Here is a 55,217-nt window from a genome sequence, read left to right as displayed (position 1 = left end):
ACTCTGCGCAGCTCGGGTATCCCCTGCTCACCGGGGCGTACGGCCAGCTCGCTTCCGAGACGCCCCCCGCTGCGGAAATGCCCCTTCCGTTCCCGAAGCCGTCGACCGAGGAGGGCACGCACCTGTCCTACTCGCTCCAATGGTTTGCGTTTGGCGTGCTGATGTTTGTGGGTTTCGGCTACGCTGCCCGCCAGCAGGCCCGCAACGCCGCAATTGATGCAGAGGACGACGACGAGTCATCAGGGGGTGCACTCCACTCGGCGGCCGCGTCAGCCCGCCGTCGTCAGCCTGCCCCGCGGAAGCGGAAGAAGGCGACGGCGGAAGAAGAGGAAGACGCCCTGCTGGACGCGCAGGGGTACTGAGCTATCCGGGCCTAAGCCAGGGTTATCAGGTCCAGGTAGTCTTCGTTCCAGTGGTCCTCGATGCCGTCAGGCAGCAGGACAACGCGCTCGGGATTGAGCGCTTCAACCGCTCCCTCGTCATGGCTGACCAGGACGACGGCGCCGCTGTAGTTCCTCAGGGCGCCCAGGATTTCGGCGCGGCTGGCGGGGTCGAGGTTGTTGGTCGGCTCGTCCAGGAGCAGGACGTTGGCGCTGGAAGCGACGATGGTGGCCAGGGCGAGGCGGGTCTTCTCACCGCCGGACAGGACGCCGGCGGGCTTGTCGACGTCGTCGCCCGAGAACAGGAAGGAGCCCAGGATGCCGCGCACCTCTGCGTCCTTCATGTCGGGAGCGGCGGAACGCATGTTCTCCAGGACGGTACGGTTCACGTCCAGCGTCTCGTGTTCCTGGGCGTAGTAGCCCACCTTCAGGCCGTGCCCGGCAATCACGTCACCGGTGTCAGGCTGGTCCACGCCCGCCAGCATCCGCAAAAGGGTGGTCTTGCCGGCGCCGTTGAGGCCAAGGATGACCACCTTGGATCCGCGGTCGATGGCGAGGTCCACATCCGTAAAGATTTCCAGCGAACCATAGGACTTGCTAAGGCCCTCAGCCGTGAGCGGAGTTCGGCCGCAGGGCGAGGGATCCGGGAAGCGCAGTGCTGCCACGCGGTCCTGCTCGCGGACGGCCTCCAGGCCACTGAGCAGGCGCTCCGCGCGCTTGGCCATGTTTTGCGCCGCGACGGCCTTGGTAGCCTTGGCGCGCATCTTGTTGGCCTGGTCAAACAGGACCTGGGCTTTCTTCTCAGCGTTGGCCCGCTCACGCTTGCGGGCGCGTTCGTCCGTTTCGCGCTGCGTGAGGTAACGCTTCCAGTCCATGTTGTAGAAGTCGATCTGCGCGCGGTTGGCATCCAGCAGGAAAACCTTGTTGACGGTGGCTTCGAGCAGCTCGGTGTCGTGGCTGATCACGATCAGCCCGCCCTGGTGGTTTTTCAGGAAGTCCCGGAGCCAGGCGATGGAATCGGCATCGAGGTGGTTGGTGGGCTCGTCAAGGAGCATGGTCTCGGCGTCCGAGTAGAGGATCCGGGCCAGCTCCACACGGCGCCGCTGGCCACCGGAGAGGGTTTTCAGAGGCTGGTTCAGCAGGCGGTCAGGCAGAGCCAGGTTGGAGCAGATGGCCGCGGCTTCGGCTTCGGCGGCGTACCCGCCGGCTGCCAGGAACTCGGACTCGAGCCGGTCATACCGGTTCATCGCCTTGCGCTGGACCGCGGCGTCCTCGCTGGCCATCTCTTCGTGCGCCAGGCGGAGCTTGCCGACGGCGATGTCCAGGCCGCGCACGGACAGGATGCGGTCGCGTGCGAGCTGCTCCATGTCCGGGGTGCGGGGATCCTGGGGCAGGTAGCCGATCTCGCCGGTGCGCGTGACTTTGCCGGCGGCAGGCAGCCCCTCCCCCGCCAAGACCCGTGTCAGCGTCGTCTTCCCGGCACCATTGCGGCCCACCAGGCCGATCTTGTCTCCCTTGTCAATGCGGAAGCTCACCTGGTCCATCAGGAGCCGGGCGCCGGCGCGCAGTTCAAGATCCTGGACAGTAATCACAGCAGGTAAAGCCTTTCACAGCAGGGATAAGCCGCAGCCCAGAGCGTCTGTGGTGGGCATGGGCGGCAATGGCCGGAGAACGGCCTACTCAAGTCTACCGCCCGCGCCTTCCCCGCAGTACCGGGTACTGCCGGAAGTGCTCTGTCCCGGGTTAGCCAGACGATCAGCGCCAGCCCTGCGATGCGGGAACGCATAACTGGAATACGCTGGCCCAATGGCTGTCTACTTCGAATGCATCACGCGGAGCACGCTGGGCCGGCGGGAATTGTTTGATCTTGCGCGGAGCATCGACGTACACAAGGAATCGATGGCCAGGTCCCGCGAGAAGGCCGTTGCCGGCGTGACAACCGGCCACATCGGCATGGGCGAGGAAGTGACGTGGCGGGGGTGGCACTTCGGCCTTCCGCTCCGGATGACGACCCGGATCACGGAGTTCAATCCCCCCGATTACTTTGCTGATGAGCAGATCAAGGGTCCCTTCCGGCGCTTTCGGCACGAGCACGAGTTCACTGATGACGCCGCCAGGTCAGCGGGAACAGCTAGAGCTAGTCATTAACGCATCCACTTCCAAGACAAAGCGGCCGGCACCTCCTGGCAATCGTGCGCCATAGGGGATGAAGACGGAGAAGCATTACTGCAGTAGTTGGGCTTCGGTTTTGGCATCATCCGCATTTCACCAGGAGCAATGTGCTCCGAGACATATTCGTACCCATCCCGGCGTTGGTCTGCCTCGAAGTACCTGTGACCCCTTTCCCTTGGGGCGCCAACATCACACGCGCGTGTACGAGGAGATTTTTCGAATGAACAAGACACTCCGCTTCATGGCAGTACCTACCCTTGCTTTGGGCGCACTTGCCCTCTCCGGCACCGCAGCCGTTGCCCATGACGGGGCTGATCATTACCAGTCGACCCTGTCCCAGCTCAACGGCCGCGCCGGCTCAGGCACCATCACTGTTGACGTCACGGGAAACCAGGCCCACGTGGTCCTGAACGTTTCGGGTATGCCCGCGACTTTCATGGACGCCCCATACCCGCACGTCCAGCACATCCACGGCGGAGCCCAGGGCGTCTGCCCTGCCCCCGCGGCTGATAAGGATGGTGACCAGGTCATCTCCACCACAGAAGGCGCAGCGTCCTACGGCGGCATCGTTACCACCCTCTCCACCAGCGGGGACACCAGCCCCGCAGCAGGCCTTGACCTGAAAGTCGCCGGCCAGGGCGCTGCCTACACCGTTGACCGCACGTTCGAACTGAACCCCGAGACCAAGGCAGCCCTAGAAGCCGGCACCGCCGTCGTCGTTGTTCACGGTCTTGACCCCGCCACCCTCAGCCCGGCCGGCGCGGCAGCCAAGTCCGACCTTGTCCCCGAACTTCCCCTGGCAGCGACCTCCCCCGCCCTGTGCGGGACGTTAACCGCCGGACAGATGAAGATGCCTGCAGGCGGAGCAGCAACCGGCATAGCCACCGAAACCGGTACCGACACCGGCGCCCTCGCTATCGGTTCCGGCCTGGCCCTCATGGCCATCGCCGGTGGAGCCTACGTTGTTCGCCGCCGGACCGCTGGCGCAGCAGCCTAACGAGCTGATCGGATCACTACAGTGACAAAGTTGAAGCCCGGCCGCCGTGGAGGTCTAGGGGCCTCCGCGGCGGGCGGGGTTCTGCTCGCCCTGACCCTCGCCGGTTGCGCGGGCGGACCCATTGACGCCCCCGGCGCCGGCCCGGCCCCTGCAACCTCCGCCTCATCCCCCGCGGCGCCCATTACTCCTGCCGTTCCGTCCACAACTGCGACAACCCCGGCACCTGCTGGCCCCGTGGCGGCCCCGCCCGCACGGCAACTTCCCCCGGTCCTGGCCGCTTCGGCCCCGGTCACCCTGACCATCCCATCCATCGGGGTCCGATCAGACCTTCTCCACCTGGGCCTGGAGGACAACGGCTCCCTGGAAGTACCAGAAGATACCGGGAGCGGAACACCTGCCAGCTGGTACGACGGCTCCCCCACTCCCGGGGAACGCGGCCCTTCAGTCATCCTGGGCCACGTCAACGCCCTGGGCGGGAACAAAGGCGTCTTCGCCGACCTGAGAAAACTCACCCCCGGCGCTGAAATTAACGTCTCCCGGGCCGACGGCAGCACCGCAGTGTTCACCGTGGACCGCGGAGCCCTCTACCCCAAGAACCAGTTCCCCACCCTCGAGGTCTATGGCAACACCGACGCCGCCGAGCTCCGGCTCATCACCTGCGACGGCTACGATGCCGCCACCGGCGAGTTTGATGACAACTACGTCATATACGCCACCCTCAAAGCCTGACCACGCACCGCGCACCGGCATCGCCCGTGACGGCAAGGACGGAAAGAGCATGAAACAGCACACACCTTTACTGGCCCTGCTTGCCCTGGCTGGCCTGCTGCTCTCCGGTTGCGCAACAGCAACAGCAACCGGATCCGCTACTGCGCCGTCTGCTGTCTCGGCAGCGTCGGATACTTCACCCGAGGCCGGACCCACCGGCAGTAACGGCGGCGGGCACCATGGGGACGGGTCCTCGTCACCTCGCGCGAGTAAGGCTGACGGGCCCAGTGATGCGGCCCTCATGGTCTGCGGGGACCAGCCAAAGGATCGCCTCACGTCCATCCTTGACCTGGACACCGAGCCACACACCATCAACGACTGGGCCGACAGCACCTTCACCTGCACCTACCACCTGGCCGAAGGGGACCTGGTCATCTCGGTCAGGGAAGCAAAAGACCGGGCCACTGCCCTGAAATACTTTGATGCGATGGAGGCCCTGGCGAAAGACGCGACCCCCATCGAAGGCCTCGCAAACCTGGGATTTCCCGCCTACGAAGCCGCGGCTGGGTCAGCAGCTTTTCAAAAGGACAGCTTCGTACTCCAGGTAGACGCCACCGACCTTCCCTCGACCCTGGGCCCGGACAGCATTACCCGGAATGCGCTGGCTTACCAGCTCTCCACCACCATCCTCGCCTGCTGGATCGAACACCCCTAACCCCGCCTCAGGAACGCTCACCAGTCGCCTACAACCATCGCATTGAAGGATCCTTTCCTGAATCCACATCTCTAGCTGCAGTCTGCCTGCCGGCGCGGCCGCCACTAGGACGTCCTTCTCCTGCGGCGGCCGATGGCACCAGGGCGTTGTTGCAGGGATCAGGCCAGCACCCACCATGGACCAATCACCTCAAGCTGTAACTCGCTTAGGCCGGTATTTCAGCGCGACAGCCCCTGACCGTAACTCATAGCGGTCCACGAACTCGAGCTGGATTGGATCGCGCAGACCGGCGAGCAACGTCGGCCCACCTCCGGCAAGGACCGGTTGCACAAGGAACTTGTACTCGTCGATCAATCCAAGATCTGCCAACCCCAGAGGGAGCATCACACCACCCACCCACAGGCCCTCTCCTGACTCCTGCTTGAGCCGCTGAACCGCATGCCTCACGTCATTTCGCACCAACTCCGCATTCCAATTAACCCCACTCAGCGTGCTCGACACGACGTACTTTTTCGCCCGGTCTATGGTCTCGGCGAACGGGATCTGCCACTCCTCCATCCAGTCAGGCCAGGTGCCGATGGCAGGCTTTCGCCACGCCGACTCCATCATTTCGTAGGTCACTCGGCCGAATAACAAGGCATCGGCTCGCTCCACCTCAGCAGTCCAGAAGCGCATCGACTCTTCGTCCGGGGGAAGTCCTGCCTCGTGATGACAGCAGCCGTCAAGCGTGACGTTGATCGAGTATCGAAGTGGTCTCATACCGCTGCTCTCCCTCTACGTGCGTCCAGTGTTTACCAGGCTGTACTTACTGCCCGCGCCGTTTTTTATTGAAGCCCCGATCGCACCTACTCCAACACCGTCGTGGTTTGTGCCGGATTCCGGTTACGACCATGGGGCCGTTGCCGCGAGTAGGTTCAGCACGAAACGCACCATATCGAGTCGGCCCGCTATGAGGGACCGGACCTCAACTGTGTCCTCGTCCGTTAACCGGTCACTCACGACAGCAGTGAGACCGGAGAAAACGGCGATTGATACAGCCAGACCCCGGCGGACCTGGTTCCGCGGGACAGTGGTCCCCGCTTCGGCCAAGCCGTCGCAGTAAGCGCCGACACAAAGCGGTTCGAGGTGTTCCAACGTAGCCCCTGGCATTGTTCCCTCGTTGACCCGACCGGCGAGCAACTGTGCCAGGTCATACCCTGCACAGACCTGCCCGAACATCCCCCAGTCGACTACAGCAAATCTCGTAGAACCTGTGAGGGGGTCCTTCCCCTCGATCAAGAGGTTCTGCGGACACGCATCGCCGTGCGCCGGCAACACCGGCAAATTCATCATTTCCTCCACCAGTGAACCGGATTGATCCACGAAGGAGCGCAGCTCCGAGATAAGGGCAGTATCCGAATGGGCCGCTACAGCAGGATGAGCCCATAGCTGGTCGCCTTTGATGGCCGGTATCAACACGGCTTCCCCCACTCCAGCCAGGAAGTACTTCAACCGGTCCGGGCGCCTGATGTTTTCAATTACCTCGGTGCAATGCCTGACTGCGTCACTCCCCGCCAGGAAGCCAAGCATCTGGGCTGCGTCCATGAATTGCTTATCTGACCATTCGGCTTGAGCACTCCAGGCAACATCCTCCATCCAGACAGCTGCCCGATCCGTCCCCAGTTCCACGACGCCAAAGGTGTCGGGCAGGCGGCTGTTCAGCGGCATCGCTACGGACAACTCTGAGGCGTAAACCTCAGCCTCCGTCCGCCACGGATAATTCGCCACCAAGCCCGGCCGGAACTCCACCGGTACCCGATCAATACCGGACCACAACAATGGCGATTGCAGGAGCTTGACCACAACACTGAACTTCAGGGTCGATGAGGGAGAACCTGTTGGACGGGCCAAACCATAGACTTGCCACAATCCGCCGGTGGTCATGTTCAGAACAGGAGGACCAATGCTGGATACGCCAACAGAAAGAACTTCCACGCCGGGTTCGTTCAATGCCAAAGCAGCGACGCGGCTTAAAAACCCAGCGTCAGGGGCAGCTGGCCCCAAAGTCTCGAGCTCCGGCCACTGTTTAGGTTGCATGACTACGCTCCCAAGAGCCTCTCCCCCGGATGTAATTAGACATCAGGCAGCCCTGCCGGACAATAAGCACAGCGTTCTTAAACGCCCAGCACAAAGGGGTCTGAGCGGTCAGCGAGACTTACCTAAGCCTGTTCCTGTCCACGGCAGGGCGTCCTGGCCCCCGGCGGGTGTTGCCGGTGGGACACTGCGGAGAGTTCGCTTTGGTACCTTGCGCTTGTTCTTCTTATTGCCTGCCTTTGGCTGGGCGTGATTCACATAGTGCACGGTCGGACGAGGGACCACCGGCCTGGAGCTGTCGGCCGCGAAAACAGCGAACCGCTAGGGCGAACCTTCGTTGAGCAACCTCAGGCCAGCAGTTCGCTGTCTCAGTGACGTATCTTTGAAGCCCTGTCTGTGAATCGCAACGGTAAGTGGCACTACTTTCGCAACGTTGTGTGTCACTCCTCGCGCCATGAGCCGATCCCTCAGGGTGTAAATTCAGCCGAGAGGCCCCGGGACGCTGTTAGTCGTAAATGACAGCTTGGCCGCGGCGTTTCAGGTCGGCGAGGCCGTCGCGCATGGCCTGCAGCTGAGCGGGTGAGTGTCCAATCCAATCCTCCAGTTCACCGACGACCTCCACGGGCTCTCGGGTGCGGTAAGACCGGGTCGGATTACCGGGGAACCTCTTATCCGTCACGTTGGGGTCGTCTTCAAGGGTGCCCGTCGGTTTGACGATGTAGATACGTCCACGGCCTTCCCCTGCGGCCAGTTCAGCCCCCCACGCTGCGGCATCCAAGGTTGCCGTCACGTAGACGTGGTTCGATGTCCTTCCTTCTTCATAGTTCGAGCCGCGGCCGGGTATCAACAGGTCCCCCACGGCCAGATCCGCTTTCGTTCCATGAAACAGGGCACCCGACTCGTGGACTTCGAATGGTTTGGGCTCGTGCGTCATACATACCCCTACAAGTTGGATTCGAAATCCTAGACCCGGCCGACTCCTTGCACCAACAACGCTCGTGCGGTGACATAAACGCCTGTAAGCCGGTCCCCCAACGTGTGATCAGGCGGCGCTGGTGGGCAGCTCTTCGACGGCCCGATGCCCGCCCTGACACGTTTCGATGCTCCGGTCGGTGAGCAATGCCCGAATCTTTCCGTAGTCAAACACTCCCCGACCCCAGTCCACTTCTAGGGCGTGAAGGGCCTGGCGATTCCGGCGCTCGGCATCGCACTCAGGAACGGTAACTTCATTGGGCTCGTGCCCCAGCAGGAACAAGTCCGGCCGGGCCCCAGGTGCGTTAGCGATCATCTGTTCACTCATAGTAACTCCCCAATGCCGTTCCAATCCGGAAGCGTCAGCGCAGCCACCCGGGGCAAGAGTGTCGCAGCAACCGGACAGCCTGGTCAAGGGCTCGAGCCAACTATGTCGCAACTCAGAGGATCCTTTGGTGAAATACAAGACGACCGGGCAACACGTGATAGTTCGGCCCGTAGTCGGCTGGGTGATCGCATAGCGGGGCTGATCCAGACTTTGTCGTCGCCCAGGTCTGAAAAAAGACGCAGGAGCGGCGCTAGGTCAAGGGTTAGCAAAACCAACCCGACCGGTCGGTCTGTCCTAGTGGTATGGTCGCTTTTATGGGCAATAGGGAACACATTCTGCGAACCGTACGGCGTCTGGCGATCGAGACCGGGTCGGTTCCGTCCATGAATGCCATCGCTGAGCAAGCCGGGGTATCCAAGGGTGGGTTGATGCACCATTTCAGTTCTCGCGCTGCCCTGGTCGAGGCCATTGCGGTGCAGGCGATACAGGATATGGACCAAGCGCTGACCGCGGCCGCCGAACGCGGTGACGTGGTCGAAACGTGGCTCCGCCTGTCATTCTCCCGTGAAGAGGCCGCCCTCTACCGGGCGATGTCGATCCTGCTCACCGATCAGTCCTCGACGACCGACGCGCTTCTGCAGCAGGCGTCTGAGGCAACGCGGCGGTGGGAGCAACTCTTCGCCGCTGAAACGGGTGACCCGGCGGCAGCGTCAGTCATCCGCCTCCTGGGTGACGGGATACTTCTCAACAGCATCACCGACGACGGCGCTTCGCCCGGAATTGATGAAATCCTGACTTGGCTGCACGGCAGGTCTGCGAAGTGATTGGTGGTGCCCTTCTCGCCGGCATCGCCGGCCTGGCTCTGGCTGATTCGCTTAACCCCGCGACGATCGTCGTCATCACTTTGATCCTGCTCGCTGTCCCCCACCGGCCTGTCGGTTCTGCCTTGGCGTTCGTCTTGGGCGCGATGAGCACCGTCTTCGCGCTCGGCATGATCATTTTCCTCGGCGCCAATGCGGCCGCCGACGCCGTCAGCGAGGGCCTCACCTGGCTGCGCCGAGGCGTGTTCCTCATCGCAGCCGTCACTCTTACAGTCGCCGGCTTCCGCCGGTTCAGGGACCGGGAAAGAAAAAGCATCGACCTGCCGTCCTGGTTCGGGCTGTGGACCGCTTTCCCGCTCGGCGTTCTCACCACCGGAGCCGACCTGCCGAACGCGTTTCCGTACTTCATCGCCATCGAACGGATGATAGCCGCGGACGTCGATGCCCCCGTCGGCCTGTTCGTACTCGCCGGGTACGCCCTCGTGTACTGCATCCCATGCCTTATCCTGCTCGCCCTCGGCATGACACACCGCGACAAAGTCAGGACACTACTACGGAGAATCCTGGACCGGTTCTCCACCGGAACCGTCAAACGCTCCATCCCGGCAGCGACCGCCCTGTTCGTCCTCGCCGCCGCAGTCCTCACCATCGCCCTCTGGCAATGACTCCAACGCGAAAGAAATAACCCTAGCCATCTTCTCGCCCGTCCCATGGGCTTCAAAGAATCCACTGCCTCGCTAACTGACCAGGCGCACGATGCGAAACTCCGCTAAATGAAGCTGCCTAGAGATGCGTGCGGGTTTTCGCCCTCAAAGATCCCCCGCCCTAATTTGAGACCGACTTGAGGTCTGGCGGAAGGCACAAACGCGCTTATCCAGGGACCTGTCAGGCATAGCGGGGATCAGCTTGAGTGACCGTGGGTCTACGAAGTCGTCCTATATGGATAGTTTGCATTGGGTAACGGGATGTCCCGTCCTTGGTCCGGAAAGCGGATGTTGCGGTGGGCGCCCAGGCGAAGGGAATGGAACTGTTCAACATGCGCCGCGGCGGACTTCCGAGAAGACACCCCGCCCGTTTCACCTAGACTGCCGTGAACTCTTTTCCTCCCAAGGGGCAATACCATTTGTGACTACCGATAGCGACCTGATTCGCCGATCCAGCAAGGACCCGCAGGCCTTCGCTGCGCTTTATGACAAGTATTCGCGGGCCGTGTACCGCTACGCGGCTACCCGGGCGGGTGACTCATGGCTGAAGACGTCATGTCGCAAACGTTTCTGGTTGCCTACGAAAGCCGGGACGCCTTTGATCACGGGTGGGATGATGCCCGGCCATGGCTGTTCGGGATCGCGACCAATCTGCTCCGCAGGCACCACCGCACTGAAGCCAGACGGCTAAGAGCCTTCGCGAAAGCTGCAGGTCGAGGCAGTTACGAGGATGCCGCTGACCGTGTGGCTGAGCGGCTGGATGCAGCCGTGAAGTCATCCAGTCTGGCCACTGCGATCAGGACGCTTTCGAGAGCAGACCGGGAATGTTTGTTGCTCTATGCCTGGGCTGATCTGACTTATGAGGGCATAGCACTTGCAACCGGCGTTCCCGTTGGCACCGTCAGGTCACGGCTTAACCGGGCGCGGCGCATCATTCGAGATGCAGCCGCACTGCTGAACATGGATGAAGAGGAGATTGAGCATGGACGAGCTATCACTGCTGCGCGAAATGCGTGACCGTACTCCCGTGGCCACCGATGCGGTTATCGGCAGGGGCCGGACCAAGTTGCTGCAACGTATTGATCCCCAGTGGGAAAAGCTTAAGAAGAACCCGCGTCGCAGAATGGCGATGAGGTGGGGGCTCGCCTCAGCGGCTACGGCCTTGGTTGCGGTGGTCCTGGTCAGCGGAGACGTTTTTGGTCCCGCCCCACTGCGAGGTGCAGCCACAGCGCAGGCCGCGGAGGTACTGAACGCAGCTGCTGAGAGAACGATCCAGACAGCAGACCTAGTACCGGGCCCGGGGCAGTACTTGAAGATTCAGAGCACCAATATCTGGGGTAGTGCCGCCGTTGCAGAAAATGGCGGCGCGTATGAGTGGCTGGATACGGAAAAAAGCACGATGTACATTCCCGCCAGCGTCGAGGAGGAGTGGGTTTGGGAAAGATCGGGGCGGATCCCCACAACGTTCTTCGACGAGGAATCCAAGGAATACGCCTCCAGCATGCAACCTGCCGAAGGGTACGTGCTCCGGGGCAATAACGGGGGCTTCTACGGCACGCCACCTGAGCAGTCCGGCTTTCCCTCCCAGGATGCACTGGCCGCGTTCCCCCGCGACCCCAACGTTCTTTTGGCTGAAATCCAGCGGCAAACAGAAGGCAAGGGCCAGTCCAAGGATGGTGAGGCGCTGGTGTTCATCGCTGACCTGCTTAGGACGGGTATGGTCCCTTCCGATCTCCGCGCCGCACTGTATAAGACTGCAGCACTCATTCCAGGCGTGACAATCACCGACGAGCAAGCCACCCTCGATGGAAGAAAGGGCATCGCCATCGGGCGCGTGGAGACAGCGTCCAATCGCCGTCGGGACATTATCATCGACCCCAAGACAGGTCTGCTGATCGGTGAACGTGAAGTACTGACGGAACCCTTGGGGTCTATTCCGGCAGGAACCGCTACGACCTGGACCGCGATCGAAACAACCATTTCGGATACCGCACCCTAACCGCTCCCATGGAAGAACCTCGTGGCGGATAAGTGCAGTGACAAGAATTTCCCAAGTGGCGCAGGTCAAGCTGGCCTGACATCAGGGCCCCACGCAGAGACAACGTGATCAGGGCTGGCAGGCGGCGGAAGGGGCACGATGTCGCTCAGGACACGGGTAGTGGGATGCGTGGCGCTGTTGGCGGCCGGGATCCTGTCGCTGATGTGGGCCTACACCTACGGCGGCGGAGCTGACGCGGGATTGTTGGACAAGGCAGGACCGGCTGTGACCTGGGGCCTGGCGGCTGCAAAGTTGGTGTTCAATCTGGCCGGTGCCGGCACCATCGGGGCGCTGATGCTGGTGGTCTTCGCACTCCCCCGTGGTGGGCCCGCAGATGAACGGGCACATAGACTTGCTGGCTGCTCGGCGGTGGCGTGGGCGGGGGCGGGAGCGGCACACACTTACGCCAGCTTCCTGCTCCTGGCCAACAGGGCGCCGACGGTTGGATTGGATGAGGCCTTTCTGACGTATCTGACCAAGATAGACGCCGGCCGTGCCGGGGCCCTGAGCACGCTGCTGGCCGGCGCCGTGGCATTGCTGTGCTTCAGGCGTCGGGGCCCGCGTACTCTTGCCATCACCGTGGTTGCAGCGTTCGCCGCGCTGTTGCCGCTGGTCATGAAATCCCATGCCGCCGGCGGTACGGACCACGCCGACAGCACCACCGCACTGTTCGTTCATGCGGCCACGGCGGCAGTGTGGCTCGGTGGCCTGCTGGCCCTGGTGGCACTGCGGCCGGTGCTGCGGAACAGCCAGCTGGCCGTCACGGTCCGGCGGTACTCGACGTTGGCGTTGATCAGCTTTATCGCCCTCGCAGTCTCAGGCTTCCTGGGCGCTTTGACGAGAATTGGCACGCTCGAGGCCCTGCTGAGCCCCTATGGAATCATCATCCTGGCCAAGGGCGGAGTCTTCATTGTGCTCGGGCTGTTCGGGGCGCTGCACAGGCGCTGGTCGGTGAGCCGGATTGAAAAGAACCCGGCCAGTGGTGGCAGGCACTTTGCCGCTCTCGCAGCCGCCGAACTGGCAGTCATGGGAGTAGCTTCCGGTATGGCCGCGGCCCTTGCCCGGACCAAACCGCCGCAAGCAGCAGCGCCCAGAGACGTTACGGCCGCCGATGTAGCCGCTGGGGATCCCGTCGTCGTTCTTCCCGAGCCCGGCTTTTGGGAGTACCTGTCAGGATGGGCCCCTGACCCCTTATGGAGCCTGGTGTGTGGCTTCGCGGTCTTTGCGTACCTAGCCGGGGTGTGGCGGCTCCGGGCAGATGGCCGGCCCTGGCCAGTCCACCACACTGCGGCCTGGCTGACGGGAATAGCAGTGCTGTTCATAGTCACTAACGGAGGCGTACACCTCTACCAGGGCTACCTGTTCAACGCCCACGTATTGACTCAGATGATGCTCACCGCGGTCGTGCCGTTACTCCTCGTCCCGGCCTCGCCCCTGACCTTGGCCGCACTGGCAGTCAGGCCCAGGACGGACGGCAGTACCGGTGTCAAAGAGCTCCTCGAAGGATCCACACAACCTGTCCTCGCGGCACTGCGCCGGGACCCGTTCCTGGTCATTTCCCTTCTCGCTGTATCCCTTTTCGCCATCTACTACAGCCCCCTCCTCGAGTGGGCAGCGGTGGGCCAGATCGGCTACAGCACCATGACCCTGCTCGCTCTGCTGACCGGCTGCCTTGCCGTGGCTGCGCTCGCAGGGCTTCCTGACCCTGCCCGCAGCAACTCCGGCAGGCGGCTGCTTGTCCTCACGGGGTTGGCCGGTATCTACGCCTTCGGCGGGTGGAAACTCACCGAGCAGGCGCGAGCACTGGAACTGCCCTGGTTCACCTCCTTCGGCCACCCCTGGGGACTGTCAACGGCCGCTGCTCCTGAAACCGGCGGCATCATCATGTGGTCTATAGCAGCCGCATCGCTCGCCATTACCGCCGCGATGATCATCAGCCGCCGTGGCCCAGGTCAGCCCCACAGCGACCACACCACCCCCAACCGGAGCGCGGCGGTCTCCGACGCGGTGGCTGTCGCGGGCCAGCCAGGCTAGGACGCCGTGGGCTTAACTGCCCCCGGAACCATCCCCCTTTTGGGAGAATTAGCTGATGGAATTCAACCGGCTTTTGCAGATCCGGCGCATCTACGCGCAGCCTGCTGCCCTGGAACTTCCCAGGGGCAAGGAGATCGTGGCCCGCTGGCCGGACGCCGACGTCGTGCTTGTGGACAACCACTGGAACATCCCCGAGGTGCATGGCGATGAGACGAACGTTCCGCGCTGGTCACGGATCAAAACGGAATCACTGATTCTCGGGGTCAAGAAAGCCCTGACCGTGAAGCCAAACGGCCGGTCCGCGGACTTCATTGCGCCGTCAACCGCAAACGGCTGCGCGATGGCCTGCGCCTACTGCTACGTGCCCAGGCACAAGGGGTACAGCAACCCCGTAACGGTATTTGCAAACATCGATCAGATAGCCAGGACACTTGATCGGCACGTCACACGCCAGGGCATGAAGCTGGAGCCCAACCAGTGCGACCCGGAATTGTGGGTCTATGACATCGGTGAAAACAGCGACTGTTCCGTGGACGCGCTGATCAGCGACAATGTGGAGGATCTCGTCACGCTCTTCCGGGACTTGCCTACTGCCAAGCTGTCCTTCGCCACCAAGTACGTGAACCCTGCAATGCTGGACTGGGACCACGGCGGCCATACGCGGGTCCGCTTCTCGCTTATGCCGGCGGATCTGGCGAAGTCCATTGACGTTCGCACCTCACCGGTGGCAGAACGGATGGCGGCAATCAATGACTTCGTTGACGCCGGGTACGAGGTGCACGTGAACTTTTCCCCCGTCATCATCACGGACACCTGGCTCAGCGACTGGGAGGCGCTGCTCCGCGAACTTGATGCCACCCTTACGCCTGCCGCCAAGGCCCAGCTCGCGGCAGAAGTAATTTTCCTCACCCACAACGAACGGCTTCACGAGGTCAATCTTGGCTGGCACCCGCAGGCTGAGAACGTGCTGTGGCGCCCGGACCTGCAGGAGTCGAAGGTCTCGTCGAACGGCTTCAGCAACGTCCGCTATCGTTCCGGAACAAAGGGGCGGTATGTACGGCAACTGACCGCGCTCATTGAGGAATTCGCGCCCTACTGCCGCGTCCGCTACGCCTTCTGACCTGCTGGGAAGCTGGCCCTGCCAGGGGCCCTCCAAGCGCGCTAAACTTGCGACCATGATCGGTGCCCGTACCCGGCTTCTGGCGTGGCTCGTTGCGTTGGCGGCTTTCCTCGCCGGCTGCGTGCCCGCGACGGGCCTCGATACCGGCACCGACCGTCCAACTGCGGCAACCTCTGCCCCGCCGGCCGCGAGCGCCGTTACGGTTGCTCCCCAGGAGACACCCGCCCCCGCGCCGGTCTACACGCCTTCCCCTGCGCCCCAACCGTTCGCCCTCAACCTTTACCGGGAGGGTGACTTCGTGCCGCAGTACACGTTCGACTGGTGCGTTGCGGCGAGCATCCAGATCGCGCACAACCTCATCGATGACACCGGTGGCGGTACTTGGACGGATTCTGTCCAGCAGGGCGAACTGTGGGAAATGGCCCGGGCCCGGTCTTCCAATTCCTTTAACGGAGCCAACCCCCTGGGATGGGCGCAGACGCTGACCGAGGCCGGGATGGGGCCGTATTCGGTGGTTAGCATTGCCGACTACCAAGACGCCCTCCGTACCGCAGCGCGGGCCATCGCCGAGACCGGAAGGCCGGTAGGGCTCGTGATGTGGAGCGGCCGCCACGCGTGGGTCATGAGCGGGTTCGAGTCGATTGGTGATCCAAGGCAGTTCCCCGAATTTTCCGTCACCGGCGTCCACGTCCAGGATCCGCTGTACCCCCACGGCAGCGGGCAGTGGGGGCCGTCGCCCGCGCCCAACAGCCTGCTCACTCCAGAGCAGCTGGCGACGCAGTTCGTGGTCCGTGAGCCACGGCGGTGGAGCAGCGAACTCCCCACCGGCTACCTGCTGGTTCTTCCGCTGGCCGGGAGCTGAAACCCCTACTACCCGCCCGTAGCGTAGCGCGGCGTCTTTGGCAGGATCATACTGGATACGCCGCTCAAGTCGATGGACAATCATGCGTCCCAGCGGCCCATTCACCGGCAGTTCCCGGGGAGTTCTGTCGGCATCCTGGCGAAGGTGGGGAGGCTCCTTCCGACGCTTCGTATCCCTAATACAGACAATATCGGTCTCAGAGGGGCAGAAGATCAGCGATGAACCGCACCAAGACGGGGCTACTCTCCATGGCCACCGCGGCCGTGCTTGCCATGGGACTTGCTCCCGCTACTGCAGTTGCGCATGGAGGAACCGGGCACGGAGGCCCGGACCACAGCGACGACTGGCGGAACAATGACGACCAGCGCCGCCTGGTCAGGGTGCTGCGCCACGTTACCGACCACTACCGCTGGCTGGAGAACGCGGAGGCGGAGGGCTACAAGAAGATTACTGAATGCGTTGAGAAACCTGGCACCGGAGCAATGGGCTTTCACTACGCGAAGCAGGAATTAATTGATGACAAGACCCAGGCCCGTAAACCTGAGGTTCTTGTGTACATGCCGAACAAGTACGGGCGCTTCAAGCTGGTAGCTGTTGAGTTCCTGTCGACGGCGGCACACCGGCCTTCAATCGCCGGAGTCACTTTCGAGGACGGGCCCTTCCCCGGCTCCTACGCCCTCCACGCATGGGTATGGAGGGACAATCCTAGCGGGATGTTCGCAGCCTACAACCCGACCCTGCGCTGCCCGAAGTAACGTCCTACAACCAGTTGAACCATCCGGTAGCTCAGCGCTGATTGGCGCCCTGCGATGAACCGCCCGACGCTCCTGGACCTTTGCGGCCAGGAGCGTCTTCTCGTGCCCGCCCTCCCTCGCGGGTTGGCGCCGGAAATCATCTATTGACTTCCGATAGAAAACAACCGACAGTTGATAAATGCTTATCGCGCGGCAATTGGTCCTCCCGCTTAGGGTTCTGCTAGTAATGGTGTTTTTCGGGCTGCTGGTTGCCCAGGTCATGTCATTCCCCGGCGAATTTTTCTCCACAGAGGAGGGGCCCGGAGCCGACCCCTGGCGATGGCCCATGCTGCTGTTCTCGGAACTGGAAGCGCTGTGCCTGCAGGTGGTGATCGTGTGTGTCTGGCGGTTGCTGACCCTTGTCCAGCGCGGCAAAATCTTCACCACTGCTTCCCTGCGGTGGGTGGACGTGATCATGTGGGCGTTCGTCGTGGCCTGGCTGCTGCTGGCGGCAATGGCCGGTTCCCTCGTCGCATACATCTACTTCACCCCCGAACTGCGTGACCCTGGGACGCCTGCCGTGCTGATCGGCATCACGCTGATCGGTGCCGTGCTGGTTCTGCTGATCGTGGTGATGCGGGATCTGCTCCGGCAGGCGACGACACTTCAGGCTGACATGGAAGGGGTGATCTGATGGCGATAGTGGTACGCATCGACGTGGAACTGGCCAAGCGCAAGATGAGCGTAGGGGAGTTCGCGGAGCGGGTCGGAATCAGTCCCGCCAACGTCGCGGTACTGAAGAACGGCCGGGCCAAGGCCATCCGCTTCAGCACCCTTGACGCGATGTGCCGCGTCCTGGATTGCCGGGCGGGCGATCTGCTCGAGTGGGTCGACGACGGCCCTGGCGGCGACGGCACGGAGACGTCGTGAGGTGGCTGGTTGCCAAACCTGACAGTCCGGCCTTCGTGTTCCCGCGCCTTACGGCGCCTTCGGGGCGAGCTCGACGTCCTCACCGCGGAGATTGACACGGAAGCCATCACCCTGGACAGCGACGTCCCGGAGCACGAGACCATCGGGCAAGCCCTCGACATTGTGCTCAATCGTCACCAGCCCGCGCACGGCGGCAGCGGCAGCGTCCGAAAGGAAGCCCGGCCCCCCGAAGTCGATCGAGCGTGGCTCGACAACAACCTTGCCGGCCTCAACCCCGACCGTACCGGTGGCGTTCACCGCCAACTCGCGGCCCAGGGCTTCAACGGTGCGAATCACCACTACCTGGCCGCCGTCGCCGGCGCGGACCACCGTCCCACCACCCAGCTCGTTGGCGACCACATCGAACGGCACCGTAGCGTCTACGGTAAGCCGTTTAGCCACCAGTCCGCCCGGCCCCGTCACCACCTCCGACCCCACAGCCCGGACATCGGAAAGAGTAGAACCTGCTCCCACCACTGTTCCGGCATCCAGCACCACGTCCGCCAGCCACACATCCTCCCCGTTCAGGCCGGACGGAGGCCCTCCGCCAGGCGGGTGCTCCGGAGCAGCTGACGATGTCGGCACAGGCGCTGTGCCTTCCCCGCCGGCGGGGCCGCTTAGCGCCCACCACAGGACCACAACGGCGACGGCGGTGAGGAGGACCATCCCCGCGGCACCGATTAGCCAGTCCTTCACACGCGTCGATTCCATGAGGACAGTCTCTTCGAAACCTACGGTCCGTCAAATAATGCGCTGTTGCTGCTTTGCGGTACCACAACGTGCACGGCGTTGCGCTGGACACTGAAGTCGGCGGGCGTCCCCGTTGCGATTTCGCCGTCCAGGTTCACCGACAGCGGCGGGTCGGTGACCAGCCGGACACGCCGGCTGGTCAGGTGGTACACCCGGTCATGCTCAATAAAGCTTCCGTCCCTGAGCAACCGTGCGATCTTCACATGCTCCCGCAGCGGCGCTTTCAGGATTGCGTAGATGTCAAGAAGATGATCGTCGATCCCTGCCATTGGTGAGACTGTATTGCCACCGCCATAGTGCCGGCCGTTGCCGACAGCCACTTGAAGCAGGTCCTCAAGCTTCATCGACCCGTGGTCCCCATCCGGGAACTCAAGCCGGGCCTGGAACGGCACGTGCCGGGTATAGGCCCGCAAGGTGGCCACCCCGTACGCCAACGGGCCGATTTGCCGCTTCAGGCGGGGACTCAGAGCCTGGGTAACCCCCACCGACAGACCGGCTGAAGCGACATTGAGGAAGGGCTGGCCGTTCGCGCGGCCAAGATCGATGTCCACCACCTTGCCGTCCGCCACCGCAGCGCAGGCCCCTGCCAGGTCACTGGGGATCTCGAGTGTGCGGCCGAGGTCGTTGGCTGTGCCCAGCGGAAGAACGCCGAGTATGACATCGGTCCCGGCAACCCGGCCGGCAGCGCAGCTGACCGTCCCGTCACCACCGCCGACAACCACCAGGTCGTGCCCGTCGGCAAGCACCCGGTCAAGGGTCCCTGCCAGCTCCTCCCCCCGCTCCACGCGGTGCGCGGAAGTGACAGGTAAACCTGCATCGCGCAGCCTCTGTACTGCCAGTTCGTGTGCCGCCGCCCCCCGGCGTGATCCCGCATTTATCACCACAGCAACAGAGCGGACCTCTCGGACAGACTTCATGTGCAACATGCTAGATCGGGCAACCTGTGAAATGCCTGCGGACCGCGTTGCCGCCCTGCCATATACTCCGAGTATGCGAATCAAGCGCCTCCACGGAAGCAACAACGTCCAGCCGGCCTCGCCCAAGCAGCATGGGGGCGACCTGTGAGCGGGGGTCTTGTCGCCCTGCTCGACGACGTCGCAGCCCTCGCCCGCATCGCGGCAGCATCGGTGGATGACGTCGCTGCCGGGGCTGCAAAGGCGGGGGCCAAAGCCGCCGGCGTGGTGATCGACGACGCCGCTGTTACACCCCAGTACGTGTCCGGGGCGGACCCGTCCCGTGAGCTGCCCATGATCAAGAAGATTTTCTGGGGCTCGCTCCGGAACAAACTGCTGATTATCCTGCCGGCGTTGTTGCTGGTCAGCGCCTTCATTCCGTGGGCCATCCCGTTCATTCTGATGCTCGGCGGCACCTACCTTTGCTACGAGGGCGCCGAGAAGGTCTGGCACAAGCTCTTCGGCCACCACACGGCCGCCGAAGATGCGCCGGCAGTGGAGCGGGGCCCGGAGGCGGAAACCAAGGTCATTAAGGGCGCCATTACCACCGACTTCATTCTGTCCTGCGAGATCATGGTCATTGCGATGAACGAGGTGGCCGCTGAGAACCTGTGGGCCCGTGCGCTCATCCTGGTGGTCGTGGCGCTGGTGATCACGGTTGCTGTCTACGGTGCCGTGGCACTGATCGTCAAGATGGACGACATCGGACTGCACCTGGCCGCCAAGGACTCGGCAGGTACCCAGCGCGTCGGCGAGCTGCTCGTCAGGGGAATGCCCAAAGTGCTGGCCGCCATCACCTTTATCGGGACGATCGCCATGCTTTGGGTTGGTGGCCACATTATGCTGCAGGGCGCCCACGACCTCGGCTGGCATGCGCCGTACGATCTGGTCCACGTCCTCGAGAAACCTTTCGCCGGTATCGCCGTTGTGGGCTCCTTCCTGGCGTGGCTCGTGAACACCCTGTGCTCGGCCGTCATCGGACTCGTGTGGGGCCTCGTCATCATGGCCATTGTGGGCCCGCTGCTCAAAGTGCTGCCGTTCGGCAAGAAAAAGGGCGGTCACGAGGAAGGTGACGTCCGTGCCGCAGCCGCAGGCCATCCGCCGGCCAAACGTCACGGGGACTCCGCCTCTTAGCCGGGTGCCGCCTGCTTTTTGTTCTCAGCCTTCAGCGCCGGAACCAGGCTTTGGTAGGGCACCTACAAAATACCGGGCGTTCAGCGCCAGTAACGTCGGCAGTACAGCAGATTGCCTTTGTACAACACCGACAGGACCGCCATGACGAACACCCACACCACAGCCGAAAACCGCCTGAGCCCCGGGCGCAGCCGCTGGAATGCTACTGATCTCGGTTTAATCGCCGTCTTCGCCGCCCTCGTTGCCGGCGCGGCCCTGGTCCCCGGGCTGGCAGTGAACGGCTTCGGGGTCCCCATCACCTTCCAGACCCTCGCCGTGATGCTCACCGGCCTGGTGCTGGGCCCTGGAAGGGGACTCGCCGCCGTCGGGCTCTACGTCCTCCTCGGCCTCGCAGGCCTGCCGATTTTCAGCCAGGGCCGCAGCGGCCTGGGCATCCTCGCGGGCCCCTCAGCCGGCTACATCATCGCCTTCCCCATCGCCGCAGGCGTCGTCGGGTGGCTGGCCACCGTGGTGATCCGCCGCACAACCAAAGCGCGCGCTTTGTGGCTGTTCCTGGCCGCAACCGTCACCAGTGTGGTGTTCGTGCACTCACTGGGCGTCGCCGGCATCGTCCTGAACACCAAAGCCACCCTCGAACAGGCGTTCCTCAGCGACGTCGTCTTCTACCCGGGTGATGTGGTCAAGAACATCCTGGCTGCAGTCATCGCTGTCGCCCTGCACCGCGCCTTCCCGGACATCCTGGTGCGCCGTGTACGACGGAACGCCTACCGGCCCGTGAAGGCCTAGGACCTCCCGCCATGCCCGTCGTCACCTTCGACCACGTTACGGTCGCAGTAGAAACGGACCACAGCCCGGAGCCGAAGGTCCTCCTCGACGCTGTGAACCTTGAATTTCATGAACGCCGCGTCGGCGTTATCGGCGCCAACGGCTCCGGTAAGTCCACCCTGCTGCGCCTGGTCAACGGCCTCGTGCAGCCCACCGCGGGCAGTGTGACGGTCGACGGCGACGATACAGTCAGTGCCGTCCGGAAAGTCCGCCGGAACGTCGGCTTCGTTTTCACCGATCCGCTGTCCCAACTGGTGATGCCCACGGGCCGGGAGGACGTGGAACTGTCACTCCGCCGCTCCATCAGGAACGGCACCGAGCGGCGCGCCGCGGCCGAAGCCGCACTGGACCGGCTGGGGCTGCTGCCGCTGGCCGACCAGAGTATCTACGAACTGTCCGGCGGTGAGCGGCAGCTTATGGCGCTCGCCGCCGTGCTCGCAGTGGACCCCGCAGTTCTGGTGCTGGACGAGCCGTCCACCCTCCTGGACCTGCGCAACCGCGAACTCCTCCGCAGGACCGTTTCCGGGCTGGACCAGCAGATCATCATGTCCACCCACGACCTTGACCTTGCCCTGGAAATGGACCGGGTGCTGGTCATTGAAAAAGGCGAAGTTGCCTACGACGGCGGCCCGGCTGAGGCTGTTGCCGCGTACCGCGACCTGTGCCTGGGCAGCTTGCACGCTTCAGGGCCGGGCGCCCCATGAGGGGCCACGGCTTCCTCCTGGCCAACTACGTACCCGGAAACTCCCCCATCCATCGGTCACCCCTGGCGCTGAAGTTCCTCCTCGTCTTCGGTTGCGGCCTGGCCTCCTTTCTCATCCAGGACTGGGTCATTTCCGCCGCAGTGCTCGCAGGCCTCGTCTGCCTCTTCCTGCTAAGCGGCGCCGGCGTGAAACGGCTCTGGTCCGCCCTGCGCCCGCTTGCCGCCGTCCTGCTGGTCATCGGACTCTTCCAGTGGTGGCAGCTGGGGGCACCCACCGCCGCCCGGATCGTACTGAACATCCTCGTCTGCGTGGTGGCGGCATCTCTGCTCACCGCCACCACCCCGGTGCAGCGGCTCCTGGACGGAGTAGTCAAAGCGGCGGGCCCGTTCAGGAGGTTCGGCGCTGACCCGGAGCGGTTCGCCCTAACCATCGGCATCATGCTCCGGAGCATCCCCTACATAGCGGGCACGTTCGCCGACGTCCGGGACTCCGCGAGGGCCCGGGGCCTGGAGCGGAATCCGCGCGCACTGATCCTGCCGGTGTTCATCACCTCCGTGGCCTTCGCCCGGCAAACAGGCGAGGCACTCGCCGCCCGCGGCTTGGGTGAGGCCGAGGACTGACGTTCCGGGTCCTAAAGCTGCTCGTACTGGAGCAAAGCGGCGGTCCCCATTCCCCCGGCGATGCTGATCATGGCCAACGCCAGGCTTCCCGGCGTTCCGGTCCTCCGCGCCTGGGCCAGCAGCCGGGTCACCAGCACGGCCCCCGAGGCGCCGTACGCGTGGCCAAGAGCCAGCGCCCCGCCGTCGAGGTTCACCTGCTCCGGGTTGATGCCCAGCTCGTCAAGGCAGGCAAGGGTCTGCGACGCAAACGCCTCGTTGAATTCCACCAGGTCGAGTTCGCCGGCTGCCACGCCCGCGGAACGCAGCACGTTCCGGGCTGCGGCAGCAGCACCAATGCCCAACACCTCGGGGGCCACCCCCGCCGTACCGGTGCCCAGCACCAGCAAACCGTCCTGCGCCCCAAGGTCGCGGGCCCGCTGCACGGAAGTGATGACGACGGCGGAGGCTGCGTCCGCGTCGAAGCAGGAGTTTCCGGCGGTGACAGTTCCCCCGTCCACGAAGGCAGCGGGGAACCGTGCCATGACGGCGGCAGTCAGGCCCGGCCGCGGCCCGTCGTCCGCATCGACTGTCCCGGCACCGGTCACCAAGGGGACCAGTTCGCCGTCGAAACGCCCTTCCTCTGCGGCGGCAAGAGCCAGTCGGTGGCTGCGGAGGGCAAAAGCGTCCTGCCGGTGCCTGCCCACAGCGAAGTTCCGCGCCACGGTTTCAGCGGCCACTCCCATGTCCGGGTCGCCGAACCTGCCGGGCACAAACTGTGCGCGGGCGTAAAACTCCAGTCCGCCGTCGTCGTCCCGGTGCGCACGGAGGGGCGCGGTGCTGGTGCTTTCCACTCCCCCGGCCAGGTACAGGGGATTACCGCCGGCGGCAACCAGTCCGGAAGCGAGGACGATTGCGTCCAGGCCCGAACCGCACTGGCGGTCAACGGTGAGGCCGGGAACGCTGACCGGAAGCCCGGCTTCCAGCAGTGCAAGCCGGGCGACGTTTCCGCCCCCGCCCACGGCATTGCCGATCACCACATCGGTAACAGCCGCCGGCTCCATTCCCGGGCCCGCAGCGAGGTCCCGGAGCACGGGTGCCAGAACCTCGTGGGCGCGGAGCTTCCGCAATAAGCCGTTGGTCCGGCAGACGGGAGTGCGGCGTGCCGCGATGATGACGGGCTGGCGGTTCGGCGGAAGGAGCTCAGGCGCCAAGGTTCCGGATCCTCTGGTCTCCAGAGGTGATCCAGTCCAGCAGCACGTTGCGGCTGACTTTGCCGCGGTCCGTCGTGGGCAGTTCCGTGATGGCGAAGTACTGGAGCGGCCACTTGTCCCGCGCCAGGATGTTTTCCAGTCCTGATTTCAACTGGGTTGCGGTGACTGCCCCGGCGGACGGGACCACACCTGCCACTACCCTCTGGCCCCGGAGGTCGTCCGGCATGCCGGCAGCGACGGCAGCGGCGACACCGGGCACGGCAGCCAGGGCCAATTCCACCTCGTGCGGATAGACGTTCTTGCCGGCAGTAAGGATCATGTCCGCGCGGCGTCCCAGGATGTGAAGCTCTCCCGCCTCGAGGTAGCCCTGGTCCCCCACGGTGAACCAGCCGCCAAAGGACCTCAGGGCCTGGCCGTCGTCACCCCATAGGTAGCCCTTGCTGACCATCGCGCTGCGCACGCAAATATTGCCGGCGGCCCCGTCAGGAAGCCCTTCTCCCGAATCGTCCAGGATCCGCACGTCCACGCCGGGGAAAGCCCGGCCGATGCCTGTTCCGCCCGGCGCTGCAGGTTCACCGGGGGCCACGCCCGCCCCGGAAACAAAGCTCAGTTCCGAGGCGCCGTAGTACTCGTAGATAGTGGCGTTCGGGGCCCAGCGCCGGGCAGCTTCGAGGGTGCGGGCGTCCAGCTTCGACCCGGCGCAAATGATGGTGCGCACCCCGGAGGCGTCCACACACCCCGTCATGCCGCGCTCGCTCAGCATCCGCAGCATGGTGGGCACCAGCACCAGGCGGGTGACGCGGTCATGCGTGATGGCCGCGTGCACACTGCCGACATCGAATGTTTCCAGGGTCTGGAATTCCGAACCCGCGTAGAGGCATTCGGCCAGCGCGTAAAGGTTCAGGCTTGCTGCCAGCGGCCCCGGCGCAAGCGTCACGTCGTCCTGGCGGAGCCCGAAGAACTCGATGGAGGCGTCAAAGGATTGTTGCCAGGACCGCCGGGACCTGGAGAAGGCCTTGGGGACCGAGGTGGTACCGGAGGTCAGTCCAATGAGGAAGGTGGCCTCCGGCGGACCGTCGGCCAGGTCATCATCCGGCGACACCGGCGCGGGGTGGGCAGTTGCCTCCACGCGCCGGAGAATGTCCTCCCGCAGCGGTGCAGGCCAGGCGGGATCAAGGACCGCGCACTGACGCCCGCCTGCTACAGCGGCTGAAAATCCCACGGCGAAGTCCGCCGAGTTTGCCTCACACAGGGAAGTGACGGCTTTGGTTTCCGGGACCAGGGCAGCAGCAGAGTTCCGGAGCTGGGCCCAGGTGAGGCGGCGACCGGCGACCACGACAGCGGTGTCGTGCGGCCGTTCTTCCGCCCAGCGCTGGATTCTGTTGAGGAAAGGCATCAAATCAACTTTACCGGCAGGCACGGATTGAGCTTCCGGTCCGTGGGTATTGTGACCTTATGAGTTTCAACGACAATGTGCAGCTGGATCCCTCGCAGGTCCAGGACAGGCGCGGCATGGGCCGCGGAGTTAAAGTAGGCGGCGGCATCGGCGGCGGGCTCATCCTGCTCATCGCCTCGCTCCTGGGCGTCAACCCCCAGCTCCTGGAGGGCCTGGCCGGGGCGGGGCAGGCACCCCAAAGCCAAGGAACAGCGCCGGCCTGCGAGACCGGCGCCGATGCCGACGCCCGCGTGGACTGCCGCATCACCGGCACCGTCAACAGCCTGAACGCGTTTTGGCCGGCCTACCTGCAGCAGTACAACGTGCAATACCCCCGGCCGAAGACGGTGATCTTCGAGCAGGGCGTTAACACCGGCTGCGGCGCCGCTTCCAGCGCCGTCGGTCCCTTCTACTGCCCGGCCGACACCACCGCGTACTTCGACCCCGGATTCTTCCAGGAGCTTGTGGACCGCTTCGGTTCCTCCGGCGGCCCGCTGGCCCAGGAGTACGTCGTGGCGCACGAGTTCGGACACCACATCCAAAACGTGCTGGGAAACCTGGACCGTGCCCAGCAGGATCCGCAGGGCCCTGAGTCCGGCGCCGTACGCGTTGAACTCCAGGCAGACTGCTACGCCGGACTGTGGGCGAAGCACGCATCCACCCAGCCCGGGCCGGCAGGCCAGCCGTTCCTGGAAGCGCTCACGCAGCAGGACCTGAACGACGCCCTGTCCGCGGCTTCCGCTGTGGGCGATGACCGGATCCAGGAGGCAGCCACCGGACGCGTTTCCCCCGAAGCCTGGACCCACGGCTCCAGCGAGCAGCGCCAGCGGTGGTTCTACAAGGGGTTTAACACGGGCGACATCAACCAGTGCGACACCTTCTCCGCACCGAGTCTTTAGCCTCGCTTTTCTGCAGGAACGACGACGGCAGGTCACCTTCCACTTGCAAGGTGACCTGCCGTCCTCGTACTTCTGGGACTCTTAGATGTTGAAGCCGAGGGCCCGCATCTGGTCCTTGCCGTCGTCGGTGATCCGCTCCGGACCCCAGGGCGGCATCCAGACCCAGTTGAGGCGCCAGTCGTCCACAACGCCGTCCAGGGCCTGGCCCACCTGCTCCTCGAGGACATCGGTGAGCGGGCACGCAGCAGTGGTCAGGGTCATGTCGATCAGCAGCGCGCCGTCGTCATCGGAGTACTTCAGGCCGTACAGCAGTCCGAGGTCCACAATGTTGACGCCGAGCTCAGGGTCGATGACATCCTTCAGCGCCTCTTCGACGTCCTCGAGACTCGTGCGGGACGCGTTGATTTCGGTCATGGAAAGTCCTTACTGGGCCTGCGCCACGGCGGGTGCAGCGGCAGCGCCGGCGCCCTTGGCGTAACGGTCGTAGCCTTCTTCTTCCAGGCGGTCGGCCAGCTCGGGGCCGCCTTCCTCAACAACCTGGCCGTCCACGAACACGTGTACGAAGTCCGGCTTGATGTAGCGCAGGATGCGGGTGTAGTGCGTGATCAGCAGGGTGCCCATGTTGCCGTCGGCGTGGGCGCGGTTGACGCCCTCGGAGACAACCTTCAGCGCGTCAACGTCCAGGCCGGAGTCGGTCTCGTCCAGGACGGCGAACTTGGGCTTGAAGAGTTCCAGCTGGAGGATTTCCACGCGCTTCTTCTCGCCGCCGGAGAAGCCTTCGTTGACGTTGCGCTGGGCGAAGTCGGCGTCGATGCGCAGCTGCTCCATGGCAGCCTTGACGTCCTTGGTCCAGGTGCGGAGCTTGGGGGCTTCGCCGTCAATGGCGGTCTTGGCGGTCCGCAGGAAGTTGGTCATGCTGACGCCGGGTACCTCCACCGGGTACTGCATGGCCAGGAAGACGCCGGCGCGGGCACGCTCGTCAACGCTCATCTCCAGGACATCTTCGCCGTCGAGGGTGATGGAGCCGCTGGTGACGTTGTAGCGCGGGTGGCCTGCGATGGTGGAGGCCAACGTGGACTTGCCGGAGCCGTTGGGGCCCATGATGGCGTGGGTTTCGCCGGTCCGGATGGTCAGGCTGACGCCCTTCAGGATTTCCTTGGTGCCCTGCTCAGTCTCAATGCTGACGTGCAGGTCCTTGATCTCAAGGGTAGACATGTGTCGTGTTCTCCTCTGCCCCGTGCCTGGCGGCCGCGGGGCGGTTTTCTGTCTGGAAGTTGGTTCGTTATTCGATGGTGCTAGCTGAAGTTGGGGGCTTGGGCGCCGTTGAGGATGTTGGTGAAGTCCACGTAGACCTCGTCCCCCTGGATCTCGACGGCGAACACCGGAACGGGATCGTAGGCCGGCAGCTGCAGCGGTTCACCGGTGCGGAGGTCGAACTGGGAGCCGTGGCCCCAGCACTCGATGGCGCAGCCCTCCACATCCCCTTCGGACAGTGAGATGTCCGCATGCGAGCAGGTGTCGCCGATTGCGTGGATCTCCCCCATGGAGTCCTTAACGATTGCCACAGGGTAGTCGTCAATCAGGATCCGCAGCGCCTGCTTCACCTGAATTTCATCCACCTTGCAGACGAGCTCGCCCTTTGGCTGTTCAGTCATCAGTAATCCGTGCCCGTACCTTCTAGTTATCCGTCAGTGCGAGTTCGCGCTCAACAGCGTCGGTCAGCCGCTCCTCGATGGAGGGGACCTTGATCTGCTGGATGATCTCGTTCAGGAAGCCGCGGACCACCAGGCGGCGTGCAACATCCTCCGGGATGCCGCGGGCCATCAGGTAGAACAGGTGCTCGTCATCCATCCGGCCGGTGGCGCTGGCGTGGCCGGCACCCTCGATCAGCCCGGTCTCGATTTCGAGGTTGGGCACGGAATCGGCGCGGGCGCCGTCAGTCAGCAGCAGGTTGCGGTTGGCTTCGTAGGTGTCGGTGCCTTCTGCTTCCTTGCGGATCAGGACGTCGCCAACCCAGACGGCGTGGGCATTGCGGCCCTGCAGCGCACCCTTGTAGAGGACGTTGGACTTGCAGTTGGGCACCGCGTGGTCCACGAAAAGGCGCTGCTCGAGGTGCTGCCCCGCATCTGCGAAGTACAGGCCGAAGAGCTCGGCCTCGCCGCCGGGGGCGGTGAAGCGGGCCGACGGCGTAACGCGGACGAGGTCGCCGCCCAGGCTCACCATGACGTGCTTGAGCTTGGCGTCACGGCCGATCCTGGCCTGCTGGGAGGAGGCGTGGACGGCGTCGTCGTTCCATTCCTGAAGCGAGATAACGGTGAGGCTGGCGCCATCCTCCACGATGATCTCGACATTCTCCGATACGACGGCGGAACCCCTGTGATTGAGGACCACAACTGCCTTGGAGAACTTCTCCGCCACGATCACCAGGTGCTGGGCGGCAGCCTCAAGGGAGGTGCCTTCGATGTCCACGGAGATCTCCGACAGGGCTTCGAACTCGGCGGGGATGGTCACCACGGTGGCCCCCGCGAAGTTTTCCCAGGCGTTGGCGGACACGCGGTCCTCCGGGACGCCGGCGGTACCAATCCGCTGGTCATCACGGGTGACGCTTTCCACGGTGACCTGCTCGGGACCGTTAACCACCACGGTGGGAGCCGCGCCGGACAGGACCTCGGAGTGCAGGCCGCGAAGGCGCTTGAGCGGGGTGAAGCGCCAGTCTTCCTCCATGCCGGTGAGGGGCTTGAAGTCGGCGAGCCTGTAGGACGTCAGGCGGCCCGCACGGGAGCTGTCCGGAACACCTTCGCCGCCCCCGTGGGAGTGGCTTTTGGCCGAAGCCCCCGCGAGCGGGGCCTTCGAGCCGGCATTGATGGGCGAGAGGCTTTCGCCTTCTTCGGTGAAGCCGTCGATGAACGGCTGGGCTGAGGGCGCGCCGATGCGCGCCTTTTCAGTAGTGATTTCAGTCATCGTTATCCGACGGACCCTTCCATCTGCAGTTCAATCAGGCGGTTCAGCTCAAGTGCGTACTCCATGGGGAGCTCGCGGGCGATGGGCTCGATGAAGCCGCGGACGATCATCGCCATGGCTTCGTCTTCGCGCATGCCGCGGGACATCAGGTAGAAGAGCTGTTCTTCGCTGACGCGGGAAACAGTTGCCTCGTGGCCCATAACAACGTCATCCTCGCGGATGTCGATGTACGGGTAGGTGTCCGAGCGGCTGATGGTGTCCACCAGCAGCGCGTCGCAGCGCACGGTGTTGGCCGAGTGCTTGGCGCCTTCCCGGACCTGCACCAGGCCGCGGTACGCAGCGCGCCCGCCACCGCGGGCCACCGACTTGGAGATGATGGAGCTCTTGGTGTTCGGCGCGATGTGCACCATCTTGGAGCCTGTGTCCTGGTGCTGGCCTTCGCCGGCGAAAGCGATGGACAGGGTCTCGCCCTTGGCGTGCTCGCCAACAAGGTAGACGGCCGGGTACTTCATGGTGACCTTCGAGCCGATGTTGCCGTCAACCCACTCCATGGTGGCGCCCTCTTCGCAGATGGCGCGCTTGGTCACAAGGTTGTACACGTTGTTGGACCAGTTCTGGATGGTGGTGTACCGGACGCGGGCGCCCTTCTTGACGATGATCTCCACCACGGCGGAGTGCAGGGAATCCGAGGTGTAGATCGGAGCAGTGCAGCCTTCGATGTAGTGGACGTAGGAGTCCTCGTCGGCGATGATCAGGGTCCGCTCGAACTGGCCCATGTTCTCGGTGTTGATGCGGAAGTACGCCTGCAGCGGGATGTCCACGTGGACGCCCTTGGGGACGTAGACAAAAGAACCGCCGGACCACACGGAGGTGTTCAGCGATGCGAACTTGTTGTCGCCTACCGGGATAACGGTGCCGAAGTACTCCTGGAAGATCTCCGGGTGTTCCTTCAGGGCGGTGTCGGTGTCCAGGAAGATGACACCCTGCCGCTCAAGGTCCTCCCGCAGCTGGTGGTAAACAACCTCGGACTCGTACTGGGCAGCGACACCGGAGACGAGGCGCTGCTTTTCGGCCTCGGGGATGCCCAGCTTGTCGTACGTGTTCTTGATGTCCTCGGGCAGGTCTTCCCAGGTGGCAGCCTGCTTCTCGGTGGACCGCACAAAGTACTTGATGTTGTCGAAGTCGATGCCCGACAGGTCCGCGCCCCAAGTGGGCATGGGCTTGCGGTCAAAGTACTTCAGGCCCTTGAGGCGCAGGTCAAGCATCCATTCCGGCTCGCTCTTCTTCGCCGAAATGTCCCGGACTACCTCTTCGTTGAGCCCACGGCGTGCGTTGGCGCCGGCGTCGTTCTTGTCAGCCCAGCCGTACTCGTAGGTGCCGATGCCGTGGAGCTCGGGATTCTTTTCCAGAATCTCCGAGATCACAGTGTTTTCGGCGACTGCTTTCTCTGATAGTTGGTCCGTCATCACGGCCTTTCTTGCTGATGGTTGTTTACTTCATTCAGGCTGGCGGGGGCTGCCGGGAACCGCGTGGGTGCCTGGGCAGACAGCCTGCCTGTAGGAATGTGGGTGGTGCAGACGTGCCCGCCGCGCGCCAGGGTGGAGAGCCGGCGGACATCCACGCCTACCAGCCTGGAAAACACTTCGGTTTCCACGTCGCAAAACACGGGGAACCGGGCCGCAAGCTGCTGGATGGGGCAGTGCCCCTGGCAAAGCTGGACGCTGGACAGGGCCGCCGGAAGCGGTGGCTTGGCGGCGATGGAAGCGGCGGAGGCCACGAAGTTGTCGCGGCTCAAAGCATCGGCCAGGGCTTTGGCGCGGTCTGCGATGTCCGGACCCGCCTGGTCAATCTCCGGCGCGTACCGGCGTTCCATCTCCGAGAAGCGTTCCACGGCGAATGCCCGCACCGCGTCGGGGCCCGCGACTTTCTGCAGCTCCTGGAGCGCCAGGGCGGCAATGCCCAGGTAATCATTGCCGAGACTCGACTGCCCCTGGGAACTGAGGACATAGCGCCGTGCGGGCCGCCCCGCCCCGGCACCGGACTTGGCCACGCGCTTGACTTCGATAACGCCTGCACGGGATAAATGGTCCAAGTGGCGCCGCACGGCCGCCGGCGTGAAGCCCAGCAGGTCGCCCAGTTCAGCGGCACTGACGGGACCATGTTCCAAAACGGCAGAGAGGACGCGGTCCCGCGTGCGCTCATCAGCGTCAGCCACCGGACCGGCGGCCACCGGCCCCCGGTCTGCGGGAGCCAGGGAGGCTCCGTGCCCGGTGAAAGGCACAGCAGTAGCATTGCTCATGGAATACACAACACAATAATGTCGTAATTTACTCCCCCGCTCCAGTAAGGGCAGGCTGGCCTTCGCAGCACTGCCAAGGCCGGCGAAAAATACTACATCCCGTAGAATACTGGGGTGCGATCCCCCCAATCCCCGGTTCTGTCCATCAGCGGGCTAGTTAAGGATGTTGGCCCGCTTGCAAGCCTGGACGGAAAGATGCTCCGGGTTGTGAGCGGGGTATCGCTTGTCGCCGAACGCGGACAGGTCACGGCCCTGCTGGGTGCCAACGGCGCCGGGAAAACCACCACACTCGAATGTGCACAGGGCCTCCAAAAGCGCAGCGGCGGCACCATCTCCCTGCTGGGCGAGGACCCGGCAACGGCAGGGGCTGCCCTGCGCTCCCGCGTAGGTGTAATGCTTCAGGACGGCGGGCTGCCGCCGTCGTCCAGGCCTACTCCCCTGCTGCGCCATATTGCCGGCCTTTACGCCCGCCCCTGGCCGGTGGATGACCTGATTGAGCGGCTGGGTATCGGCGCGTTCAGCCGCACCACCGTCAGGCGGCTCTCCGGCGGACAGAAACAACGCCTTGCCCTGGCCGCCGCCCTGATCGGCCGGCCCGAAGTCCTGTTCCTGGACGAGCCCAGCGCGGGCCTCGACCCACAGTCCCGCCAACTGGTGTTCGGTCTCATCTCCGAACTGCGCGACGCCGGGATGGGCATCATCCTCACCACGCACCTGATGGATGACGCGCAGCGGCTGGCTGACTACGTCTACATCATCGACGGCGGCCGGAACGTCGCCGAGGGAACCGTCCAGGAACTGCTGCAGCGCAGCCCAGTCGTGGAGGCGGGGGCGGACCACATCCGGACGCTCGAGTTCGAGGCTGCTCCTGGGCTGGACCTCTCCGGCGTCCTGCCTGACAGCATTCGTGTTGCCGAGGCCCGCGCCGGAAGCTACTGCCTGACGGGCAACCTGACCCCGGCCCATCTGGCGGCACTCGCCCGCTGGTGGGAAGCGAATGACATCATGCCTGCTTCAATGAACCTGCAGGCGCGTAGCCTTGAAGACGTCTTTCTGGATATCTCGGGAAAGGACATCCGATGAACGGGACTGCGCCCGGCCCAGCCCGAGGAAACGGCAGACTTCTGCCGCTCGGCGGGGTTTCCGGCATGCAAGAGCCGGCCCCGCTGCTGCGGCGTGTCCTGCTGCAGGGCAAATACGAGGCCACGGCCATGCTCCGTAACGGCGAGCAGCTGATCCTGGCAATAGTCCTGCCCCTCCTGGCGCTCGTCGGCCTAACCGTGACACCGTTCCTTGACGGGCTGGGCGGAAGCCGCATCGACGTTGCCGTCCCCGGGATCCTGGCCCTCTGCGCCATGTCCACGGCGTTCACCGGCCAGGGCATCGCCACCGGCTTCGACCGGCGGTATGGCGTGCTCCGCTTCCTTTCCACCACTCCCCTGGGCCGCGGCGGGCTGATCGCCGGCAAGGCACTGTCGGTCCTGGCCGTCCTCTGCCTGCAGGTGGCCGCCGTCAGTGCCGTAGCCCTGTCCCTGGGATGGCGCCCCCAGGCAGGCGGCTGGATCCCCGGCCTGTTCCTTCTGGCGCTGGGCGCAGCCGCCTTTACCGCGCTGGGACTGCTGGTGGCCGGCACCGTCCGGCCCGAAGCCACCCTCGCCATCACCAACCTGCTATGGATCCTGCTGGGCGCCCTCGGCGGAATCGTACTGCCGGCCGGCCGCCTGCCTGCCGCCGCCCGGGACGCAGTGCAGTTCCTGCCCTCCGGGGCGCTCGGGGAATCCCTGCGCGAGGCTTTCCTGACCGGCACGCTGAACGGCGGCGCCACCCTCATCCTGCTCCTTTGGACTCTCATTGCCGGGGCAGCAGCCATCCGTTGGTTCAAGTGGAATTGAGATATCCGTGAGCACGGCCGCACGCCTCCCCCAGTTCGTTAACCGCCTGTCGTCACGGCTGCCCCGGGCCGTGGACGTCCGGGTGCGCCGCCTGGCAGTTGCCTCCCTGATCGGCCAGACCCTCCTGGTGGTCACCGGTGGTGCGGTGAGACTTACCGCCTCCGGCCTTGGCTGCCCCACCTGGCCGCGCTGTACGGATACCTCATTGGTGAACACCCCGGAGATGGGCATCCACGGTTTCATCGAGTTCGGCAACAGGCTCCTCACCTTCGCCCTGGCCGCCGTCGCAGCCCTGATGCTGGTGTACCTGTGGAACCTCCGCAAGGAGCGCCGGGACCTCTTCCTGCTGGCGCTGGGCCTTCTGGCCAGCATTCCGGCGCAGGCAGTCATCGGCGGCATCACCGTACTGACGAACCTCAACCCTTGGGTGGTGGGCCTGCACTTCCTGGTCTCCATGGCGCTGGTGGTGTTTGCCACACTGCTGGTGAACCGCGCCTTCGGCCGGACCGGCCGGTTCCGGACGATGTCCCACCCGGCCCTGCCGGGCGTTATGCGCCCGGTGACGGCCGCCGTCGCGCTCTTCTCCACCCTGGCCGTGATGCTCGGCGTGGTGGTGACCGGAGCCGGACCGCATGCCGGCGACGCCGATGCGCCGCGCAACGGGCTGGACTGGGACCTGTTCTCCCACATCCACGCCGTTCCGGCCTACCTGGTGACCGCCGGCACGGTGGTGGCACTCGCGCTGGTGTTCCTGCGCCGGATCAAGGGGCCCTTCCGCGCGGGCGTCCTGGGACTGCTCGGCGTGACGCTCCTTCAGGCCGCCATCGGCTTCACCCAGTATTACAACGGCATCCCGGCACTGCTGGTGGCAGCCCACATGCTCGGGGCAGCCCTGCTGATGGTGGCGGCAACGAATGCCTGGGACATCGCCCGGTCCAGCCCCGTGGAGTAGTCCTCGCCCGGCTGCGTCACTCAACGCCAAGCGCCCCGGTTCCTATGAACCGGGGCGCTTCTGTCCTTAACGACGCTCTCTCATTTGCTGCAGCGTTTCCCTGGACGCTCTCTCACCTAGCGCAGCGTTTCCCTGGACGCTCTTTCACCTAGGGGTGCAACAAACCTTCCACGATCAGCGTGAGGCAGGGTGCAGTAGCCCGGAAGAAGAAAGAGCGTCGGGTGAAACCTGTCATAAGTGAGAGAGCGTCCGCCTGGAACCCGTAATAAGTGAGAGAGCGTCCGCCTGGAACCCGTCATAAGTGAGAGAGCGTCGCGGTTGTTAGCGGGCCATGACCGCCGGCCCGATGAACGGATCGACTGCCAGGGCAATAAAGAGCAGGGTGAGGTAGCTTATGGAGCCGTGGAAGACCTTCATGGCCCGCTTGTCTGTGATGTCCTCGCGCTGGGCCCGGCTGTAGAGGGAATGCGATTCGTACAAGAACCAGGTCCCGGCAAGGACTGCGGTGACCGTGTAGACCCAACCCGCTCCGCCGGCGGGAACCATCAGCAGCGAGCAGGCCACCATCGCCCATGCATACAGGACCACCTGGACGGAAACCACCTTGGCCCCCGCGATGGCCCCGAGCATGGGGACGTTGGCATTGCGGTAGTCCTCGCCGTAGCGCATGGACAGCGGCCAGTAGTGGGGCGGGGTCCAGAGGAAAATCACCATAAAGAGAATGACGGCGGGCCATTCCACCGAGTTCGTCACGGCAGCCCAGGCAATCAGCACCGGGAAGCAGCCTGCTGCGCCGCCCCAGACGATGTTCTGCGCAGTCCGGCGCTTGAGGATGATGGTGTAAATCACCACGTAGAAGAAGATGGCGCCCAGCCCCAGCCAGGCGGACAGCGGGTTGGCGCCGAACCAGAGGATGGCGATCGCGGCGGCGCCCAACAGCCAGGAGAAAATCAGTGCTTCACGCGGCGTGACTTCACCCGTAACCAGCGGGCGGTTTTCGGTGCGGTGCATCAGTTTGTCGATGTCGCGGTCAATGTAGCAGTTGAAAGCCCCTGCACTGCCGGCGGCGAATGCACCGCCAACCAGGGTGGCCAGGATGAGCCCGATCGAAGGGAAGCCGCGCTCCGCATAGATCATGGTGGGCAGGGTGCTTACCAGGAGCAGTTCGATGACGCGTGGCTTGGTGAGGGCGAGATACGCCTTGGCCTTACGGGCAATCCCGGCTTTTGATGCCCGGGATGCTTTCAGCGGCGTATCTGTTGTGCTCACGGTGGCAGTCACCCGTTCTGTTGGCAGTTCTGTCTGGCTGTCCAGCTGTGTCATGCGGCCCGCCCATAGGGGCGCCGGCGGAACGGAATGGTGATCCGCGCCACAGCCTGGGGTTTTGGAAGCTGGAATACGTCCACCGCCCGGCTTTGGCCTCCGAATATCATACCGCGCCGGTCTCCTCCCAACGGCCCGCTATTTGGCGCTGGTGATTGCGTGTGCAGTGATTCGAGCAGATTAACTCAGCCTCACTTCAGACGCATTCACATAAGCCGAAATTGCGTCCACAACGTGAGATTTCGGCCGCCCGGGAAGTGGAATGGAGCTAAGCTGTCACCAGATCAGCACGCAGCACGAAAGCGGCGGAAAACGCATTCCGAATTGACGCGTGGCTGAATAAAAAGATCAACGTTTCGATGGTGAACGGCTGGTACACACCGCAGCGGACGCCACAAGGCGTGCCATTTACGCGGACCCGGTGTGCCGCCTGCCATCAGCACAGAGAGGGGCCCGGTTTTCGTGCCACATTTGGAAGAGCAACAACTGTCCTGGACCGAACTGGACCAGCGTGCGGTGGATACCATCCGCGTCCTGGCTGCCGACGCCGTGGAGAAGGTGGGCAACGGCCACCCCGGAACCGCCATGAGCCTGGCGCCGGCGGCGTATCTTCTGTTCCAGAAGCTGATGCGCCACGATCCCCGCAACCCTGACTGGCTGGGCCGTGACCGTTTCGTCCTTTCCCCGGGCCATACCTCGCTCACCCTTTACATCCAGCTTTTCCTTTCGGGCTACGGCCTGGAGTTGAAGGACCTGGAGGCGCTGCGCACCTGGGGTTCGCTGACGCCGGGGCACCCTGAGTACAAGCACACTGCCGGCGTAGAGATCACCACCGGCCCCCTGGGCCAGGGTCTTGCGTCCTCGGTTGGCTTCGCTTACTCTCAGCGCCGGATGCGCGGCCTGTTCGACGCCGATGCTCCCGCCGCCGAGTCGCCCTTTGACCACACCATCTGGGTGATCGCCTCCGATGGCGACCTCCAGGAAGGTGTCACGGCCGAGGCTTCCTCCCTGGCCGGCCACCAGGAACTGGGCAACCTCGTTGTTGTTTACGATGAGAACCACATCTCCATCGAGGATGACACCGACATTGCCTTCACCGAGGATGTCCTTAAGCGCTACGAAGCCTACGGCTGGCACGTCCAGCGGGTGGACTGGACCAAGACCGGCGAATACAAGGAAGACGTCCAGGAGCTCTACTCTGCCCTCCTGGCTGCGAAAGCTGAGACGTCCAAGCCCTCCATCGTGTCGCTGCGGACCATCATCGGCTACCCGGCGCCCAAGAAGCAGAACACCGGCAAGATCCACGGTTCCGCACTCGGTGCCGAGGAAGTCGCAGCGCTGAAGGAAGTCCTGGGCTTTGACCCGGCCAAGTCCTTCGATGTGGACCAGGACGTCCTGGCCCACGCCCGCGCCGTGGTGGACCGCGGTGCTGCTGCCCGCAAGGAATGGGAAGAATCCTTCAACGCCTGGCAGGCTGCCAACCCCGAAGGCGCAGCCTTGCTGCAGCGCATCGAGGCCAAGGAGCTGCCCAACGATGTTGACGCCGCCCTCCCGGTCTTCCCCGCCGGCAAGGACGTCTCCACCCGTGCCGCGTCCGGCAAGGTTCTGAACGCGCTCGGTCCGGTGCTGCCCGAACTGTGGGGCGGCTCGGCAGACCTCGCCGAATCGAACAACACCACCATTGAGGGGTCGCCGTCGTTCGTGCCTGCTTCCAAGCAGACCGAGGCGTGGAAGGGCAACCCCTACGGCCGGGTCCTGCACTTCGGTATCCGCGAGCACGCCGCCGCCTCGATCGTGAACGGCATCAGCCTGCACGGCCGCACCCGTGCGTTCTCCGGCACCTTCCTGATCTTCAGCGACTACCAGCGCCCGGCCATCCGCCTCGGCGCGCTGATGGGTGTGCCGTCCCTGTACGTCTGGACGCACGACTCCATCGGCCTGGGCGAGGACGGCCCCACCCACCAGCCGGTGGAACAGCTCGCCTCGCTGCGCGCCATCGTGGGCTTGGACGTTGTCCGCCCCGGTGACGCCAACGAAGTCGCCGTTGCCTGGAAGACCATGCTGGAGAACCATTCCAACCCGGCCGGCATCGTGCTGACCCGCCAGAACATCCCCACCTGGGAGCGCGGTGAGGGAGCAGCCGACGGCGACACGTTCGGTTCGGTCGCCGGCGTCGCCAAGGGCGGCTACGTCCTGGCCGAGGCATCCAAGGACGGCGTCACCGTCCCCGCCGACGTCATCCTCATCGGCACCGGTTCCGAGGTCCAGCTGGCCGTCCAGGCCCGCGAAGCCCTTCAGGCCGAAGGCATTGCCGCCCGCGTCGTCTCCATGCCCTGCGTTGAGTGGTTCAACAAACAGGACGCCGCTTACCGCGAGTCCGTGCTGCCTGCCGCCGTGAAGGCCCGCGTCTCGGTCGAAGCAGGACTGTCCCTGGGCTGGAAGGAATTTGTCGGCGACGCCGGCCGTTCCATCAGCCTTGAGCACTACGGCGCTTCCGCCGACTACAAGCGCCTCTTCCAGGAGTTCGGCATCACCGCAGAAGCAGTTGCCGCGGCCGCCAAGGACTCCCTCGCCGGCCTCCAGGCCTAAACCGATTTTCCTAGGAGATACAACAATGACTACTCCCACCCAGCAGCTCTCGGACGCCGGAGTTTCCATCTGGCTCGATGACCTTTCCCGCGGACGCCTGGACACCGGCACCCTGGCCAAGCTCATTGAAGAGAAGAACGTGGTTGGCGTGACCACCAACCCGTCCATCTTCCACGCCGCCATCACGGCAGGCACCGACTACGACGCCACGATCGCCAAGCAGGCCGCAGCCGGCGCGTCCGTCGAAGACACCATCTTCGAAATCACCACCACCGACGTTGCCGACGCCTGCGACCTGTTCGCACCCGTGGCCGCAGCCACCAACGGCGTGGACGGCCGCGTTTCCATCGAGGTTGACCCCCGGCTTGCATGGGACACCGCAGGCACCATCGCCGAAGCCAAGCACCTGTATAAGAGGGTCAACAAGGACAACGTCCTGATCAAGATCCCGGCCACGCTCGAGGGCCTCGAAGCCATCACCGCCACCCTGGCCGAGGGCATCAGCGTCAACGTGACCCTGATCTTCTCCCTGGAGCGGTACCGTGCCGTCATCAACGCTTTCCAGTCAGGCCTGGAGCAGGCAAAGGAAAACGGCCACGATCTCTCGAAGATCCACTCCGTCGCGTCCTTCTTCGTCTCCCGCGTGGACTCCGAAATCGACAAGCGCCTGGACGCCCTGGGCACCGAGGAAGCCAAGGCACTCAAGGGCAAGGCCGGCCTGGCCAACGCCCGCCTCGCCTACCAGGTCTACGAGGAGCTCTTCGCCACCGAACGCTGGGCCCTGCTGGCCGACGCCGGCGCACTCCCCCAGCGTCCCCTGTGGGCTTCCACCGGCGTGAAGGACCCGGCCTACCCGGACACCCTGTACGTCACGGAGCTCGTCGCCCCCGGCGTCGTCAACACCATGCCCGAAAAGACGCTCGACGCCACCTTCGACCACGGCGTGGTCACGGGAGACACCGTAACAGGCACCTACGCCGAAGCGAACAACACCCTGGACGCGCTCGAAAAGCTCGGCATCTCCTACAACGAGGTCGTTGCACTCCTCGAATCCGAAGGCCTGGACAAGTTCGTCGCCAGCTGGAAGGAACTCCTCGGCGACGTCGAGGGCGCCCTCGCCTCAGCACGGAAGGCCTCCTAACCAACAATGAGCACACTCAGCTACGAAGCCACAGGTGCCGCGCAGCAGGCACTGGAACAGCACCTCCCCGCTTTGGTGGAGGACCGCATCGCCACCCGGATCTTCGCCAAGGACCACACTCTGTGGGGTCCCGACGCCGAAGCCGAGTCCGCCATCCGGCTCGGCTGGGTGGAGGCGGCCACCGTCTCACAGCCACTGGTGAAGGAGATCGTCGAACTCCGCGAAGCACTGCGCGCCGAAGGCGTTACCCGCATCGTGCTGTGCGGCATGGGCGGATCATCTCTGGCTCCGGAGGTCATTGCCGGCACCGCCGGCGTCGAGCTGACTGTGCTGGACAGCACGGACCCGGACCAGGTCCGTGCTGCCCTGGCGGACCGGCTGGCGGAGACCGCCATCGTGGTTTCCTCCAAGTCCGGTTCCACCGTTGAAACGGATTCCCAGCGACGGGTCTTTGAAAAGGCGTTCAACGACGCCGGCATCAATGCCGGCAGCCGGATCATCGTCGTCACTGATCCCGGTTCCCCGCTGGACAAGGCCTCCCGCGATGCCGGCTACCGTGCGGTCTTCAACGCCGACCCCAACGTTGGCGGACGCTTTTCTGCCCTCACCGCGTTCGGCCTGGTGCCCTCGGGCCTGGCCGGCGTGGACATCCAGGCCTTCCTCGACGAAGCCGAGGAAGCAGCCGAGATCCTTAACGAGGACGTTGCCGAGAACATCGGACTGTCCCTCGGCACGGCGCTGGGCGGTACCAGTCCTCTGCGCAACAAGATTGTCATCGCGGAGGACGGTTCGGGCATCGTAGGCTTCGCCGACTGGGCCGAGCAGCTCATCGCCGAGTCCACGGGCAAGCTCGGAACAGGTGTCCTGCCCGTAGTTGCCGGCCCGAACTCGCCGGAGGTGACGTCCAACGCGGACGATGTCCTGGTGGTCCGGCTGGTAGCAGCAGACGCCGACGTGGAACTGGGTGAGAACGAAGTTGCCATCGCCGGTGGCCTGGCAACCCAGATGATGGTCTGGGAGTTCGCCACTGCTGTGGCCGGGCGCCTGCTCGGCATCAACCCGTTCGACCAGCCCGATGTCGAGGCTGCCAAGGTGGCCGCCCGCGGTTTGCTGGACGCCCAGCCTGAGCCGACGCCCGCAGCATTTGTTGACGGCGCCATCGAGGTGCGTGGCGGGGACTGGCTCGCTGGTGCGTCCACCGCTGAAGGGTCGGTGCGCGCGTTGCTGGAAACGCTCCAGCCGGACAGCTACCTCAGCGTCCAGGCGTACTTCGACCGCCTCGCATTCGCTCAGCTCGAGGGCCTCCGTGACGAACTGGCAGCCATTTCCGGCCGTCCCGTCACGTTTGGCTGGGGGCCGCGGTTCCTGCACTCCACGGGCCAGTTCCACAAGGGCGGCCCCGCCATCGGGGTATTCCTGCAGATAACTGCCGATGCAGCAGAAGATCTCGCTATCCCGGACCGTCCCTTCACGTTTGGGAAGCTGATCTCGGCGCAGGCCGCAGGTGACGCCCAGGTCCTGAGTGAGCACGGACGTCCAGTGCTTCGCCTGCACCTGACCGACCGGGCAGCCGGTGTGGCACAGTTGCAGGACATTATTGCTGCGCTGTCCGCCAGGTCAGCCTCCGTAACCGAAAGCTAAGGCCCAGAAGCAACATGCCAGAAACTGAATACGGCAGGACGTCCGGCACGCGTCCCGGGAAACCGGCGCGCAATCCGCTCCGGGACCCACGGGACCGCCGCCTAAGCCGGATCGCCGGTCCGTCGTCGCTGGTGCTCTTTGGAGTGACCGGTGACCTTGCCCGCAAGAAACTCATGCCGGCCGTGTACGACCTCGCCAACCGTGGGCTGCTGCCCCCCAGCTTCGCGCTGGTGGGGTTCGGCCGCCGGCCGTGGACGGACGAGGACTTCGCCGCCGAGGTGAAGGCGTCCGTGCAGGCTTATGCACGTACGGCTTTTGACGAGGCAGTGTGGAACCAGCTCTCCGAGGGCGTCCGTTTTGTCCAGGGCGAGTTCGACGACGACGGCGCCTTCGAGCGGCTCGGTGACACCATCAAGGAACTCGACGACGTCCGCGGCACCCGGGGAAACCACGCGTTCTACCTCTCGATTCCGCCCAAGGCCTTCGAACAGGTCTGCCGGCAGCTGTCCAAGCACGGCCTGGCCCAGTCCGAAGGCGACAAGTGGCGCCGCGTGGTGATTGAGAAGCCGTTTGGACACGACCTTGAGTCCGCCCGGCAGCTGAACGACATCGTTGAGTCGGTGTTCCCGGCGGACGCCGTATTCAGGATCGACCACTACCTGGGCAAGGAGACGGTCCAGAACATTCTAGCGCTGCGTTTCGCGAACCAGCTGTTCGAACCGTTGTGGAACGCCAACTACGTGGACCACGTCCAGATCACCATGGCCGAGGACATCGGCACCGGCGGCCGGGCAGGGTATTACGACGGCGTGGGCGCGGCCCGTGACGTGATCCAGAACCACCTGCTCCAGCTGCTGGCGCTGACCGCAATGGAAGAGCCCATTTCCTTCAACGCCGATGACCTGCGCGCGGAGAAGGAAAAGGTCCTGGCAGCGGTCAAGCTGCCCGATGACCTGTCCACGCATTCAGCGCGCGGGCAGTTCACCGGCGGATGGCAGGGCGGCGAACAGGTCCAGGGCTACTTGGAGGAAGAGGGCATCCCGGCCGATTCCACCACTGAAACCTTCGCCGCGGTCCGGGTGGACATCCACACCCGTCGCTGGGCCGGTGTCCCGTTCTACCTGCGGGCCGGCAAGCGCCTGGGCCGGCGGGTGACCGAGATCGCCGTGGTGTTCAAGCGCGCACCCAACCTGCTGTTCCGTGATCACGGGGAGGATGACTTCGGCCAGAACGCGGTGGTGATTCGGGTGCAGCCCGACGAGGGCGTCACCATCCGGTTCGGCTCGAAGGTGCCGGGCACGCAGATGGAAGTCCGTGATGTGACCATGGACTTCGGGTACGGGCACTCCTTCACCGAATCGAGCCCGGAGGCGTATGAGCGGCTGATCCTGGATGTGCTCCTCGGCGAGCCGCCGTTGTTCCCGCGGCACGAGGAAGTGGAGCTGTCCTGGAAGATCCTTGACCCGTTTGAGGAGTACTGGGCGCAGCTGAACGAACAGCCCGAACCCTACGCCCCGGGAAGCTGGGGCCCGGCCTCTGCCGATGAGCTGCTGGCCCGTGACGGACGAACCTGGAGAAGGCCATGATTGTAGACCTGCCGGACACCACCACTTCGAAGGTTTCCAAGAAACTCATGGCCCTGCGCGAGCAGGGCGGCGTGATCGCTCTGGGCCGGGTGCTCACCCTCGTGGTGGTTACCAAGTCGGGGCTTGAGGAAGAGGCCATTGAGGCAGCCAACGATGCCAGCCGGGAGCACCCCTGCCGGATCATCGTCCTGGCTGACGCCGGGGCTGACGCCGTGGACAAGCTGGACGCGCAGATCCGCGTGGGCGGTGATGCCGGTGCGTCTGAGGTGATCGTGCTGCGCGGCTATGGCCAGCTTGCGCATGAGAGCGAATCGCTCGTGGCTGCGCTGCTGCTGCCGGACGCCCCGATTGTGGCCTGGTGGCCGCACGGGGCCCCGGAAAGCGCGTGCGAAACGTCGATCGGCCGGATTGCGCACCGGCGCATCACCGATTCGGCAAACGAGCCGGACCCGCAGGTGGCGCTGGAAAACATCCACAAGACCTACCGGGCCGGGGACACGGACCTGGCCTGGACCCGCTTGACCAACTGGCGGATCCAGCTCGCCGCGGTCCTGGACCAGGTGAATTCCTCGCCGGTGACCGCCGTCGCGGTTGAAGGTGCCTCGGACTCCCCCAGCACCATCCTCCTCGCAGCCTGGCTCACGCTCACGTTGGACGCACCTGTGACCATTGTGGCCGATCCCGCCGGGACCGGTATCCGCCGTGTCCGCCTGACCCGGCCCGGCGGTGATGTGCAGCTCTTCCGCCCGGGGCTCTCCGTTGCCGAACTGACCCAGCCGGGCCAGCCCGCGCAGCGCATTTCACTTCCGCGCCGCAGCCTCCGCGACTGCCTTGCCGAGGAGTTGCGCCGCCTGGACCCGGACGAAGTGTTCGGGGAAGTGATTACTATGGGACTGCCGCGTACCAATCTAAGGAGTGTCCGACCCAGTGAGCGTTGAGCCTAGAGTAAGCATTCATCCTGATTCGTCCGTGCTGATGGCGGCCATCGCGGCCCGCCTGATCACCAAGCTTGTTGATGTCCAGGACAAATACGGTGAGGCCACCGTCGTCCTGACCGGCGGCACGGTAGGCATCGGCACCCTGAAGGCTGTTGCTGACTCCCCGGCGGCTCCCGCTGTTGACTGGTCCAAGGTCAACTTCTGGTGGGGCGATGAGCGGTTCGTCGCCTCCGACGACGCTGACCGGAACACCAAGCAGGCGTTCAACGCTTTGCTGTCGCATATTCGGGTGGACCCGGACCGCATCCACGAACCCGGATCCTCGGATCAGTTCGATACTCCCGAAGAGGCGGCAGAGGATTACGCCCGCCAGCTTCGGGAAGCGGCCGCCACCGAGCACGCCGCCGACATGTCCGATGACCGGCCGGATCAGCCCGCCGCTGTCCCACGCCTGGACGTTGTCCTGCTTGGCGTCGGACCGGACGCACACGTGGCGTCGCTCTTTCCCGAGCAGGCCGGCATCCGCGAGAAGGAGCGGACGGTGGTAGGGGTAAGGAATTCGCCCAAGCCGCCCCCGCTGCGCGTTTCCCTGACGCTGCCCACTATCAATACGGCCGCCGAGGTGTGGATGGTTGTTGCGGGCGAGGACAAAGCCGGCGCGGTGGGCCTGGCACTCGCGGGCGCCAACCCCGTGCAGGTGCCCGCCGCTGGTCCGCGGGGAACGTCCCGTACCCTCTGGCTCATCGATGAGAACGCAGCGTCACGCGTCCCGCAGCAGCTCGTCCGGAAGGACGCCGCGGGCGCGTAGCCGTTCCACCGCTCCAGCCAGGAGGTCCTCGGCGTCCTGGCTGGAGCGCCGCTCCTTAACGTATTCCAGGTGGCTTTTGTAGCCTTCCTCTGTGTCCGCCTCGGCCCGCTCCAGGCCGTCCTTCGAGGCCGGGCAGCCGCACCGCCGGCAGTCCCACACCACCGGCAGCTGATCCTCCGGCAGCTTGAGGAAGACCAGCTGGGTTTCGTGCCCCTTGGCACACCAGTAGGACACCCGGACGCGCGGAGGGGCCTTGCCCTGGTCCTCGTCGGCCTGGAGGCTCGGCCTTGTTCCTGCCGTCACACCCGCCCGGGTGCCCCGGAAACCTGACGTTGGATGCAGCATCGGGACTCCTGCCTCTTAAACAGAACTGTGGCTGCCGGACAACCGACAGCCACAGTTTAGTTCGCGGATCGTTGCGGCGGCAGTGCCCCGCACGAATCCTTCAGCAGTGCGTCAGGAGTCGCCGCCTCCGGTGAAGCGCATGATCAGCCCGAGGGCGATGATCACAATGCCCCAGGTGACGCCGAGGATAACGGTGAACCTGTTGAGGTTGCGCTCAGCCACGCCCGAGGAACTCAGGCCTGAACTCATGCCGCCACCGAACATGTCGGACAGTCCGCCGCCCCGTCCCTTGTGGAGGAGGATGAGCAACGTCAGCAGGAGGCTGGTGATGCCCAGGAGGATCTGCAGAATGACATGAAGAACGTCCACGACGGCCTTTCGGAAAGTTGGGATTGCCGGAGTCTGGCGGCGGGACGGACTAGTCCGTCACCAGGTGACTCTCGAACCTGACAATATTAGCAAACTCGGCCGGATCAAGGCTTGCGCCACCCACCAGCAGACCGTCAACGTCGCGTTCCTTCAGGATCGCGGCGGCATTGTTGGCTTTGACGGAACCGCCGTACAGCAGCCGGATCTTGGATGCTACCTCGGCTCCGAACAGGGACCCGAGCTCGGCGCGGATGGCCGCGCACATTTCCTGTGCATCTTCTGGTCCTGCTACTTCACCGGTGCCGATGGCCCAGACGGGCTCGTAGGCCACCACAAGTTCGCCCGCCTGCTCCGGTGTAAGGCCCGAGACCCCGGCGCGCAACTGGGCCAGGGTGTGGTCCACGTGCGTGCCGGCCTGTCGGATCTCCAGGCCCTCACCGACGCAAAGCACGGGAACCACGTTGTGCTTGAACGCGGCCTTCACTTTGGCGTTGAGGACGTCGTCCGTCTCGTTGTGGATGGTCCGGCGTTCGCTGTGGCCCACCAGGACGTACCTGCAGCCGAGCTTGTTCAGGAACTGTCCGGAAATGTCGCCGGTGTAGGCGCCGGAATCGAACTGCGAGAGGTCCTGGCCGCCGTAGGCAATGTCCAGATTGTCGCCCTGCACCAGGGTTTGCACGCCGCGGAGGTCCGTGAACGGCGGGAACACTGCCACCTCAACCCTGTTGTAGTCATGCTTGGCGTCGGAAAGGGTCCAGGCCAGTTTTTGCAGGAGGGTGATGCCCTGCACGTGGTCCATGTTCATTTTCCAGTTGCCCGCGATAAAGGGCTTGCGGTCGAAGGCGCCGTTCGTTGACGTTGTCACGTATTCTCCAAAAAGTCTCGATAAGTGTTCGGCCGGCAGGCTGCCGCGGGGCAACCTGCCGGCCGGAGGGTGGAAGGGCCAGGAACTGCTGCCGGAGCTAACAGTGGCTGAAGCTAGCGCTCCAGGACGCTGAGCCCCGGGAGGTCCTTGCCTTCGAGGTATTCCAGGCTGGCACCGCCGCCGGTGGAAATGTGGCCGAACTGGTCATCAGAGAAACCGAGTGTACGGACGGCAGCGGCAGAGTCGCCGCCTCCCACCACTGTGAACGCCCCGGTTTCGGTCAGAGCCTGTGCGATGGCTCGGGTGCCCGCAGCGAAAGCTTCGAATTCGAAGACCCCCATGGGACCGTTCCAGAAAACGGTCTTGGCGCCTTTGATCCGGTCAGCGAAGGCAGCTGCAGAGTCCGGTCCAATGTCCAGACCAATGCCCTGGGCACCGAACCGGCTGCTTTCGATGGCGTCTGCCGCAACGGTTTCATGGGCAGCGTCGGCAGCGAACTTCTCCGCCACTACGACGTCGGTGGGCACCACAAATTCGGTGCCTGCGTCGGCGGCGCGCTTCAGGTAGTCCTGGACCACGGGGATCTGGTCCTCTTCAAGCAGGCTGGAGGCCACCTTATGGCCGGCTGCGGCGAGGAAGGTGAACAGCATGCCGCCGCCCACCAGGATCGTGTCAGCCTTGCCCAGCAGGTTGTCGATGACTGCGAGCTTGTCCGAGACTTTGGAGCCGCCGAGCACCACTACGTAAGGGCGCTGCGTGTCCGCGGTGAGCTTGCGGAGCACCTCCACCTCGGTGTGCACGAGATCGCCCAGGTAGGACGGGAGCCGGGTGGCGACGTCGTAGACGCTGGCGTGCTTGCGGTGCACGGCACCGAAGGCGTCGTCCACATACGCGCCGTTGCCGCCGGTCAGTGCCACCAGCTCGTCGGCGAAGGCGCCGCGCTCGGCGTCGTCCTTGCTGGTTTCGCGGGCATCAAAGCGGACGTTTTCCAGGACGAGCACTTCGCCGTCCTGGAGGGAGGCTGCAGCTTCCTTGGCGGAGCTGCCGACCGTGTCCCCGGCGAGGGTGACCTTGAAGTCCGCCAGTTCAGCCAGGCGGTTGACGGCGGGGCGAAGGGAGTACTTGTCCTCGGGGGCGCCCTTGGGGCGTCCGAGGTGGGCTGTTACCAGCACGCGGGCACCGGCGTCCGTGAGCTTTCCCAGGACTGGCAGTGAGGCCTTGATGCGGCCGTCGTCAGTCACTGTAGAGCCGTCGAGCGGCACATTCAGGTCACTTCGAACCAGAATGTACCGCCCGCGGACACCTTCAGCGATCAGTTCGTTGAGGGTGTGAGAAGTCATGTGTCTTACCCTAGCCCAGCTTGGCTGCCACAAGCTCCGTGAGGTCAACGAGGCGGTTTGAGTAGCCCCATTCGTTGTCATACCAGGAAACAACCTTGACCTGGTTGCCGATCACCTTGGTGAGGCCGGAGTCAAAGATCGAGGATGCGGGATCGCCGACGATGTCCGAGGAGACGATCGGCTCATCCGTGTAGGTCAGGAAGCCCTGCAGGTCTTCGGACTCTGCGGCACGCTTGAGGGCGGCGTTGACCTCCTCCACGGTGGTCTCGCGGGAGACGGTGACGGTGAGGTCGGTGGCGGAGCCGGTGGGGACGGGAACACGGATGGCGTACCCGTCCAGCTTGCCCTTGAGCTCCGGCAGGACCAGGCCGATAGCCTTGGCTGCACCGGTGGATGTGGGCACCATGTTCACGGCAGCAGCGCGGGCACGGCGCAGGTCCTTGTGCGGGCCGTCCTGCAGGTTCTGGTCCGCGGTGTAGGCGTGGACCGTGGTCATCAGGCCGCGCTCGATGCCGAACTCGTCGTTGACCACCTTGGCCAGCGGGCCCAGGCAGTTGGTGGTGCAGGATGCGTTGGAGATGATGTGGTGCGTGGCGTTGTCGTAAAGGTTGTGGTTGACGCCCATCACGATGGTGATGTCCTCGTCCGAGGCAGGGGCGGAAATCAGGACCTTCTTGGCGCCGGCGTCGATGTGCTTCTGTGCATCGGCTGCCTTGGTGAAGAAGCCGGTGGATTCGATGACGATGTCCACACCCAGCTCGCCCCACGGGAGGTTGGAAGGATCGCGCTCAGCAAGGACCTTGACGACGTTGCCGTTGACGACGATGTTGCCGTCCTTGACCTCGATGGTTTCCTTCAGGCGGCCGCCGACGGAGTCGTACTTGAACAGGTGGGCCAGGGCCTCCGGGCTGGTGAGGTCGTTGACTGCAACGATCTCCAGGTCCGCGCCCTGTGCGAGTGCTGCGCGGAAGTAGTTGCGGCCGATACGGCCAAAGCCGTTGATACCAATACGGGTCGTCACTTTTTCAGTCTCCTTGGTGCTTTGGAAGCACAACTAGTTGAGCGGGCTATCAAGCCAACTAACAGATCCCGCACGCCATTGGGCAGAGATGTTTACAGACGGAGGGCGACCAGCCTCATTGCTGAAGGCTAACCGCCTTCCGTGACCTATCTTACGTTTAACTGGGTCCGCCCCCGCAAGTGCGGGGGCGGACGGTCCACATTCCGGCGGGTTTGCGCCGCGAATGTGAGCTTTGTTACAGGCGCGTTAAGCGCGGGTCACTACCGGAGGGTGATGAGGCCGGTGGCGTTGGTGCGGGCAGCCTCAAAGCGCTTGGCGACGTCGGCCCAGTTCACGATGTTCCAGAATGCCTTGACGTAGTCGGCCTTGACATTGACGTAGTCCAGGTAGAAGGCGTGCTCCCACATGTCCAGCATCAGCAGCGGAGTGGTGCCCAGCGCGGTGTTGCCCTGCTGGTCGTACAGCTGCTCGATGACAAGGTTCCCACCGATGGGCTCGTAGGCCAGGAAGCCCCAGCCCGAACCCTGCAGGCCGAGTGCGGCCGCGGAGAACTGGGCACGGAAGGCATCGAAGGAACCGAAGGCGTCGTCGATGGCCGCTGCCAGCTCACCTTCCGGCTTGTCGCCGCCGTCCGGGGAGAGGTTGTTCCAGAACACGGAGTGGTTGACGTGTCCGCCGGTGTGGAACGCGAGGTCCTTGGAGAGCCGGTTGATGTTGGCGAAGTCGCCCTTTTCGCGCGCCTCGGCCAGCTGGGCCAGGGCGTTGTTTGCACCGGCAACGTACGTTGCATGGTGCTTGCTGTGGTGCAGCTCCATGATGCGCGCAGAGATGTGCGGCTCCAGGGCGGCGTAGTCGTAGCTGAGTTCGGGCAGTACGTACTCTGTCACAAAATCCTCCAATATCGTGGACACTCGGTCCGGTTGCTAACTCTCGGATTGTGCATCCGGGCGTCTGGCACCCGGAATCTTTTTGATTCTATGGGGCTCTTACTCGTCCAGCATTTCCGGCGTCACATTGGCATCCGTCCCCGGGATCCCCAAATCCAGTGCCCGTTTGTCCGCCATGGCCAGCAGACGGCGGATCCTTCCGGCGATGGCGTCCTTTGTCATGACCGGATCGGCAAGGCGGCCCAGTTCGTCCAGGCTGGCCTGCTTGTGCGCCACGCGCAGCTCGCCGGCGTACTTCAGGTGGTCCGGGACGTCGTCGCCGAGTATTTCCAGGGCGCGGTCCACTCGGGCCCCCGCTGCCACCGCCGCCTGTGCCGAGCGGCGCAGGTTGGCGTCGTCGAAGTTCGCGAGCCGGTTGGCGGTGGCCCGGACTTCCTTGCGCATGCGGCGTTCTTCCCAGACCATCAGCGCGTCATGCGCGCCCATGCGGGTGAGGAGTGCGGCGATGGTGTCGCCGTCGCGGATGACTACCCGGTCCACTCCCCGGACTTCGCGCGCCTTCGCCTGGATGTCCAGCCGGCGCGCAGCGCCCACCAGTGCCAGCGCCGATTCCGGGCCCGGGCAGGTCACCTCCAGCGAGGAGGATCGTCCCGGCTCGGTGAGCGAGCCGTGCGCCAGGAACGCGCCGCGCCACACCGCTTCGGCATCTGCGGCGGAACCGTTGACGACGGCGGAGGGCAGCCCCCGCACGGGGCGGCCACGGCCGTCGAGGAGGCCTGTCTGGCGGGCCAGTGCCTCGCCGTCGCGTACTACGCGGACGACGTACCGGCTGGCGCGCCGCAGTCCCCCGGCGGAGACCACGATGATTTCGCTCTGGTGGCCGTAGACTTCCGCGATGGCTGCCCGGAGGCGGCGGGCAGTGGAGGCAAGATCCACTTCAGCTTCAATGACGATGCGGCCGGAGATGATGTGGAGCCCGCCGGCAAAGCGGAGCATGGCGGAAACTTCGGCCTTCCGGACTGATGACTTCTTGATGTCCAGACGGGACAGTTCTTCCTTGACTGATGCTGTCAGTGCCATGGCACCTTCCTAACTGTTCCCGAAAATGTCGTTGTACGCCGTGGCCAGACGCAGGGGGTCGTGGACGGGTCGGCGGCCCGACGCCCCTACTTTACCCAAGACCACCTCGGCGCCGATCATCGCGGCTGCCTTCTCGAACTCCTTCCGGTCGGGAACAGAGGCGGGATCGGCGAGGACAACATCAACACTGAACTCAGGGGCGTAGCGCCGCAGGACGTGCAGATGGTCGGCAGCGGTCATCCCGGACGTTTCCTTGGTGTCTGTGGCCAGGTTCATGGTGAGGCAGCGCTTGGCCGGGGTGTGGCACAGTGCCTGCCGCATCTCGGGGAGCAGCAGGTGCGGCAGCACGGATGTGTACCAGGAGCCCGGGCCCAGGACCACCCAGTCCGCCAGCTCGATGGCTGTCAGCGCTTCGGCGCAGGCCGGCGTGGCTTCCGGCAGGAGGCGGACCTGCTCCAGGGAACCGGCGACGGCGCAACGCGCCTGCCCGTAGATGGTCTGCAGTTGGGAGGTGCCGTCAGGAGCGGTGACCCGGACGTCGCCTTCGATAGTCAGCGGCTCGGTGGCCATGGGCAGGACCTGGCCGCGTGCGCCGAGCAGCGCCCCGGCCCACCGAAGTCCTGCGACGGCGTCGCCCAGCAGCTCCCACAGCGTGACGATCAGCAGGTTGCCCGTTGCGTGATCGTCCAGTGAGCCGCCGGGCCCCTTCCCCGGGCGGAAGCGGTGCTGCATCACGTCACGCCATGTGCGTCCCCAGTCCGTGTCGTCGCACAGGGCGGACAGCGCCATCCGCAGGTCTCCCGGCGGGAGGACGCCGTACTCGTCCCGCAGACGCCCGGAAGAGCCGCCGTCGTCCGCTACTGTGACGATGGCGGTGAGCTCCGAGGTGAGCAGGCGCAGTGCCGAGAGCGACGCGGAGAGGCCGTGGCCGCCGCCCAACGCAACAACATTCGGGCCCTTGTCCTGCTGGGTGGCCGCCGCACCGGCAGGGGGAACCAGCGGCAATGCCCCGGTAAACAGCGACATTACTCGCGGCCCAGGTCCCGGTGGGTGGTGGTCACCGTAACGCGGGGGTATTGCGCCAGCTTCTTGGAGAGTTCGACGGCGACCGCCACCGAGCGGTGCTTGCCGCCGGTGCAGCCCACGGCGATGGTGGCATAGTGCTTGTTCTCGCGGCGGTAGCCGTCCAGGACCGGTTCGAGTGCCATGACGTAGCGGTCCACGAAGTTCTTGACACCCTCTGCTTCGAGCACGTAGTCGCTGACATCCTTGTCCAGCCCCGTGTGCGGACGCAGCTGCGGGACCCAGTGCGGGTTGGGGATAAACCGAACGTCGGCCACGTAGTTTGAGTCCACGGGCAGGCCGTACTTGAAACCGAAGCTCATCACGTTCAGGCGCAGGGCCACCGGGCCGGTTTCGCTGAAGAGTTCGGTGATGGCGGTGGCGAGGCCGTGGACGTTGTAGCCCGAGGTGTCCAGGACGACGTCGGAGCTGTCGCGCAGTTCCTGCAGCAGGTCGCGTTCGGCGGCGATGCCGTCGAGGATGCGGCCGCCGCCCTGCAGCGGATGCGGCCGGCGTCCCTGTTCAAAGCGGCGGACCAGGACGTCGTCGCTGGCATCGAGGAAAAGGACACGGAAGGTGACGCCGCTGGCGGCAAGCGCCCCGAGGGCCGCGCGGATGTCCGCGAACAGGCCCTTGCTGCGGACATCCACCACCACGGCAAGCCGTGGGATGGACTGGGGCGCGTGGGAGACGAGCTCGGCCAGGGTGCCCAGCATCTGCGGCGGCAGGTTCTCCACCACGTACCAGCCGTGGTCCTCCAAGGCGTCCGCCGCCGTGCTGCGCCCTGCCCCGGACATCCCGGTGACTACCAGCAGTTCCGCTTCGAGCGGCTTGACGGGCAGCATCCCGTCCTGCCCTGCTCCGGATTCCGCTGTTGTGTCTGCCATGAGGTCCGCCCCGTTTCTGCTGTTGTTTTCCGGGGTGGCCGCACCGGCTGATACCCCGCCCTCAACCCTAGCTAAGTTTCTTTGATCCCCGCCAAGTTTCGGCGCTGTCCGCTAGGTTTCGATGACTTCGCCGGTGGTCATGTTGATGGCTGGTACTGTTACCGCCTCAGGCCCCGTGGCCGAGAAGTGGTTGACGATGGCACTGGCGAGGGCAGGTCCGATCCCCTTGGCTTCGGAGAGTTCCGCCACCGAAGCCGCCTTCACGCTCTTCACGGATCCGAAGTGCGCCAGGAGGGCCTTCCGCTTGGAGGCGCCGAGGCCCGGCACGCCGTCGAGGGCGGAGACGGTCATGGCCTTTCCGCGCTTCTGGCGGTGGAATGAGATGGCAAACCGGTGGGCTTCGTCGCGGATCCGCTGGAGCAGGTACAGCCCCTGGGACGTCCGCGGCAGGATCACGGGGAAGTCGCTGTCCGGCAGCCACACTTCCTCCAGGCGTTTGGCCAGGCCCACCACGTACACATCATCGATGCCGAGATCCGCCAGTGCCCGCGCCGCGGCGTTGACCTGGGGCTTGCCGCCGTCCACCACCACGAGGTTGGGCGGGTAGGCGAACCTGGCCCGCGGTGCCGGTGTTGTTGTGTCCAGCAGGGCATCGTCCCCAACCGTTCCCTGCGGCGCCTGTTCCGGCCGGCCAGGTTCATCTCCGCCGGCGTTCAGGACAGCCTCGTCCACCTGCCCTGACTTGTCCTCCAGGTAATAGCGGAACCGCCTGGTCAGGACGTCGTGCATGGCAGCAGTGTCGTCGGAGGCCGCGGCACCGGTAATGGAGAACTTGCGGTAATCGGACTTTTTGGGCAGGCCGTCTTCCACCACCACCATCGACGCCACCACGTTGGTGCCCTGGACATGGGAAACGTCATAGCACTCGATGCGCAGCAGCGGCACCGGAAGGTCCAGCGCCTCCTGGAGTTCCTGCAGCGCCTGGGACCTGACGGTGAGGTCACCGGCGCGGCGGGTCTTGTGCAGCTTCAGCGCGTGCTCGGCGTTCTCCCGAACAGTGGACATCAGCGCAGCCTTGTCCCCCCGCTGGGGCACCCGGATGTCAACCTTTGCACCGCGCAGTCCCCCCAGCCATTCGGCCAGTTCAGCAGCGTTGCTGGGCGCCACCGGCACCAGAACTTCACGGGGCAGCCTGCCGTGGCTCTGCGCCTCTTCGCCGTAGACCTGCTGCAGGAGGTGCTCCACCAGGTCGGGTGTAGTGGAATCCTCCACCTTTTCCACCACCCAGCCGCGCTGGCCGCGGACCCGGCCGCCGCGGACGTGGAACACCTGCACCGCGGCTTCCAGTTCGTCCTCGTGCAGGGCGAAGACGTCGGCGTCCGTGTCTTCGGCCAGCACCACGGCGTTCCGCTCGAAGACTTTCCGCAAGGCGGTGATGTCGTCGCGCAGCCGGGCTGCCCGCTCGTAATTGAGTTCCGCCACCGCTTCCGCCATCTGCTTCTCCAGCTTGGCAATGAAGCGTTTGGCCTCTCCGCCCATGAAGGAGCAGAAATCGTCGGCCAGGGCCCGGTGGTCTTCCGGGGAAATCCGGCCCACGCAGGGCGCCGAGCACTTGTCGATGTAGCCCAGCAGGCAGGGCCTGCCGCTGGCCTCGGCGCGCTTGAAGACACCGGCACTGCAGCTGCGCACCGGGAAGACGCGGAGCAGGGTGTCCATGGTCTCCCGGATGGCACCCGCGGTGTACGGCCCGAAGTAGCGCGTTCCCTTCCTCCTGTCACCGCGCATCACCTGCACGCGCGGGTATTTTTCTCCCAGGGTGACGGCGAGGTAGGGGTAGGTCTTGTCATCGCGGAAGACGACGTTGAACCGGGGCTTGAATTCCTTGATCCAGGTGTATTCCAGCTGCAGCGATTCCAGCTCGCTGCCCACCACGGTCCATTCCACACTGCTGGCCGCGTGGACCATCGCGTAAGTTTTCGGCAGGAGCCCGGCGGGATTGGCGAAGTACGAATTCAGCCGGGACCGGAGGCTTTTGGCTTTACCCACGTAGATGACCCGGCCGTTGGGGTCACGGAACCGGTACACCCCCGGGTTGGTGGGAATCTCCCCCGTTTGGGGCCGGTAACTTGCTGGATTTGCCACCTATCCATTCTACTGAGGCGTGCCGGGTGCCTCTGACATGCCTACTCGATGACCTTGCTTTGGTTGTAGCTGGTGGAGCGTTCCTGGCCGCTGAGTTCAGCGATGGCGTCCATGATGCGGTCCGTAACTTCCCTGCGCGCCGGGAGCGAGTGGTCAGGGCCCGTCTTGTCGAAGTACAGCGGCTCCCCCACCTTCATGATGAAGGGCTGGGGCCGGACGCCCTTTTCGCCTGCGCGCTGAAGGTTTTCCGTCCCGATCAGGCCCACCGGTATGACAGGAGCGCCGGTGGTCAGCGCCAGCCAGCCCACGCCGGTCCGCCCCCGGTAGAGAATGCCGTCACGGGAACGGGTGCCTTCGGGGTAGATCCCGATTCCTTTGCCCGACTCAAGGATGTCCAGAAGGGTCTTGAGCGCCTGGACGCTGGCGGCCTGTTCCCCGCGTTCCACGGGGATGGATCCGACGGATTCGAAAAATGCTTTCATCGCTTTGCCTTTGACGCCGCCGGTGGTGAAGTATTCGGCCTTTGCGAAGAAGGCAACCGGGCGGGGCATCAGTGCCTGGACAATGACGCTGTCAAAGAAGGACAGGTGGTTGGGTGCCACGATGAACGGACCTTCGGCGGGGACGTTTTCCAGTCCGACGACGGTGGGCCGGCATGAGCCCGAGATCAGGCTGCGGGTGGTCCAGCGGACAGCCTCAAACAGTGCCATCGTTCACCTCGGTCATCGCGGAGGTGTGAATGGCCTGCAGCCGTTCGATCGTGGCAGCCAGTTCCCCTGCGGTTTCCACCACGGCCACGGCTCCCGCCGCTTCAAGTTCCCCGTCAGGTGCGAAGCCCCATGCCACACCGATGCAGTCCAGTCCGTTGGCAATCGCGCCTGACACGTCCTGGGCACGGTCGCCGACCATGAGGGCGTGGTGGGTGCCCAGGTCTTTCAGGGCGGCGGAAATA

The 55,217-nt window shown here is 64.6% G+C and carries 57 protein-coding genes (2 of these 57 cut by a window edge); 29 read left to right on the top strand and 28 right to left on the bottom strand.

Annotation, left to right across the window (positions count from 1 at the left end):
- On the top strand, positions 1-362 hold the end of the coding sequence (locus AC5RTE_RS01580) for an SURF1 family cytochrome oxidase biogenesis protein (protein WP_494039657.1). Its footprint begins 514 nt before the window's first position; the window shows 362 of its 876 coding nt (coding positions 515-876); its start codon lies off the left edge, out of view; it ends in the stop codon at positions 360-362.
- 11 nt (positions 363-373) lie between these two features.
- Here the strand turns inward: AC5RTE_RS01580 and AC5RTE_RS01575 are convergent, their stop codons facing one another.
- Complete coding sequence (locus AC5RTE_RS01575; protein ID WP_494039656.1) at positions 374-1,972, bottom strand: ABC-F family ATP-binding cassette domain-containing protein; 1,599 nt, start codon at positions 1,970-1,972, stop codon at positions 374-376.
- Positions 1,973-2,186: 214 nt separating this feature from the next.
- Between AC5RTE_RS01575 and AC5RTE_RS01570 the strand changes: the two genes are divergently transcribed.
- The 4 genes from AC5RTE_RS01570 (at position 2,187) to AC5RTE_RS01555 (ending at position 4,972) form a co-directional block, all read left to right on the top strand.
- Complete coding sequence (locus tag AC5RTE_RS01570) at positions 2,187-2,528, top strand: SRPBCC family protein (RefSeq protein ID WP_494039655.1); 342 nt, start codon at positions 2,187-2,189, stop codon at positions 2,526-2,528.
- Positions 2,529-2,772: 244 nt separating this feature from the next.
- Positions 2,773-3,549, top strand: coding sequence for a hypothetical protein (locus tag AC5RTE_RS01565; protein ID WP_494039654.1), 777 nt, complete (start codon positions 2,773-2,775; stop codon positions 3,547-3,549).
- A 21-nt stretch (positions 3,550-3,570) separates the two neighbouring features.
- Positions 3,571-4,278 (top strand): class F sortase, encoded by a 708-nt coding sequence (locus tag AC5RTE_RS01560; protein WP_494039653.1) that lies wholly within the window; start codon positions 3,571-3,573, stop codon positions 4,276-4,278.
- Positions 4,279-4,327: 49 nt separating this feature from the next.
- Positions 4,328-4,972: a hypothetical protein gene (locus AC5RTE_RS01555; RefSeq protein ID WP_494039652.1), complete on the top strand. Its 645-nt coding sequence runs from the start codon at positions 4,328-4,330 to the stop codon at positions 4,970-4,972.
- Between the two features lie 189 nt (positions 4,973-5,161).
- Here the strand turns inward: AC5RTE_RS01555 and AC5RTE_RS01550 are convergent, their stop codons facing one another.
- From AC5RTE_RS01550 to AC5RTE_RS01535, 4 genes are all read right to left on the bottom strand, one after another.
- Positions 5,162-5,731, bottom strand: a complete 570-nt coding sequence (locus tag AC5RTE_RS01550) for a dihydrofolate reductase family protein (protein WP_494039651.1) — start codon at positions 5,729-5,731, stop codon at positions 5,162-5,164.
- Positions 5,732-5,854: 123 nt separating this feature from the next.
- The gene (locus AC5RTE_RS01545) at positions 5,855-6,961 is read right to left on the bottom strand and encodes a phosphotransferase (protein ID WP_494039650.1); all 1,107 of its coding nucleotides are present in this window, start codon (positions 6,959-6,961) and stop codon (positions 5,855-5,857) included.
- A 589-nt stretch (positions 6,962-7,550) separates the two neighbouring features.
- A complete protein-coding gene (gene arr / locus AC5RTE_RS01540; protein WP_494039649.1) occupies positions 7,551-7,979 on the bottom strand; it encodes an NAD(+)--rifampin ADP-ribosyltransferase in 429 nt (142 codons plus the stop codon).
- Positions 7,980-8,087: 108 nt separating this feature from the next.
- A complete protein-coding gene (locus AC5RTE_RS01535; protein ID WP_494039648.1) occupies positions 8,088-8,345 on the bottom strand; it encodes a hypothetical protein in 258 nt (85 codons plus the stop codon).
- A 302-nt stretch (positions 8,346-8,647) separates the two neighbouring features.
- On the opposite strand from AC5RTE_RS01535, the gene AC5RTE_RS01530 reads away from it, so the two are divergent.
- The 10 genes from AC5RTE_RS01530 (at position 8,648) to AC5RTE_RS01485 (ending at position 17,588) form a co-directional block, all read left to right on the top strand.
- On the top strand, positions 8,648-9,169 hold the full coding sequence (locus AC5RTE_RS01530) for a TetR/AcrR family transcriptional regulator (protein WP_494039647.1): 522 nt from the start codon (positions 8,648-8,650) through the stop codon (positions 9,167-9,169).
- Positions 9,142-9,831, top strand: coding sequence for a GAP family protein (locus tag AC5RTE_RS01525; RefSeq protein ID WP_494039646.1), 690 nt, complete (start codon positions 9,142-9,144; stop codon positions 9,829-9,831). Before AC5RTE_RS01530 ends, AC5RTE_RS01525 begins: the two co-directional genes overlap by 28 nt.
- 579 nt (positions 9,832-10,410) lie before the next feature.
- Positions 10,411-10,887 carry an RNA polymerase sigma factor gene (locus tag AC5RTE_RS01520; RefSeq protein ID WP_494039645.1) on the top strand — a complete coding sequence of 159 codons (477 nt, stop codon included), beginning with the start codon at positions 10,411-10,413 and terminating at the stop codon, positions 10,885-10,887.
- A complete protein-coding gene (locus AC5RTE_RS01515; protein WP_494040132.1) occupies positions 10,853-11,869 on the top strand; it encodes a CU044_5270 family protein in 1,017 nt (338 codons plus the stop codon). Before AC5RTE_RS01520 ends, AC5RTE_RS01515 begins: the two co-directional genes overlap by 35 nt.
- Positions 11,870-12,007: 138 nt before the next feature.
- Positions 12,008-13,942, top strand: a complete 1,935-nt coding sequence (locus AC5RTE_RS01510) for a bifunctional copper resistance protein CopD/cytochrome c oxidase assembly protein (protein WP_494039644.1) — start codon at positions 12,008-12,010, stop codon at positions 13,940-13,942.
- A 55-nt stretch (positions 13,943-13,997) separates the two neighbouring features.
- The gene (locus tag AC5RTE_RS01505; RefSeq protein WP_494039643.1) at positions 13,998-15,062 is read left to right on the top strand and encodes a spore photoproduct lyase family protein; all 1,065 of its coding nucleotides are present in this window, start codon (positions 13,998-14,000) and stop codon (positions 15,060-15,062) included.
- A gap of 55 nt (positions 15,063-15,117) precedes the next feature.
- Positions 15,118-15,924 (top strand): hypothetical protein, encoded by an 807-nt coding sequence (locus AC5RTE_RS01500; RefSeq protein ID WP_494039642.1) that lies wholly within the window; start codon positions 15,118-15,120, stop codon positions 15,922-15,924.
- 218 nt (positions 15,925-16,142) lie between these two features.
- Positions 16,143-16,679 carry a hypothetical protein gene (locus tag AC5RTE_RS01495; RefSeq protein WP_494039641.1) on the top strand — a complete coding sequence of 179 codons (537 nt, stop codon included), beginning with the start codon at positions 16,143-16,145 and terminating at the stop codon, positions 16,677-16,679.
- A 226-nt stretch (positions 16,680-16,905) separates the two neighbouring features.
- Entirely contained in the window at positions 16,906-17,352 is a 447-nt protein-coding gene (locus AC5RTE_RS01490) for a DUF2975 domain-containing protein (RefSeq protein ID WP_494039640.1), read from the top strand.
- Positions 17,352-17,588 (top strand): helix-turn-helix domain-containing protein, encoded by a 237-nt coding sequence (locus tag AC5RTE_RS01485; RefSeq protein WP_494039639.1) that lies wholly within the window; start codon positions 17,352-17,354, stop codon positions 17,586-17,588. Before AC5RTE_RS01490 ends, AC5RTE_RS01485 begins: the two co-directional genes overlap by 1 nt.
- A gap of 48 nt (positions 17,589-17,636) precedes the next feature.
- On the opposite strand, the gene AC5RTE_RS01480 is transcribed toward AC5RTE_RS01485, so the two are convergent.
- Both AC5RTE_RS01480 and AC5RTE_RS01475 read right to left on the bottom strand, forming a co-directional pair.
- Positions 17,637-18,338 carry an LmeA family phospholipid-binding protein gene (locus AC5RTE_RS01480; RefSeq protein ID WP_494039638.1) on the bottom strand — a complete coding sequence of 234 codons (702 nt, stop codon included), beginning with the start codon at positions 18,336-18,338 and terminating at the stop codon, positions 17,637-17,639.
- A 20-nt stretch (positions 18,339-18,358) separates the two neighbouring features.
- On the bottom strand, positions 18,359-19,294 hold the full coding sequence (locus tag AC5RTE_RS01475) for a lipid kinase (RefSeq protein ID WP_494039637.1): 936 nt from the start codon (positions 19,292-19,294) through the stop codon (positions 18,359-18,361).
- Between the two features lie 144 nt (positions 19,295-19,438).
- On the opposite strand from AC5RTE_RS01475, the gene AC5RTE_RS01470 reads away from it, so the two are divergent.
- From AC5RTE_RS01470 to AC5RTE_RS01455, 4 genes are all read left to right on the top strand, one after another.
- On the top strand, positions 19,439-20,464 hold the full coding sequence (locus AC5RTE_RS01470) for a DUF808 domain-containing protein (RefSeq protein ID WP_494039636.1): 1,026 nt from the start codon (positions 19,439-19,441) through the stop codon (positions 20,462-20,464).
- 141 nt (positions 20,465-20,605) lie between these two features.
- Positions 20,606-21,250 (top strand): biotin transporter BioY, encoded by a 645-nt coding sequence (locus AC5RTE_RS01465; RefSeq protein WP_494039635.1) that lies wholly within the window; start codon positions 20,606-20,608, stop codon positions 21,248-21,250.
- Between the two features lie 11 nt (positions 21,251-21,261).
- Positions 21,262-21,993 (top strand): energy-coupling factor ABC transporter ATP-binding protein, encoded by a 732-nt coding sequence (locus tag AC5RTE_RS01460; RefSeq protein ID WP_494039634.1) that lies wholly within the window; start codon positions 21,262-21,264, stop codon positions 21,991-21,993.
- Positions 21,990-22,613 (top strand): energy-coupling factor transporter transmembrane component T family protein, encoded by a 624-nt coding sequence (locus AC5RTE_RS01455; RefSeq protein WP_494039633.1) that lies wholly within the window; start codon positions 21,990-21,992, stop codon positions 22,611-22,613. Before AC5RTE_RS01460 ends, AC5RTE_RS01455 begins: the two co-directional genes overlap by 4 nt.
- Positions 22,614-22,624: 11 nt before the next feature.
- Here AC5RTE_RS01455 and AC5RTE_RS01450 read toward each other — a convergent pair whose 3' ends face one another.
- A complete protein-coding gene (locus AC5RTE_RS01450) occupies positions 22,625-23,803 on the bottom strand; it encodes a thiolase family protein (protein WP_494039632.1) in 1,179 nt (392 codons plus the stop codon).
- A complete protein-coding gene (locus tag AC5RTE_RS01445) occupies positions 23,793-25,199 on the bottom strand; it encodes a class I adenylate-forming enzyme family protein (protein ID WP_494039631.1) in 1,407 nt (468 codons plus the stop codon). Before AC5RTE_RS01445 ends, AC5RTE_RS01450 begins: the two co-directional genes overlap by 11 nt.
- A gap of 59 nt (positions 25,200-25,258) precedes the next feature.
- Between AC5RTE_RS01445 and ypfJ the strand changes: the two genes are divergently transcribed.
- Entirely contained in the window at positions 25,259-26,137 is an 879-nt protein-coding gene (gene ypfJ / locus AC5RTE_RS01440) for a KPN_02809 family neutral zinc metallopeptidase (protein WP_494039630.1), read from the top strand.
- 81 nt (positions 26,138-26,218) lie between these two features.
- Here the strand turns inward: ypfJ and AC5RTE_RS01435 are convergent, their stop codons facing one another.
- The 6 genes from AC5RTE_RS01435 to AC5RTE_RS01410 form a co-directional block, all read right to left on the bottom strand.
- Positions 26,219-26,551 (bottom strand): metal-sulfur cluster assembly factor, encoded by a 333-nt coding sequence (locus AC5RTE_RS01435; protein ID WP_458778629.1) that lies wholly within the window; start codon positions 26,549-26,551, stop codon positions 26,219-26,221.
- 9 nt (positions 26,552-26,560) lie between these two features.
- The gene (gene sufC / locus AC5RTE_RS01430) at positions 26,561-27,352 is read right to left on the bottom strand and encodes a Fe-S cluster assembly ATPase SufC (RefSeq protein WP_494039629.1); all 792 of its coding nucleotides are present in this window, start codon (positions 27,350-27,352) and stop codon (positions 26,561-26,563) included.
- A gap of 80 nt (positions 27,353-27,432) precedes the next feature.
- Positions 27,433-27,792, bottom strand: coding sequence for a non-heme iron oxygenase ferredoxin subunit (locus AC5RTE_RS01425; protein WP_494039628.1), 360 nt, complete (start codon positions 27,790-27,792; stop codon positions 27,433-27,435).
- A 22-nt stretch (positions 27,793-27,814) separates the two neighbouring features.
- Positions 27,815-29,098: a Fe-S cluster assembly protein SufD gene (sufD, locus tag AC5RTE_RS01420; RefSeq protein ID WP_494039627.1), complete on the bottom strand. Its 1,284-nt coding sequence runs from the start codon at positions 29,096-29,098 to the stop codon at positions 27,815-27,817.
- Positions 29,099-29,100: 2 nt separating this feature from the next.
- On the bottom strand, positions 29,101-30,564 hold the full coding sequence (gene sufB, locus AC5RTE_RS01415; protein ID WP_050055331.1) for a Fe-S cluster assembly protein SufB: 1,464 nt from the start codon (positions 30,562-30,564) through the stop codon (positions 29,101-29,103).
- Positions 30,564-31,397 (bottom strand): helix-turn-helix transcriptional regulator, encoded by an 834-nt coding sequence (locus AC5RTE_RS01410; RefSeq protein WP_494039626.1) that lies wholly within the window; start codon positions 31,395-31,397, stop codon positions 30,564-30,566. Before AC5RTE_RS01410 ends, sufB begins: the two co-directional genes overlap by 1 nt.
- Before the next feature lie 114 nt (positions 31,398-31,511).
- On the opposite strand from AC5RTE_RS01410, the gene AC5RTE_RS01405 reads away from it, so the two are divergent.
- The 3 genes from AC5RTE_RS01405 (at position 31,512) to AC5RTE_RS01395 (ending at position 34,241) form a co-directional block, all read left to right on the top strand.
- A complete protein-coding gene (locus tag AC5RTE_RS01405) occupies positions 31,512-32,480 on the top strand; it encodes an ABC transporter ATP-binding protein (protein WP_494039625.1) in 969 nt (322 codons plus the stop codon).
- 65 nt (positions 32,481-32,545) lie between these two features.
- Positions 32,546-33,289: an ABC transporter permease gene (locus AC5RTE_RS01400; protein ID WP_494039624.1), complete on the top strand. Its 744-nt coding sequence runs from the start codon at positions 32,546-32,548 to the stop codon at positions 33,287-33,289.
- Positions 33,290-33,296: 7 nt separating this feature from the next.
- Positions 33,297-34,241 carry a COX15/CtaA family protein gene (locus AC5RTE_RS01395; protein WP_494039623.1) on the top strand — a complete coding sequence of 315 codons (945 nt, stop codon included), beginning with the start codon at positions 33,297-33,299 and terminating at the stop codon, positions 34,239-34,241.
- A gap of 321 nt (positions 34,242-34,562) precedes the next feature.
- Here the strand turns inward: AC5RTE_RS01395 and AC5RTE_RS01390 are convergent, their stop codons facing one another.
- Positions 34,563-35,522 (bottom strand): heme o synthase, encoded by a 960-nt coding sequence (locus tag AC5RTE_RS01390; protein WP_494040131.1) that lies wholly within the window; start codon positions 35,520-35,522, stop codon positions 34,563-34,565.
- Between the two features lie 513 nt (positions 35,523-36,035).
- Here AC5RTE_RS01390 and tkt point away from each other — a divergent pair.
- From tkt to pgl, 6 genes are read left to right on the top strand one after another with little or no spacing between them, the layout of a single operon-like run.
- A complete protein-coding gene (gene tkt / locus AC5RTE_RS01385) occupies positions 36,036-38,153 on the top strand; it encodes a transketolase (protein WP_494040130.1) in 2,118 nt (705 codons plus the stop codon).
- A gap of 25 nt (positions 38,154-38,178) precedes the next feature.
- A complete protein-coding gene (tal, locus tag AC5RTE_RS01380; protein ID WP_494039622.1) occupies positions 38,179-39,294 on the top strand; it encodes a transaldolase in 1,116 nt (371 codons plus the stop codon).
- A 6-nt stretch (positions 39,295-39,300) separates the two neighbouring features.
- A complete protein-coding gene (locus tag AC5RTE_RS01375) occupies positions 39,301-40,935 on the top strand; it encodes a glucose-6-phosphate isomerase (protein WP_494039621.1) in 1,635 nt (544 codons plus the stop codon).
- A 14-nt stretch (positions 40,936-40,949) separates the two neighbouring features.
- Positions 40,950-42,521: a glucose-6-phosphate dehydrogenase gene (gene zwf / locus AC5RTE_RS01370; protein WP_494039620.1), complete on the top strand. Its 1,572-nt coding sequence runs from the start codon at positions 40,950-40,952 to the stop codon at positions 42,519-42,521.
- Entirely contained in the window at positions 42,518-43,459 is a 942-nt protein-coding gene (locus AC5RTE_RS01365; protein ID WP_494039619.1) for a glucose-6-phosphate dehydrogenase assembly protein OpcA, read from the top strand. The genes zwf and AC5RTE_RS01365 overlap by 4 nt, the downstream gene beginning before the upstream one ends.
- Before the next feature lie 37 nt (positions 43,460-43,496).
- The gene (pgl, locus tag AC5RTE_RS01360; protein WP_494040129.1) at positions 43,497-44,267 is read left to right on the top strand and encodes a 6-phosphogluconolactonase; all 771 of its coding nucleotides are present in this window, start codon (positions 43,497-43,499) and stop codon (positions 44,265-44,267) included.
- On the opposite strand, the gene AC5RTE_RS01355 is transcribed toward pgl, so the two are convergent.
- From AC5RTE_RS01355 to AC5RTE_RS01300, 12 genes are all read right to left on the bottom strand, one after another.
- Positions 44,220-44,612 carry an RNA polymerase-binding protein RbpA gene (locus AC5RTE_RS01355; RefSeq protein ID WP_494039618.1) on the bottom strand — a complete coding sequence of 131 codons (393 nt, stop codon included), beginning with the start codon at positions 44,610-44,612 and terminating at the stop codon, positions 44,220-44,222. The two genes, pgl and AC5RTE_RS01355, sit on opposite strands and share 48 nt — an antisense overlap.
- Before the next feature lie 111 nt (positions 44,613-44,723).
- On the bottom strand, positions 44,724-44,981 hold the full coding sequence (secG, locus tag AC5RTE_RS01350) for a preprotein translocase subunit SecG (protein ID WP_494039617.1): 258 nt from the start codon (positions 44,979-44,981) through the stop codon (positions 44,724-44,726).
- A 49-nt stretch (positions 44,982-45,030) separates the two neighbouring features.
- A complete protein-coding gene (gene tpiA / locus AC5RTE_RS01345) occupies positions 45,031-45,846 on the bottom strand; it encodes a triose-phosphate isomerase (RefSeq protein WP_494039616.1) in 816 nt (271 codons plus the stop codon).
- A 113-nt stretch (positions 45,847-45,959) separates the two neighbouring features.
- A complete protein-coding gene (locus tag AC5RTE_RS01340; RefSeq protein ID WP_494039615.1) occupies positions 45,960-47,186 on the bottom strand; it encodes a phosphoglycerate kinase in 1,227 nt (408 codons plus the stop codon).
- Between the two features lie 10 nt (positions 47,187-47,196).
- A complete protein-coding gene (gene gap / locus AC5RTE_RS01335; protein WP_494039614.1) occupies positions 47,197-48,207 on the bottom strand; it encodes a type I glyceraldehyde-3-phosphate dehydrogenase in 1,011 nt (336 codons plus the stop codon).
- A gap of 260 nt (positions 48,208-48,467) precedes the next feature.
- Complete coding sequence (locus AC5RTE_RS01330; RefSeq protein ID WP_163163531.1) at positions 48,468-49,094, bottom strand: superoxide dismutase; 627 nt, start codon at positions 49,092-49,094, stop codon at positions 48,468-48,470.
- Between the two features lie 99 nt (positions 49,095-49,193).
- Entirely contained in the window at positions 49,194-50,174 is a 981-nt protein-coding gene (gene whiA, locus AC5RTE_RS01325) for a DNA-binding protein WhiA (RefSeq protein WP_015937022.1), read from the bottom strand.
- 9 nt (positions 50,175-50,183) lie between these two features.
- Entirely contained in the window at positions 50,184-51,200 is a 1,017-nt protein-coding gene (locus tag AC5RTE_RS01320) for a gluconeogenesis factor YvcK family protein (protein WP_494039613.1), read from the bottom strand.
- On the bottom strand, positions 51,200-52,123 hold the full coding sequence (rapZ, locus tag AC5RTE_RS01315) for an RNase adapter RapZ (protein WP_494039612.1): 924 nt from the start codon (positions 52,121-52,123) through the stop codon (positions 51,200-51,202). The genes AC5RTE_RS01320 and rapZ overlap by 1 nt, the downstream gene beginning before the upstream one ends.
- 111 nt (positions 52,124-52,234) lie before the next feature.
- Entirely contained in the window at positions 52,235-54,265 is a 2,031-nt protein-coding gene (gene uvrC / locus AC5RTE_RS01310) for an excinuclease ABC subunit UvrC (RefSeq protein ID WP_494039611.1), read from the bottom strand.
- 41 nt (positions 54,266-54,306) lie between these two features.
- Complete coding sequence (locus AC5RTE_RS01305; RefSeq protein WP_494039610.1) at positions 54,307-54,975, bottom strand: lysophospholipid acyltransferase family protein; 669 nt, start codon at positions 54,973-54,975, stop codon at positions 54,307-54,309.
- Positions 54,962-55,217, bottom strand: the 3' end of a protein-coding gene (locus tag AC5RTE_RS01300) for an HAD hydrolase-like protein (RefSeq protein ID WP_494039609.1). The gene runs 458 nt beyond the window's last position; the window shows 256 of its 714 coding nt (coding positions 459-714); the start codon falls outside the window, past its right edge; its stop codon occupies positions 54,962-54,964. The genes AC5RTE_RS01305 and AC5RTE_RS01300 overlap by 14 nt, the downstream gene beginning before the upstream one ends.

It is taken from the genome of Arthrobacter sp. K41 (assembly GCF_059089645.1).
This window is presented reverse-complemented; position numbering and strand designations above follow the sequence as displayed.

Excerpts from the sequence above, each read along its gene's own strand:
- AC5RTE_RS01340 (WP_494039615.1), bottom strand. The coding sequence starts at position 47,186 with ATGACTTCTCACACCCTCAACGAACTGATCGCTGAAGGTGTCCGCGGG.
- AC5RTE_RS01535 (WP_494039648.1), bottom strand. The coding sequence starts at position 8,345 with ATGAGTGAACAGATGATCGCTAACGCACCTGGGGCCCGGCCGGACTTG.
- AC5RTE_RS01530 (WP_494039647.1), top strand. The coding sequence starts at position 8,648 with ATGGTCGCTTTTATGGGCAATAGGGAACACATTCTGCGAACCGTACGG.
- AC5RTE_RS01455 (WP_494039633.1), top strand. The coding sequence starts at position 21,990 with ATGAGGGGCCACGGCTTCCTCCTGGCCAACTACGTACCCGGAAACTCC.
- AC5RTE_RS01490 (WP_494039640.1), top strand. The coding sequence starts at position 16,906 with ATGGTGTTTTTCGGGCTGCTGGTTGCCCAGGTCATGTCATTCCCCGGC.
- sufC (WP_494039629.1), bottom strand. The coding sequence starts at position 27,352 with ATGTCTACCCTTGAGATCAAGGACCTGCACGTCAGCATTGAGACTGAG.
- AC5RTE_RS01555 (WP_494039652.1), top strand. The coding sequence starts at position 4,328 with ATGAAACAGCACACACCTTTACTGGCCCTGCTTGCCCTGGCTGGCCTG.
- AC5RTE_RS01305 (WP_494039610.1), bottom strand. The coding sequence starts at position 54,975 with ATGGCACTGTTTGAGGCTGTCCGCTGGACCACCCGCAGCCTGATCTCG.
- AC5RTE_RS01320 (WP_494039613.1), bottom strand. The coding sequence starts at position 51,200 with ATGTCGCTGTTTACCGGGGCATTGCCGCTGGTTCCCCCTGCCGGTGCG.
- arr (WP_494039649.1), bottom strand. The coding sequence starts at position 7,979 with ATGACGCACGAGCCCAAACCATTCGAAGTCCACGAGTCGGGTGCCCTG.
- AC5RTE_RS01550 (WP_494039651.1), bottom strand. The coding sequence starts at position 5,731 with ATGAGACCACTTCGATACTCGATCAACGTCACGCTTGACGGCTGCTGT.
- AC5RTE_RS01480 (WP_494039638.1), bottom strand. The coding sequence starts at position 18,338 with ATGGAATCGACGCGTGTGAAGGACTGGCTAATCGGTGCCGCGGGGATG.
- AC5RTE_RS01355 (WP_494039618.1), bottom strand. The coding sequence starts at position 44,612 with ATGCTGCATCCAACGTCAGGTTTCCGGGGCACCCGGGCGGGTGTGACG.
- sufD (WP_494039627.1), bottom strand. The coding sequence starts at position 29,098 with ATGACTGAAATCACTACTGAAAAGGCGCGCATCGGCGCGCCCTCAGCC.
- AC5RTE_RS01445 (WP_494039631.1), bottom strand. The coding sequence starts at position 25,199 with ATGCCTTTCCTCAACAGAATCCAGCGCTGGGCGGAAGAACGGCCGCAC.
- AC5RTE_RS01495 (WP_494039641.1), top strand. The coding sequence starts at position 16,143 with ATGAACCGCACCAAGACGGGGCTACTCTCCATGGCCACCGCGGCCGTG.
- pgl (WP_494040129.1), top strand. The coding sequence starts at position 43,497 with ATGGCGGCCATCGCGGCCCGCCTGATCACCAAGCTTGTTGATGTCCAG.
- AC5RTE_RS01410 (WP_494039626.1), bottom strand. The coding sequence starts at position 31,397 with ATGAGCAATGCTACTGCTGTGCCTTTCACCGGGCACGGAGCCTCCCTG.
- AC5RTE_RS01425 (WP_494039628.1), bottom strand. The coding sequence starts at position 27,792 with ATGACTGAACAGCCAAAGGGCGAGCTCGTCTGCAAGGTGGATGAAATT.
- AC5RTE_RS01510 (WP_494039644.1), top strand. The coding sequence starts at position 12,008 with ATGTCGCTCAGGACACGGGTAGTGGGATGCGTGGCGCTGTTGGCGGCC.
- AC5RTE_RS01465 (WP_494039635.1), top strand. The coding sequence starts at position 20,606 with ATGACGAACACCCACACCACAGCCGAAAACCGCCTGAGCCCCGGGCGC.
- AC5RTE_RS01475 (WP_494039637.1), bottom strand. The coding sequence starts at position 19,294 with ATGAAGTCTGTCCGAGAGGTCCGCTCTGTTGCTGTGGTGATAAATGCG.
- AC5RTE_RS01435 (WP_458778629.1), bottom strand. The coding sequence starts at position 26,551 with ATGACCGAAATCAACGCGTCCCGCACGAGTCTCGAGGACGTCGAAGAG.
- AC5RTE_RS01375 (WP_494039621.1), top strand. The coding sequence starts at position 39,301 with ATGAGCACACTCAGCTACGAAGCCACAGGTGCCGCGCAGCAGGCACTG.
- AC5RTE_RS01365 (WP_494039619.1), top strand. The coding sequence starts at position 42,518 with ATGATTGTAGACCTGCCGGACACCACCACTTCGAAGGTTTCCAAGAAA.
- whiA (WP_015937022.1), bottom strand. The coding sequence starts at position 50,174 with ATGGCACTGACAGCATCAGTCAAGGAAGAACTGTCCCGTCTGGACATC.
- zwf (WP_494039620.1), top strand. The coding sequence starts at position 40,950 with ATGCCAGAAACTGAATACGGCAGGACGTCCGGCACGCGTCCCGGGAAA.
- AC5RTE_RS01565 (WP_494039654.1), top strand. The coding sequence starts at position 2,773 with ATGAACAAGACACTCCGCTTCATGGCAGTACCTACCCTTGCTTTGGGC.
- rapZ (WP_494039612.1), bottom strand. The coding sequence starts at position 52,123 with ATGGCAGACACAACAGCGGAATCCGGAGCAGGGCAGGACGGGATGCTG.
- AC5RTE_RS01515 (WP_494040132.1), top strand. The coding sequence starts at position 10,853 with ATGGACGAGCTATCACTGCTGCGCGAAATGCGTGACCGTACTCCCGTG.
- ypfJ (WP_494039630.1), top strand. The coding sequence starts at position 25,259 with ATGAGTTTCAACGACAATGTGCAGCTGGATCCCTCGCAGGTCCAGGAC.
- sufB (WP_050055331.1), bottom strand. The coding sequence starts at position 30,564 with ATGACGGACCAACTATCAGAGAAAGCAGTCGCCGAAAACACTGTGATC.
- AC5RTE_RS01400 (WP_494039624.1), top strand. The coding sequence starts at position 32,546 with ATGCAAGAGCCGGCCCCGCTGCTGCGGCGTGTCCTGCTGCAGGGCAAA.
- AC5RTE_RS01570 (WP_494039655.1), top strand. The coding sequence starts at position 2,187 with ATGGCTGTCTACTTCGAATGCATCACGCGGAGCACGCTGGGCCGGCGG.
- AC5RTE_RS01520 (WP_494039645.1), top strand. The coding sequence starts at position 10,411 with ATGGCTGAAGACGTCATGTCGCAAACGTTTCTGGTTGCCTACGAAAGC.
- tal (WP_494039622.1), top strand. The coding sequence starts at position 38,179 with ATGACTACTCCCACCCAGCAGCTCTCGGACGCCGGAGTTTCCATCTGG.
- AC5RTE_RS01460 (WP_494039634.1), top strand. The coding sequence starts at position 21,262 with ATGCCCGTCGTCACCTTCGACCACGTTACGGTCGCAGTAGAAACGGAC.
- AC5RTE_RS01485 (WP_494039639.1), top strand. The coding sequence starts at position 17,352 with ATGGCGATAGTGGTACGCATCGACGTGGAACTGGCCAAGCGCAAGATG.
- AC5RTE_RS01500 (WP_494039642.1), top strand. The coding sequence starts at position 15,118 with ATGATCGGTGCCCGTACCCGGCTTCTGGCGTGGCTCGTTGCGTTGGCG.
- AC5RTE_RS01505 (WP_494039643.1), top strand. The coding sequence starts at position 13,998 with ATGGAATTCAACCGGCTTTTGCAGATCCGGCGCATCTACGCGCAGCCT.